Annotated in this window: 52 protein-coding genes and 1 tRNA gene (1 of these 53 running past the window's edge); 24 read left to right on the plus strand and 29 right to left on the minus strand. The window is 61.7% G+C overall.

Annotation, left to right across the window (positions count from 1 at the left end; all coding sequences use genetic code 11):
* Positions 1–449 precede the first annotated feature (449 nt).
* Positions 450–3,137 carry an aconitate hydratase AcnA gene (gene acnA, locus LQK84_RS22800; protein ID WP_230831099.1) on the minus strand — a complete coding sequence of 896 codons (2,688 nt, stop codon included), beginning with the start codon at positions 3,135–3,137 and terminating at the stop codon, positions 450–452.
* 278 nt (positions 3,138–3,415) lie between these two features.
* Here acnA and ccmA point away from each other — a divergent pair, with 278 nt between their 5' ends.
* From ccmA to LQK84_RS22830, 6 genes are all read left to right on the plus strand, one after another.
* On the plus strand, positions 3,416–4,042 hold the full coding sequence (ccmA, locus tag LQK84_RS22805) for a heme ABC exporter ATP-binding protein CcmA (RefSeq protein ID WP_230831100.1): 627 nt from the start codon (positions 3,416–3,418) through the stop codon (positions 4,040–4,042).
* A gap of 225 nt (positions 4,043–4,267) precedes the next feature.
* Positions 4,268–4,927 (plus strand): heme exporter protein CcmB, encoded by a 660-nt coding sequence (gene ccmB / locus LQK84_RS22810; protein ID WP_230831101.1) that lies wholly within the window; start codon positions 4,268–4,270, stop codon positions 4,925–4,927.
* A 64-nt stretch (positions 4,928–4,991) separates the two neighbouring features.
* The gene (locus LQK84_RS22815; RefSeq protein WP_230831102.1) at positions 4,992–5,759 is read left to right on the plus strand and encodes a heme ABC transporter permease; all 768 of its coding nucleotides are present in this window, start codon (positions 4,992–4,994) and stop codon (positions 5,757–5,759) included.
* Between the two features lie 4 nt (positions 5,760–5,763).
* A complete protein-coding gene (ccmD, locus tag LQK84_RS22820; protein WP_230831103.1) occupies positions 5,764–5,970 on the plus strand; it encodes a heme exporter protein CcmD in 207 nt (68 codons plus the stop codon).
* Positions 5,967–6,563: a DsbE family thiol:disulfide interchange protein gene (locus LQK84_RS22825; protein ID WP_230831104.1), complete on the plus strand. Its 597-nt coding sequence runs from the start codon at positions 5,967–5,969 to the stop codon at positions 6,561–6,563. Before ccmD ends, LQK84_RS22825 begins: the two co-directional genes overlap by 4 nt.
* Positions 6,564–6,667: 104 nt before the next feature.
* On the plus strand, positions 6,668–7,489 hold the full coding sequence (locus tag LQK84_RS22830) for a DUF3800 domain-containing protein (RefSeq protein WP_230831105.1): 822 nt from the start codon (positions 6,668–6,670) through the stop codon (positions 7,487–7,489).
* Positions 7,490–7,650: 161 nt separating this feature from the next.
* On the opposite strand, the gene LQK84_RS22835 is transcribed toward LQK84_RS22830, so the two are convergent.
* The 5 genes from LQK84_RS22835 to LQK84_RS22855 form a co-directional block, all read right to left on the minus strand.
* Positions 7,651–8,310 carry a septation protein A gene (locus LQK84_RS22835; protein WP_230831106.1) on the minus strand — a complete coding sequence of 220 codons (660 nt, stop codon included), beginning with the start codon at positions 8,308–8,310 and terminating at the stop codon, positions 7,651–7,653.
* A gap of 26 nt (positions 8,311–8,336) precedes the next feature.
* Positions 8,337–9,923, minus strand: a complete 1,587-nt coding sequence (gene ftsY, locus LQK84_RS22840; protein WP_230831107.1) for a signal recognition particle-docking protein FtsY — start codon at positions 9,921–9,923, stop codon at positions 8,337–8,339.
* A 16-nt stretch (positions 9,924–9,939) separates the two neighbouring features.
* Positions 9,940–11,268, minus strand: a complete 1,329-nt coding sequence (gene mtaB, locus LQK84_RS22845) for a tRNA (N(6)-L-threonylcarbamoyladenosine(37)-C(2))-methylthiotransferase MtaB (protein ID WP_442967007.1) — start codon at positions 11,266–11,268, stop codon at positions 9,940–9,942.
* On the minus strand, positions 11,238–12,131 hold the full coding sequence (dapF, locus tag LQK84_RS22850) for a diaminopimelate epimerase (protein WP_230831108.1): 894 nt from the start codon (positions 12,129–12,131) through the stop codon (positions 11,238–11,240). Before dapF ends, mtaB begins: the two co-directional genes overlap by 31 nt.
* Before the next feature lie 88 nt (positions 12,132–12,219).
* The gene (locus LQK84_RS22855; RefSeq protein ID WP_230831109.1) at positions 12,220–13,227 is read right to left on the minus strand and encodes an MBL fold metallo-hydrolase; all 1,008 of its coding nucleotides are present in this window, start codon (positions 13,225–13,227) and stop codon (positions 12,220–12,222) included.
* A gap of 188 nt (positions 13,228–13,415) precedes the next feature.
* On the opposite strand from LQK84_RS22855, the gene LQK84_RS22860 reads away from it, so the two are divergent.
* On the plus strand, positions 13,416–15,527 hold the full coding sequence (locus LQK84_RS22860; RefSeq protein ID WP_230831110.1) for a putative bifunctional diguanylate cyclase/phosphodiesterase: 2,112 nt from the start codon (positions 13,416–13,418) through the stop codon (positions 15,525–15,527).
* Between the two features lie 5 nt (positions 15,528–15,532).
* On the opposite strand, the gene LQK84_RS22865 is transcribed toward LQK84_RS22860, so the two are convergent.
* Positions 15,533–15,970 carry a type II toxin-antitoxin system VapC family toxin gene (locus tag LQK84_RS22865; RefSeq protein WP_230831111.1) on the minus strand — a complete coding sequence of 146 codons (438 nt, stop codon included), beginning with the start codon at positions 15,968–15,970 and terminating at the stop codon, positions 15,533–15,535.
* Positions 15,970–16,215, minus strand: a complete 246-nt coding sequence (locus LQK84_RS22870) for a type II toxin-antitoxin system VapB family antitoxin (RefSeq protein ID WP_230831112.1) — start codon at positions 16,213–16,215, stop codon at positions 15,970–15,972. The genes LQK84_RS22865 and LQK84_RS22870 overlap by 1 nt, the downstream gene beginning before the upstream one ends.
* A 300-nt stretch (positions 16,216–16,515) precedes the next feature.
* On the opposite strand from LQK84_RS22870, the gene ffh reads away from it, so the two are divergent.
* The 3 genes from ffh (at position 16,516) to rpsP (ending at position 18,853) form a co-directional block, all read left to right on the plus strand.
* A complete protein-coding gene (gene ffh / locus LQK84_RS22875; RefSeq protein ID WP_230831113.1) occupies positions 16,516–18,081 on the plus strand; it encodes a signal recognition particle protein in 1,566 nt (521 codons plus the stop codon).
* 12 nt (positions 18,082–18,093) lie between these two features.
* Entirely contained in the window at positions 18,094–18,399 is a 306-nt protein-coding gene (locus LQK84_RS22880) for a chorismate mutase (protein WP_230831114.1), read from the plus strand.
* 97 nt (positions 18,400–18,496) lie between these two features.
* The gene (gene rpsP, locus LQK84_RS22885) at positions 18,497–18,853 is read left to right on the plus strand and encodes a 30S ribosomal protein S16 (protein ID WP_230831115.1); all 357 of its coding nucleotides are present in this window, start codon (positions 18,497–18,499) and stop codon (positions 18,851–18,853) included.
* Between the two features lie 73 nt (positions 18,854–18,926).
* On the opposite strand, the gene LQK84_RS22890 is transcribed toward rpsP, so the two are convergent.
* Positions 18,927–19,166 carry a hypothetical protein gene (locus LQK84_RS22890; protein ID WP_230831116.1) on the minus strand — a complete coding sequence of 80 codons (240 nt, stop codon included), beginning with the start codon at positions 19,164–19,166 and terminating at the stop codon, positions 18,927–18,929.
* A 311-nt stretch (positions 19,167–19,477) separates the two neighbouring features.
* On the opposite strand from LQK84_RS22890, the gene rimM reads away from it, so the two are divergent.
* Both rimM and trmD read left to right on the plus strand, forming a co-directional pair.
* Positions 19,478–20,092: a ribosome maturation factor RimM gene (gene rimM, locus LQK84_RS22895; protein ID WP_230831117.1), complete on the plus strand. Its 615-nt coding sequence runs from the start codon at positions 19,478–19,480 to the stop codon at positions 20,090–20,092.
* Entirely contained in the window at positions 20,089–20,787 is a 699-nt protein-coding gene (trmD, locus tag LQK84_RS22900) for a tRNA (guanosine(37)-N1)-methyltransferase TrmD (protein WP_230831118.1), read from the plus strand. The genes rimM and trmD overlap by 4 nt, the downstream gene beginning before the upstream one ends.
* Here trmD and LQK84_RS22905 read toward each other — a convergent pair.
* Both LQK84_RS22905 and LQK84_RS22910 read right to left on the minus strand, forming a co-directional pair.
* Entirely contained in the window at positions 20,769–21,515 is a 747-nt protein-coding gene (locus LQK84_RS22905) for a sulfite exporter TauE/SafE family protein (RefSeq protein ID WP_230831119.1), read from the minus strand. The two genes, trmD and LQK84_RS22905, sit on opposite strands and share 19 nt — an antisense overlap.
* A 103-nt stretch (positions 21,516–21,618) precedes the next feature.
* Positions 21,619–23,064, minus strand: coding sequence for an NCS1 family nucleobase:cation symporter-1 (locus tag LQK84_RS22910; RefSeq protein WP_230831120.1), 1,446 nt, complete (start codon positions 23,062–23,064; stop codon positions 21,619–21,621).
* 331 nt (positions 23,065–23,395) lie between these two features.
* Here LQK84_RS22910 and rplS point away from each other — a divergent pair, with 331 nt between their 5' ends.
* Both rplS and LQK84_RS22920 read left to right on the plus strand, forming a co-directional pair.
* Positions 23,396–23,929, plus strand: coding sequence for a 50S ribosomal protein L19 (gene rplS / locus LQK84_RS22915; RefSeq protein ID WP_230831121.1), 534 nt, complete (start codon positions 23,396–23,398; stop codon positions 23,927–23,929).
* A 97-nt stretch (positions 23,930–24,026) separates the two neighbouring features.
* The gene (locus LQK84_RS22920; protein ID WP_230831122.1) at positions 24,027–25,046 is read left to right on the plus strand and encodes a glycosyl transferase family 90; all 1,020 of its coding nucleotides are present in this window, start codon (positions 24,027–24,029) and stop codon (positions 25,044–25,046) included.
* 12 nt (positions 25,047–25,058) lie between these two features.
* Here LQK84_RS22920 and LQK84_RS22925 read toward each other — a convergent pair whose 3' ends face one another.
* Entirely contained in the window at positions 25,059–25,565 is a 507-nt protein-coding gene (locus tag LQK84_RS22925) for a nuclear transport factor 2 family protein (protein ID WP_230831123.1), read from the minus strand.
* 183 nt (positions 25,566–25,748) lie between these two features.
* Here LQK84_RS22925 and LQK84_RS22930 point away from each other — a divergent pair, with 183 nt between their 5' ends.
* From LQK84_RS22930 to leuC, 4 genes are all read left to right on the plus strand, one after another.
* Positions 25,749–26,549, plus strand: a complete 801-nt coding sequence (locus tag LQK84_RS22930; protein ID WP_230831124.1) for a transporter substrate-binding domain-containing protein — start codon at positions 25,749–25,751, stop codon at positions 26,547–26,549.
* A 45-nt stretch (positions 26,550–26,594) separates the two neighbouring features.
* Positions 26,595–27,419, plus strand: coding sequence for an amino acid ABC transporter permease (locus LQK84_RS22935; protein ID WP_230831125.1), 825 nt, complete (start codon positions 26,595–26,597; stop codon positions 27,417–27,419).
* Positions 27,420–27,467: 48 nt separating this feature from the next.
* Positions 27,468–27,590 carry a hypothetical protein gene (locus LQK84_RS25170; RefSeq protein ID WP_269065458.1) on the plus strand — a complete coding sequence of 41 codons (123 nt, stop codon included), beginning with the start codon at positions 27,468–27,470 and terminating at the stop codon, positions 27,588–27,590.
* A 68-nt stretch (positions 27,591–27,658) separates the two neighbouring features.
* Complete coding sequence (gene leuC, locus LQK84_RS22940; RefSeq protein ID WP_230831126.1) at positions 27,659–29,068, plus strand: 3-isopropylmalate dehydratase large subunit; 1,410 nt, start codon at positions 27,659–27,661, stop codon at positions 29,066–29,068.
* A gap of 253 nt (positions 29,069–29,321) precedes the next feature.
* Here leuC and LQK84_RS22945 read toward each other — a convergent pair whose 3' ends face one another.
* From LQK84_RS22945 to LQK84_RS22995, 11 genes are all read right to left on the minus strand, one after another.
* Positions 29,322–30,197, minus strand: a complete 876-nt coding sequence (locus tag LQK84_RS22945; RefSeq protein WP_230831127.1) for a hydroxymethylglutaryl-CoA lyase — start codon at positions 30,195–30,197, stop codon at positions 29,322–29,324.
* Entirely contained in the window at positions 30,190–32,313 is a 2,124-nt protein-coding gene (locus LQK84_RS22950) for an acetyl/propionyl/methylcrotonyl-CoA carboxylase subunit alpha (RefSeq protein ID WP_330166432.1), read from the minus strand. Before LQK84_RS22950 ends, LQK84_RS22945 begins: the two co-directional genes overlap by 8 nt.
* An 11-nt stretch (positions 32,314–32,324) precedes the next feature.
* Positions 32,325–33,923, minus strand: a complete 1,599-nt coding sequence (locus LQK84_RS22955; RefSeq protein ID WP_230831128.1) for a carboxyl transferase domain-containing protein — start codon at positions 33,921–33,923, stop codon at positions 32,325–32,327.
* 18 nt (positions 33,924–33,941) lie between these two features.
* On the minus strand, positions 33,942–35,105 hold the full coding sequence (locus LQK84_RS22960; RefSeq protein ID WP_230831129.1) for an isovaleryl-CoA dehydrogenase: 1,164 nt from the start codon (positions 35,103–35,105) through the stop codon (positions 33,942–33,944).
* A gap of 73 nt (positions 35,106–35,178) precedes the next feature.
* A complete protein-coding gene (locus tag LQK84_RS22965; RefSeq protein ID WP_230831130.1) occupies positions 35,179–35,766 on the minus strand; it encodes a TetR/AcrR family transcriptional regulator in 588 nt (195 codons plus the stop codon).
* Between the two features lie 148 nt (positions 35,767–35,914).
* Positions 35,915–37,057 (minus strand): molecular chaperone DnaJ, encoded by a 1,143-nt coding sequence (gene dnaJ, locus LQK84_RS22970; protein ID WP_230831131.1) that lies wholly within the window; start codon positions 37,055–37,057, stop codon positions 35,915–35,917.
* Between the two features lie 74 nt (positions 37,058–37,131).
* The gene (gene dnaK, locus LQK84_RS22975; protein WP_230831132.1) at positions 37,132–39,039 is read right to left on the minus strand and encodes a molecular chaperone DnaK; all 1,908 of its coding nucleotides are present in this window, start codon (positions 39,037–39,039) and stop codon (positions 37,132–37,134) included.
* A 221-nt stretch (positions 39,040–39,260) separates the two neighbouring features.
* The gene (locus LQK84_RS22980) at positions 39,261–41,645 is read right to left on the minus strand and encodes a transglycosylase domain-containing protein (protein WP_230831133.1); all 2,385 of its coding nucleotides are present in this window, start codon (positions 41,643–41,645) and stop codon (positions 39,261–39,263) included.
* A 177-nt stretch (positions 41,646–41,822) separates the two neighbouring features.
* Positions 41,823–43,211, minus strand: a complete 1,389-nt coding sequence (locus LQK84_RS22985) for a M20/M25/M40 family metallo-hydrolase (protein ID WP_230831134.1) — start codon at positions 43,209–43,211, stop codon at positions 41,823–41,825.
* Positions 43,212–43,269: 58 nt separating this feature from the next.
* On the minus strand, positions 43,270–43,758 hold the full coding sequence (locus tag LQK84_RS22990; protein ID WP_230831135.1) for a MarR family winged helix-turn-helix transcriptional regulator: 489 nt from the start codon (positions 43,756–43,758) through the stop codon (positions 43,270–43,272).
* 559 nt (positions 43,759–44,317) lie between these two features.
* Positions 44,318–44,893, minus strand: coding sequence for a transglycosylase SLT domain-containing protein (locus LQK84_RS22995; protein ID WP_230831136.1), 576 nt, complete (start codon positions 44,891–44,893; stop codon positions 44,318–44,320).
* Between the two features lie 310 nt (positions 44,894–45,203).
* On the opposite strand from LQK84_RS22995, the gene LQK84_RS23000 reads away from it, so the two are divergent.
* A complete protein-coding gene (locus LQK84_RS23000; RefSeq protein WP_230831137.1) occupies positions 45,204–45,596 on the plus strand; it encodes a TIGR02300 family protein in 393 nt (130 codons plus the stop codon).
* Positions 45,597–45,770: 174 nt separating this feature from the next.
* Positions 45,771–45,846: transfer RNA gene (locus LQK84_RS23005), tRNA-Ala, on the plus strand.
* A gap of 271 nt (positions 45,847–46,117) precedes the next feature.
* Here the strand turns inward: LQK84_RS23005 and LQK84_RS23010 are convergent.
* On the minus strand, positions 46,118–47,329 hold the full coding sequence (locus LQK84_RS23010; RefSeq protein WP_230831138.1) for a vWA domain-containing protein: 1,212 nt from the start codon (positions 47,327–47,329) through the stop codon (positions 46,118–46,120).
* Positions 47,330–47,550: 221 nt separating this feature from the next.
* On the opposite strand from LQK84_RS23010, the gene LQK84_RS23015 reads away from it, so the two are divergent.
* Positions 47,551–48,198: a trimeric intracellular cation channel family protein gene (locus tag LQK84_RS23015; RefSeq protein WP_230831139.1), complete on the plus strand. Its 648-nt coding sequence runs from the start codon at positions 47,551–47,553 to the stop codon at positions 48,196–48,198.
* 103 nt (positions 48,199–48,301) lie between these two features.
* Here the strand turns inward: LQK84_RS23015 and irrA are convergent, their stop codons facing one another.
* On the minus strand, positions 48,302–48,712 hold the full coding sequence (gene irrA / locus LQK84_RS23020) for an iron response transcriptional regulator IrrA (protein ID WP_230831140.1): 411 nt from the start codon (positions 48,710–48,712) through the stop codon (positions 48,302–48,304).
* A gap of 437 nt (positions 48,713–49,149) precedes the next feature.
* Between irrA and fabA the strand changes: the two genes are divergently transcribed.
* The 3 genes from fabA to fabI all read left to right on the plus strand — a co-directional run bounded on the left by fabA (position 49,150) and on the right by fabI (position 51,849).
* Positions 49,150–49,665, plus strand: a complete 516-nt coding sequence (fabA, locus tag LQK84_RS23025) for a 3-hydroxyacyl-[acyl-carrier-protein] dehydratase FabA (protein WP_230831141.1) — start codon at positions 49,150–49,152, stop codon at positions 49,663–49,665.
* Positions 49,666–49,804: 139 nt separating this feature from the next.
* Positions 49,805–51,037, plus strand: coding sequence for a beta-ketoacyl-ACP synthase I (gene fabB, locus LQK84_RS23030; RefSeq protein ID WP_230831142.1), 1,233 nt, complete (start codon positions 49,805–49,807; stop codon positions 51,035–51,037).
* A 5-nt stretch (positions 51,038–51,042) separates the two neighbouring features.
* Positions 51,043–51,849 carry an enoyl-ACP reductase FabI gene (gene fabI / locus LQK84_RS23035; RefSeq protein WP_230831143.1) on the plus strand — a complete coding sequence of 269 codons (807 nt, stop codon included), beginning with the start codon at positions 51,043–51,045 and terminating at the stop codon, positions 51,847–51,849.
* 172 nt (positions 51,850–52,021) lie between these two features.
* On the opposite strand, the gene LQK84_RS23040 is transcribed toward fabI, so the two are convergent.
* The 4 genes from LQK84_RS23040 to pnp all read right to left on the minus strand — a co-directional run.
* On the minus strand, positions 52,022–52,270 hold the full coding sequence (locus LQK84_RS23040) for a LuxR C-terminal-related transcriptional regulator (protein ID WP_230831144.1): 249 nt from the start codon (positions 52,268–52,270) through the stop codon (positions 52,022–52,024).
* A gap of 161 nt (positions 52,271–52,431) precedes the next feature.
* Positions 52,432–53,496, minus strand: a complete 1,065-nt coding sequence (locus LQK84_RS23045; protein ID WP_230831145.1) for an AraC family transcriptional regulator — start codon at positions 53,494–53,496, stop codon at positions 52,432–52,434.
* Between the two features lie 150 nt (positions 53,497–53,646).
* Complete coding sequence (locus LQK84_RS23050) at positions 53,647–54,663, minus strand: class I SAM-dependent methyltransferase (RefSeq protein ID WP_230831146.1); 1,017 nt, start codon at positions 54,661–54,663, stop codon at positions 53,647–53,649.
* Between the two features lie 72 nt (positions 54,664–54,735).
* Positions 54,736–56,654 carry the 3' portion of a polyribonucleotide nucleotidyltransferase gene (gene pnp, locus LQK84_RS23055; protein WP_230831147.1) on the minus strand. 229 nt of this gene lie beyond the right edge of the window, so 1,919 of the gene's 2,148 nt are visible here — the last part of the coding sequence; the start codon falls outside the window, past its right edge — the gene reads right to left on this strand; its stop codon occupies positions 54,736–54,738.

Genomic DNA, 56,654 nt, shown 5'->3' on the forward strand with positions numbered 1-56,654 from the left:
CCCCACCAAGGGGGAGATGGAAGCAAGCGGTCGCGTCATCCTCCAATCTCCCCACTTGTGGGGGAGAAAGCGATTTCGATGGCTTAGCCGAAGGCTAAACATCAGAAATCGCAAGAGAGGGGGGGCTTGTCACGTAGCGTCTCCAGCCTCCGTCATGCCGGACCTGATCCGGCATCCAGTGCGCGATGTCCATCGCGCGGGAAACTCCATTCACGAAGCACTCCCTTAAATGAGTCCTTTCAGCCCGCAGACGCGGGCTGGCTGGATCCCGGATCAAGTCCGGGATGACGGAAACAAGAGGTAAGCGCAAATCAACAAAAAACCGCCGGACGATCTCTCATCCGGCGGTTCGTATTCGTAAGGTCGTCCCCCTCACCAAGCCTGCTTCGCCAATCGCCTAACGGCTCTTGGAGCAGGCTATCCTCTCCCACAAGGGGAGAGGACAGGCATCACGCAGCCAACTGGCGCAGCACCGTCTGAAGGATGCCGCCGTTGTTCATGTAGGTGACTTCGTCGAGCGTATCGATGCGGCAGATGATCGGGATGTCCTTCACCGTGCCGTCGCCATAGGTAACCTTGGCGATCTTCTTTTCGCGCGGCTTGACGTCGGCCAGGCCCTCGATGGTGACGAGTTCGTCGCCCTTGAGGCCAAGTGTTTCCCAGGTCGTGCCGTCCTCGAAGACGAAGGGCACGATGCCCATGCCGACGAGGTTGGAGCGGTGGATACGCTCGAACGACTGGGCGATCACGGCCTTGACGCCGAGCAGGTTGGTGCCCTTGGCAGCCCAGTCACGCGACGAGCCGTTGCCATATTCGACACCGGCGAAGATGACGAGCGGAACGCCCTCGGCCTTGTACTGCATGGCCGCATCGTAGATCGACATCTCTTCCTTGGACGGATAGTGGATGGTGTAGCCACCTTCCTTGCCGTTCGGGCCGAGCATGTGGTTGCGGATGCGGATATTGGCGAACGTGCCGCGCATCATGACCTCATGGTTGCCGCGACGCGTGCCGTACTGGTTGAAGTCGGCAACGGCCACGCCATGACCCGTGAGGTAGGCACCAGCCGGCGAAGCCGCCTTGATGGAGCCGGCCGGCGAGATATGGTCGGTGGTGATCTTGTCGCCGAAGAGACCCAGAACGCGGGCGCCCTTGATGTCGGAAATGCCGCCGAGCTTCATGCCCATGCCGACGAAGTAAGGCGGGTTCTGGACATAGGTCGAGTTGTCGTCCCAGGCATAGGTCTGCCCGGTCGGCGCCTGAACGGCCTGCCAGTTGGCGTCGCCCTTGAACACATCCGCATACTTGGCCGCGTAGATTTCGCGGGTCACGTATTTCATGATGTATTCCTGGATTTCCTTCGTCGAAGGCCAGATGTCCTTCAGGTAAACCGGGCCATCCTTGCCTTCGCCGATCGGCTCCTTGGTGAGGTCCTTCTGGACCGAACCAGCCAGAGCATAGGCGACGACGAGCGGCGGCGAAGCAAGGTAGTTCGCCTGCACGTCGGGCGACACGCGGCCTTCGAAGTTGCGGTTGCCGGAAAGAACGCCGGCGGCAATCAGGCCCTTGTCGTTGATCGTCTTGGAGATCGGCGCCGGCAGCGGGCCGGAATTGCCGATGCAGGTCGTGCAGCCGAAGCCGACGAGGTTGAAGCCCAGCGCATCGAGATCCTTCTGGAGGCCCGAATTGTTGAGGTATTCAGCAACAACCTGAGACCCAGGGGCCAGCGAGGTCTTCACCCACGGCTTCGTCTTCAGGCCCTTGGCGACCGCGTTGCGGGCGAGCAGGCCGGCGGCGATCAGCACGGACGGGTTGGACGTGTTGGTGCAGGACGTGATGGCGGCAATCGCCACGTCGCCATGGCCGAGATCGTAATCCGTGCCTTCAACCGCGTAACGGTTGGAAAGCTGGCCGGGCTTCTTGTAGTCGTTTTCGAGCGCGGCAGCGAAGTTCGGCGCGATCGTTTCGAGCGGCAGGCGGCCTTCCGGACGCTTCGGGCCGGCCATGGAGGGCACGACGTCGCCGAGATCAAGCTCAAGAGTGTCGGTGAAGACGAGGTCGGAACCGTCGCCAACGCGCCACATGTCCTGCGCCTTGGAATAGGCTTCGACGAGCGCGATACGGTCGGTGTCGCGGCCGGACATGGTCAGGTAGTTGATGGTTTCGCCGTCAACCGGGAAGAAGCCGCAGGTCGCGCCATATTCCGGACCCATGTTGCCGATCGTCGCACGGTCGGCGAGCGACATGGCGTCGAGGCCGGGGCCGAAGAATTCAACGAACTTGGAGACAACGCCCTTCTTGCGCAGCATCTGCACGACGGTGAGCACGAGGTCGGTCGCGGTCACGCCTTCCTTGAGCTTGCCGGTCAGCTTGAAGCCGATGACTTCCGGCAGCAGCATGGAAACCGGCTGGCCGAGCATGGCAGCTTCAGCTTCGATACCACCAACGCCCCAGCCGAGAACGCCGAGACCGTTGATCATGGTGGTGTGGCTGTCCGTGCCGACGCAGGTGTCGGGATAGGCGATGGTTTCGCCGTCTTCTTCCTTGGTCCAGACCGTCTGGCCGAGATATTCAAGGTTCACCTGGTGACAGATGCCGGTGCCGGGCGGAACGACGCGGAAGTTCTTGAACGCCTGCTGGCCCCACTTGAGGAACTTGTAGCGCTCTTCGTTGCGCTCATATTCCAGTTCCACGTTGCGGGCGAAAGCGCGCGCCGTGCCGAATTCGTCGACGATGACCGAGTGGTCAATGACCAGGTCGACGGGAACGAGCGGGTTGATCTTTTCCGGATCGCCACCGAGCGCCTTGATGCCATCACGCATGGCGGCAAGGTCGACGACGGCGGGAACGCCGGTGAAGTCCTGCATGAGAACGCGGGCCGGGCGATAGGCGATTTCAGCCTCGACCTTGCCCTTGTTGACGAGCCAGGCGGCGCAGGCTTCGATATCGGCCTTGGTGACGGAGCGGCCGTCTTCGTTGCGCAGCAGGTTTTCCAGAACCACCTTCATCGAATAGGGCAGCTTGGAAATGCCGGCGAGACCGTTCTTCTCGGCGGTGGGAAGGCTGTAATAGACATAGTCCTTGCCGTTGACGGTAAGCGTCGAGCGGCATTTGAAACTGTCAATAGATGTAGCCACGGATAGAACCCCGTTTCGTCTGTTCGCCAAATTTGACGTGCGGACGCCCGAGCGCTTGAAATTCGCGCAAATGGGATGCGGGTACGGCCATTTCCGCTGTCCGCACGAGAATATCTTCCTCAAGAATTCACGTTCGGCGCAAGGATAATGATCACGCCGGCCGCTGGCGTGTTGCGGGCGTTATAGATGTTTTCTAAAGAAGGTTCCAGACCTGCAAAGGTCCAAGCGTGTAATTTTTTTGCAGTGCGGTGAAGCACTTGCAGTTGGGGCGGTGGGATATGCGGTTCGAGGCGCAGGCGCTTTCGGCAAGGCGGGGCGAAGACCTCCTTTTCCGCGACATTTCCTTCACGTTGCAAGACGGCGAGGCGTTGGTCGTGACGGGTCCGAACGGCTCGGGCAAGTCGACGCTTCTGCGCGTGCTCGCCGGTCTTTTGCCGCAGGAGGAGGGCACGGTGCGATTCGCCGACGGCGCGGAAGACCGCCCCGCCCGCGAGGCCTGCCACTATCTCGGCCACCGCAACGCCATGAAACGCGAACTGACGGTGGAGGAAAATCTCTCCTTCTGGGCCGCCTTCATGACCAAGGAGGGCGCCGCTCCCGGCATGCATATCGACGAGGCCGCCGAATCGGTCGGCCTCTCCGGCCTCACCCACCTCCCCTTCGGCTACCTCTCCGCCGGCCAGCAACGCCGCATGGCGTTTGCCAAACTCCTCGTGGCCAAGCGCCCAGTGTGGATTTTGGACGAGCCGACGGCCGCGCTGGATGTGAAGGCGGATGCGATGTTTGCCGGATTGTGCCAGACCCATCTGGCCGAAGGCGGCATGCTGATCGCGGCAACGCATCAACCGCTGGGGATCGATAACGTGAAGGCGCTGGTGATGAAGGGGTTTGAGTATGGGGAATAGGCTCCAGATAAGACCGTCATCCTCGGGCCTGTCCCGAGGATCTGACCACATCATCACACACGCGGGGATGCCGAAACACGCGGCCCTCACAGCAGATCCTCGGGACAAGCCCGAGGATGACGCAGGCAGGCACGGCGGCGCCACAGCCAATCTCCCCCCTTGCGGGGGAGATGCCCGGCAGGGCAGAGGGGGGTGCCCCACCCACAACTACGCGAGCCCCCGCCCATGATGGCCCTCCTCCTCCGCGATCTCCGCCTCTCCATCCGCGCCGGCGGCGGCGCCATGATCGGCGTGCTCTTCTTCATGGCCGTCGTCGCCGTAATCCCCTTTGGCGTCGGGCCGGATTTGAACCTCCTGTCCCGCATCGGCCCGCCCATCCTCTGGATCGGCGCGCTGCTCGCCTCCCTTCTAGGCCTCGACCGGCTGTTTCAGGCCGATCGCGAGGACGGGTCGCTGGATCTCATGCTGATGCAGGAAACGCCGCTGGTGCTGACGGTCTTCGTCAAATGTCTGGCGCATTGGCTGTCGCACAGCCTGCCGCTTGTCATCGCCTCGCCGCTCCTGGCGCTCTTCATGAACATGGATGCGCTGTCGGTCGGCGCCACCGCGCTGACGCTGCTGGTCGGCACGCCGGCGATCACCTTCATCGGCGCGGCCGGGGCGGCGGTCGCCGTCTCGCTGCCGCGCGGCGGGCTGCTGGTCTCGATCCTCGTCCTGCCGCTGACCATCCCGGTGCTGATCTTCGGCGCGGGCGCGGCCTATGCGGCGACGCAGGACCCCTCGCCCTTCCTGCCGCCCTTCCTCTATCTCATCGCGCTCACCCTGATCTTCGCCGTGATCGGGCCGCTGGCCGCAGCACTGGCGCTTCGGGCCTCTTCCGACTGATCAAAACTTCTTGAGTTGACCAAGATCAATTGCAGCTTGCCGGGCCAGACGGTAAAAGGGCGCCATGACAGATCAGAGCCTCGCCATCACCAGGTTTTCCGACCTCGCCAACCCGGCCAAGTTCATTGCGCTGGCAGGAAAGCTCATTCCCTGGCTGGCGGGCGTGACCGCGCTCCTCTTCGCCGTCGGCCTGTGGCTCTGTTTCACCACCGAGAGCGACTACCAGCAGGGCGAAACCGTCCGCATCATGTATATCCATGTGCCGGCCGCGTGGCTCTCGATGATGTGCTACACGATCATGGCGGTCTCCGCCGTCGGCACGCTGGTCTGGCGCCATCCGCTGGCCGACGTTTCGGCCCGCGTCGCGGCACCGCTCGGCGCTGCCTTCACCTTTGTCGCCCTCGTCACCGGCTCGCTCTGGGGCAAGCCGATGTGGGGCACATGGTGGGTCTGGGATGCGCGGCTCACCTCCGTCTTCATCCTCTTTCTCATGTATCTCGGCCTGATCGCCTTCAACCGCGCCATGGACGACCCGTCGCGCGCAGCCCGTGTTTCGGCCGTCATGATCCTGATCGGCTTCGTCAATATCCCGATCATCAAGTTCTCGGTCGACTGGTTCAACACGCTGCACCAGCCGGCCTCCGTCGTGCGCATGGGGGGCCCTGCCATCGACAGCGAATTCCTGCGCCCGCTTCTCGTCATGGCCATTGCCTTCACCATGCTCTTCTTCACGCTGCATATGATGGCGATGCGCACCGAGATCTGGCGCCGCCGCGTCGCCGCCATGCGCCGCATCGCTGCCCGTTCGGCAGCAGCCGGTCAGGAGGGCTAAGCTCATGGAACTCGCCCATAACGAAGGCTATGTGCTGGCATCCTACGCGATCACGGCTGTCGCCATGGTCATCATCATCGGCTGGGTCTACATCGACAGCCGCAGCCGGCAGCGCGAATTGAAACGGCTGGACGAGGCCGGCATACGCCGCCGCTCGGCACGGACCGCCGCGGCAGACCAGACGGTCACAGGAAAGACAAGCGACGCATGACAGACCAGAACACGGAAGAGCCCGTCCGCCCGAAGCTCTCGCGCCTCGGCGTCATCATCGCCTTCCTGCCCATCGTCACCTTTCTGGCACTGGCCGGCATCTTCTGGAAGCAGCTGACCGCCGGCGGCAATCCGGCGACACTCCCCTCCGCCCTGATCGGCCGTCAGGCCCCGTCGCTGAACCTCAATGCGCTCGAAGGCTCCAAGCGCCCGGCGCTGATCGATGCCGCCGTGAAGGGCAAGCTGACGCTCGTCAACGTCTGGGCCTCGTGGTGCATTCCCTGCCGCGACGAGGCGCCGGAAATCATGGCGATCTCCAAGGACCCGCGCATCAACGTCGTCGGCATCAACTACAAGGACAAGACCGACAACGCGCTTGCCTTCCTCGGCGATTTCGGCAACCCCTTCGCCGCCATCGGCACAGACCCGAACGGCGCTGCGGCCATAGATTGGGGCGTCTACGGCATCCCGGAAAGCTATCTGGTCGATGCGAATGGCAAGATCGTCTTCAAGAGGGTCGGCCCGTTTGATCCGGCCAGCATCGAGAAAGAGCTGATGCCGGCGGTCGAGAAGGCGCTGGCGGGTAAGAGTTAGGTCAGAATGCCCCCCAATTAGGCGGCCAAGACATTACGCCACTACTTCCGGTAGATGAGACTTGTGTTTATAAGCGTAAGCGTCAACAATTGATCTGGCCGCTTATGCCCACAACGCTGAATCTTTACCTTGATGACTCCGGGACACGACATCCGACACGCGACCCCGGAAAGAGGGCTGACCATGGATACGATTGGTTCGCATTGGGCGGCATACTTGTTCGCAGCGACGAAGAAGAAGTAGCCAGAAACGATCACCGCGACTTCTGCAAGAAATGGGACGTCAAGGCACCACTTCATTCATCAGAAATCAGATCTCAGAATCGCAATTTCGACTGGCTACGGCAGTTGGATGCGGGAGAGAAAACGCAGTTTTATGAGGATCTCTACGATCTTATGCGCAGAGCGCCGGTCATAGGCATTGCATGCACAATTGACCGGCCAGGCTACAATGCCCGCTATTTGGAAATGTATCAGAAGCGCCCATGGCAGCTTTGCAAGACTGCATTCACCGTTGTTGTCGAACGGGCCGTAAAATTTGCGAGAAGCAAGGACTTGAAGCTTCGGGTGCATCCGGAACGATGCAACAAGCCTGAAGACAGTTTGCTGAAAGCTTACTACGATGAACTCAAGACTTCCGGAATGCCATTTGCAAAAGATAGCTCCGGAAAATATGCGCCACTGACAAGCGTTGAGTTGAGCGCATCCCTTTACGAATTTCAGCTGAAATACAAGACATCGCCTATGGCTCAGCTAGCTGACCTCTTTCTATGGCCCATTTGCATGGGCGGTTATCATGCGAGCAATCGTCCTTATAAGCGGCTGATGGAAGACGGAAAACTAATTGAATGTCACATCGAAAAAGACGACTGGCCTATGTTGGCATCGAAATATAGCTGCTTTGAACAGGTTCATCGGAAGCCATAAAGACGCAAAAAGCTCCTGACGTTTCCGCCGGAGCTTTATGGCGACCGCAAAGGCGATCTCGTGGGTCAGACCCAAAACCACCATAGCCAAAACCCCTAAAGGTTGCAATAAGAAATACAGTTTTCGCTTGACAAAAAGTCCATACGGAGTCCGTCGAAGATTCACGAATCTCTTTTCGTCTCCCCCTCATCCTCCAGCGAATGCTTCATGATGAGCGGCATTTGCGACATGGTGAAGAGGATGGTGATGGGCATCGTGCCCCAGACCTTGAAGGTGATCCAGGCGTCGTCGGAGAAATTGCGCCAGACGACTTCATTCAGCACAGCGAGAAACAGGAAGAACAGGCCCCAGCGGAAGGTGAGCTTGCGCCAGCCCTCGTCATCCAGCCGGAAGGCCGCGTTGAAGACATAGCCGAGCAGCGACTTGCCGAAGAAGAGCCCGCCCAAGAGCACCGCGCCAAAGAGCGCATTGATGATCGTCGGCTTCATCTTGATGAAAAGCTCGTTCTGCAAATAGATGCCGAGCCCGCCGAAGACGAGCACCACCGCGCCCGACACGAAGGGCATGAGCGGCAGATGCTTCACCACGATCTTGGACACGATGAGCGAGAGAACCGTCGCGACCATGAAGAAGGCGGTGGCCACGAACAGCGGACCGCCGAGCTTTTCCAGCACCGGGAAATGCTTCACCAGCCATTCGCCGCGCAGATTGGCGAAGAAGAAGACAAGGATCGGCCCGAGTTCCAGCGCCAGTTTCAGGCCGACATTCTCGCGCGGTACGGCGATGGCGGCAGATTTCGGGTTCAGGCTTTCGTCAGTCATTGACGATGATCCTTCGTGTAAATGGTTCAGGCAATGCCTGCGATGGCGCTGGCGAAATCCTTCGCCTCGAAGGGTTCGAGATCGTCGATCCCCTCGCCCACGCCGATGAAATAGACCGGCAGCTTGTGCTTGGCGGCAATGGCCACCAGAATGCCGCCGCGCGCCGTGCCGTCGAGCTTGGTCATGACGAGGCCTGAAACGCCCGCGACATTGCGGAAGATTTCCACCTGTTGCAGGGCGTTCTGCCCGGTCGTCGCATCCAGTGTCTGCAGGACCGTATGCGGCGCATCCGGATCGAGCTTGCCGAGAACGCGCACGATCTTCTCAAGCTCGGCCATCAGCTCCGTCTTGTTCTGCAAGCGCCCGGCCGTGTCGATGATCAGCACGTCGGACTTCTTTTCTATGGCTTTTTTATAGGCGTCATAGGCAAGACCGGCCGCGTCTGCGCCGAGTTGCGTGCCGATGAATTCGGAACCGGTGCGCCCGGCCCAGATCTTCAGCTGCTCGATGGCCGCCGCGCGGAACGTATCGCCGGCCGCGAGCATCACCTTCAGCCCCGCGCCGGAGAGCTTGGCGGCGAGCTTGCCGATCGTCGTCGTCTTGCCCGTGCCATTGACGCCAACGACGAGAATGACATGCGGCTTGTGATTGAGGTCGAGTTCAAGCGGCTTGGCAACGGGCGCCAGAACCTTCTCGATTTCGCCCGCCATGATGCGGCTCACATCCTCGCCGGTCACGTCGCGGCCATAGCGCTCGGCAGACAGGGCGCCCGTGACGCGCATCGCCGTTTCGACGCCCAGATCGGCGCGGATGAGCAACTCTTCCAGCTCCTCAAGCGTATCGTCATCCAGCTTGCGCTTGGTGAAGAGCGAAGAAATCTGCTGGGTGAGCTGCGAGGACGTGCGGAAAAGGCCAGCCTTCAGCCGCTGGAACCAGGATTGCTTGACCTGCGGTGCGGGTGCGGCAGGCTCAACCTTGCGGTCAGACGCAGAGGCGAAGCCCTTGGGAAGGGCTGGCACGGGAGCCACCGCGTCTTCCACACTAACAGACGTTTCGGGCTCCGCGAGGCGATGATGCGGCGACGGTTCAGCGAGGGGTGCGGTTTCGGACGGCGCTTCATCAGAAACGGCTTCGTCCGGAGCATCCCCCTCTGTCGGCTGCGCCGACATCTCCCCCTCAAGGGGGGAGAGGGGCGTCGGGGCTTCGGGCTCGGGTTCCGGCACGCCGGCATCCCAGTCGGCCAGGGCCTCGGCCTGTTCGTGATCGACATCGGTGACGTGGACCGGCTCCGGCGAAGGCGCGTGCTCGGCGGCAAATTCTTGCGCCGTTTCGTCCGAAACGCCCGCTGCGGGCTCCGGGTCAGGCAGACCGGCGTCCCATTCGGTACGCTCAATGGCCTCTTCCTTGGTGAGATCGACGTCATGGGCCTCGGCGGGGGCGTCGGCGGTTGGGGCACCCCCCTCTGTCGGCTTTGCCGACATCTCCCCCTCAAGGGGGGAGATTGGCTGAACGGCGGGCGCAGCGGCCTGCGTCTCGACAACCTCGGAGGGCTTGGTCGCCTCGTCGTCCTTCTTGCCGAAGGAGAAGACTTTCTTGATGAAACCGAGCGCCATTTCTCGTCCGTCTCGTTCAGGCCGCGCTGGCGGCGATTGCGTCATGCGTCAGATGCTTGCCGTCGTGACCGGAAATCCTGATCTCGGCAAAGGTTCCGGGGTCAAGTTCAGGCGTCCGCACACTCGTGAAGTTTTCCGTATGCGCCATGCCGCCGCGTTCGGCAAGTACGATCTGGCGCGTGCCGGTCATGGCAGCAAGATGGGCCTGCGCCAGGCCTTCGCCAACCTCGCGAAGGCGGGCGGCACGGGCCTTGACGAGCCCGCGATCCAGCTGCGGCATCCGCGCGGCAGGCGTGCCCTCGCGCGGGCTGAAGGGGAAGACATGCAGATGCGCAATGCCGATCTCCTGCGCCAGCCGCAAGGAATTTTCGAAGGCCTCCTCCGTCTCGGTCGGAAAGCCGGCAATGATATCCGCCCCGAAGGCCATGTCGGGCCGAAGCCTCCGCGCCTCGGCGCAAAAGGCCAGCGCATCGGCGCGGGCGTGCCGCCGCTTCATCCGCTTCAGGATCAGGTCGTCACCATGCTGAAGCGACAGATGCAGATGCGGCATGAAGCGCGGCTCGTCCGCAATCAGGTCCATCAGATGTCGGTCGGCCTCGATGGAATCGATGGAGGAAAGCCTGAGCCGGCGGATCTCCGGCACCTGCTTGAGGATCGTCTTGGCCAGCAAGCCCAGCGTCGGCGCGCCCGGCAGATCGGCCCCATAGGAGGTCGCGTCCACGCCGGTCAGCACCACTTCGGCATAGCCGGACGCCGCAAGCTCGCGCACCTGATCCACCACCGCGCCCATCGGCACGGAACGCGAATTGCCGCGACCATAGGGAATGATGCAGAAGGTGCAGCGATGGTCGCAGCCGTTCTGCACCTGCACGAAGGCGCGCACATGACCGTCGATCAGCCGCACCATTTGCGGCGCGGTCTCGGTCACGCTCATGATGTCGTTGACGCGGGCCTTTTCCGCAGCTGAAACGCCGAAATCCGGCAGCGATCGGTAAGCCTCGGCTTTCAGTTTGTCGTCATTGCCGATCACCGCATCCACTTCCGGCATGGCGGCGAAATCATGGGCGGCAACCTGTGCGGCGCAGCCGGTGACGACGATGCGGGTGGACGGGTTTTCGCGCCGCGCGCGGCGGATCGCCTGGCGGGCCTGGCGCACGGCCTCAGCCGTCACGGCGCAGGTATTGACGAGAATGGCGTCGGTGAGGCCGGCTTCAGCCGCCTGCGCCTTCATGACTTCGGATTCGTAGGTATTGAGACGGCAGCCGAAGGTGATGACCTCGACGCCCGTCGAAGCGACTGTCGAATCCGGGCCGCTCAAACCGCAACCGCCTCGTCGGCCTGCCATTCGCCCGTTGCCGGATCAACCGTGCCGGACCATTCCCAGGTGGCCGGGCCGGTCATGACGACGTGATTGTCGAGCCGCCATTCGAGCTCGAGCGAGCCAGGCGGAATGGAACTCGCAACATTGATCGTCACCTTGCGGCCCGTGCGGCCCGTGCGCGCACCACTGACGGCCGCCGAACAGGCAGCCGACCCGCAGGCGAGCGTCAGACCCGCGCCGCGTTCCCAGGTCCGCGTCGTCATCGAGGTCGGCGATGTGACCTGCGCGATGGTGATGTTGCAGCGCTCGGGGAAGATCGGGTGATTTTCCAGAAGCGGGCCGAACTTTTCCAGATCGTAGGACCAGACATCGTTGTCGACCCAGAAGATCGCATGCGGATTGCCCATCGACATGACGGAGGGCGAATGCAGCACCGGATTGTCGATCGGCCCGATCTGCAGCTCGATGCGGCTCGTGTCGTGAAACTCTTCAGCGAGCGGAATACGGTCCCAGTCGAAGACCGGCTCGCCCATGTCGACCGAGATCAGCCCGTTCTCATGCTCCTGAGCATTGAGAATGCCGGCAATCGTCTGGAAGGTGAAGGCATGCTTGCCGGTCTCGGCGGCCAGCGCCTGCACCACGCAGCGCGTGCCATTGCCACAGGCCTGCGCTCTGGTGCCATCGCAATTGAGAATGTCGATATAGGCGTCCGTGCCATCCAGCTTCGGATCGTAGACCGCCATGATCTGATCGAACTTGGTCGCCGGATCGGCAGCGAGCGCGATCGCCGCCTGCGGCGTCACCTTGTCCCTGCGGCCGCGCATGTCGATGACAAGGATCTTGTTGCCAAGCCCGTTCATCTTCGCAAAGGGGGCGCGTTCAGACATGATATCGCTTTCTTTTCGGCCGTAACGGCATTGCTCATTTCCTGCCTATATGGCCGAAAAAGCGGGGAATTTCCAGAGGTCCAGCCTATCACACCTGCGGCACATCGAAAACGGCGCCCGGCTGGAGCGCCGGAAAGCGTTCCGGCGAGATACCGGCGGCATGCAGGGCCGCATGCAGCTCCCGTTCGGGATGATAGATATTCTCGTTGGTGAGCTGGAAGGTGAACCAGTGATGCCCGGCCGCATAGGCGGCGTTGCAAAGCCTCATCCCCTCAACCGCCTCTTCCGGGTTCTGGTGCTGCGCCTTCATGAACCAGCGCGGCTCGTAGGCCCCGATCGGCAGTATGGCGAGGCGGAAGCGCCCGTATTTCTCGCCCGCCGCGCGGTAATTCACGCCATCATGAAAGCCGGTATCGCCGATGTGATAGATCAGTCCGCCCGGCGTCTCGATGACGAAGGCCGCCCAGAGCGCGAAACGGCGGTCATTGACGCCGCGCGCCGACCAGTGATGCGCGGGCTCGCAATGAAAGACGAGACCGTGGCCGAAATCGAAACGGTCGCCCCAGTCCATGACTTCAAACCTTGCATGCGGGATCGCGCGACGGATGATCGTGTCATTGCCAAGCGGCGTGACGATCAGCGGGTTATGGATGCGCACCAGACGTTTCAGCGTCGCGATATCGAGATGGTCGTAGTGATTATGCGAAACGATGACGACATCGATCGGCGGCAGGTCCTCGAAGCGGATGCCCGGATCGTTTGCCCGGCGCGGCCCTGCGAAGCTGAAGGGACTGACGCGTTCCGACCAGACCGGATCGGTGAGGATGGAAAAGCCGTTCGTCTGGATCAGCATGGACGCATGGCCGACCATCGTCACGCGGAGCCTGTTTCCCGCAATGCGTGCCAGAGGCTTCGCCTGCGGGAACGGCGAGGCAACCGCAGGTGGCCACGGCTGGGGCTTCTCACGAAACCGCCATTGCAACACCTTGGAAAAACCGCCTGGCTCGACACCATCGGGATTGAAGAACCGCTTTCCATCGAAATGATCGGACACGGGGCCTTTGTAATAGGGATTTCCAGTTGCCTTGAATGTCATACTGCAGTCTTGCCTATCGTTCGACGCACATCCGCATAACGCAATGGGGGGCCTGTTGGTTGCGTGCAGTCCCTTCCGCCTCCCTAAGCCCACAACTTAAGGATTAAACCCCTGCTTTATAAGGGGAATCAGAAAATCTTAAGCTCTTGATGCGATGAATCCGCTCTCAATGTAGCGAGTGTATTTATATGCTGGATGTAATTTTATGCATTGCGGTAGAGCATGATCTCAAACTGGTCGTGCTTGCCGCCATCATTTGCATACTCGGCAGCTGGCTCTCGTTCCGTCTTTTCGATCGCGGGCTCAGGGATCGCGGTCTGATCACGCTGGGATGGAATTTCCTGGCGGCCACCGCGGCCGGCTCCTCCGTCTGGTCAACGCATTTCATCGCCATACTCGCCTTCAAGACCGGCGCGCCGGTTAGCTTCGATCCCGTGCTGACAATCGTCTCGCTGCTGATCGCCATCGGCAGCATTTTTGTCGGCATGGCCGCCACAAGCCTGCCGATCCCTTTTAGCGCGGCGGCGGGCGGCACGCTTGTAGGTCTCGGCATCGCCGCCATGCACTACGCTGGCATGAACGCCTATCACATAGAAGGTCTGGTCAACTGGAGCCGGACATTCGTCATCGCCTCCGTGATCGTCAGCATCGCCGCCTCGATCCTGGCACTGGAACTGATGAAGCGAGAGCGCACGACGGCACGGCCTGAAAAGGCCGCAGGCATATTCGCGCTTGGCATCATCGGACTGCACTTCACCGGCATGGCCGCCATGACGGTTACGCCGCTTGTCCTTCGCGGAATGAGCGTGGAACAGGGCTCGTATCTCGCCATGGCCATGGCGATTGCCCTCGCCTGTCTGGTCATCGCCGGCACCGGTCTCACATCCTTTGTCATCGACCATCGCATGCGCAGCGATTCCGATCGCAAACTGTGTCGGATGGCGCTCTACGACAGTCTGACCGGGCTGCCCAATCGGCCGAACTTCACCGACAAGCTTCTGGCCGCCATCGATCACAGCAACAGGACCGGCGAAGGCTTCGCCTGCATCGGGATGGATCTCGACCGCTTCAAGGAGATCAACGACCTGCGGGGCCACGCAGCCGGCGACGCCGTGCTGGGAGAGGTCGGCGAGCGCCTGGCGTCGCTCAAGTCCGATCGACTGTTTGTTGCCCGGCTTGGCGGCGACGAATTTGCCGTGATCTGCCGCTGCATGAATGACAAGCTCGTCTTCGAAGACATGATGCAGATCAAGAATGCGCTTGTCCGCCCGATCACGCTTGGCGACGGAACGGAAGTCAGCATCGGCGTGAGCCTCGGCGCGGCCTTCTATCCCGCCGATGCGCCGGACGCGCAGGAACTGGTGAGCCGCGCGGATCTTGCCATGTATCGCGCCAAGGCAAGCCCGATCACGTCGATCTGCTTCTATGATTCCTGCATGGATGAAGTCGTGCGCCAGCGCAAGGCGCTCGCGGCCGATCTGAAAAACGCGCTGGCCAATGGCGAACTCGAATTGTTCTATCAGGTGCAGAATGCGGTCGACACCGAAGAGGTCATCGGCTTCGAGGTCCTGCTGCGCTGGCGCCATCCGGTCCGCGGCATGGTTTCTCCCGTCGATTTCATTCCGATCGCCGAAGAAAGCGGCCTGATCATGGATATCGGCCGATGGGTCCTGCAGACCGCCTGCGAACAGGCCTCCAGATGGCCGAACGACCTGCGCATCGCCGTGAACCTCTCGCCCATCCAGCTCAGCGACCCCAAGCTGCCCGCCATGGTCCGCATGGTGCTGGAAGAGACGGGACTGGCACCAAACCGGTTGGAGCTGGAACTGACGGAATCGTCGATCATCGAGAACCGCGAGCGCACATTGTCGCTTCTCCTGCAGGTCAAGGCGCTCGGCGTGACGATCGCGCTCGACGACTTCGGCACGGGTTATTCATCGCTCGAAACCCTGAGAACATTCCCCTTCAACAAGATCAAGCTCGATCGTTCCTTCATGAACCAGATCGAGGAAAGCCCGCAGGCGCGCGCCATCATCCGCGCCGTGCTCGCCATCGGCAAGAGCATGGATGTTCCGGTGCTGGCCGAAGGTGTCGAGACCCGCAGCCAGCTGGAAATCCTGCGTCAGGAAGGATGCGACGCGATGCAGGGCTATCTGCTCGGCAGGCCGGTGCCGCATGACGATATCGTCGCAAGCTTCGGTTCCGGCGATGAGGTCGGCGGACGCCGCGTCGCAACGTTGCGCGCAATCATCAAGACAACCGCCGAACCGCAGGTCCGCCACGCCTCGCTGGCCAGCTGAACCGATCAGGCAGCCGCAATATCCGTCTGCGAGAAATCCGCCCCGGTGAAGAGAAGCGGCACATCCGCGCGTTTGGCCGAGGCATAGGAAAAGCAGTCGCCGAAATTCAGCCGCGCCGGATGCCCTGTCCCGCGCCCATAGCGACGCGCGGCATCAAGCGCAAGCTTGTGAAGCCCGGCCTCAAGCGGCATTTCGACGGCGTCGACTTCGGCAAAGAAGGCCTCCACCCGGCGCTCAACTGCGTCAAAGATGTCCGGCGGGGTCGGCTGGTGATCACCGAAACGAGATATCGTCACTTTCTTCGCGATGCTGACAACCGCCTCGTAAACGACGAGCGATGTGTAGAAGACCGGCCTTTCGGCTTTCGCCAGCACAGCAGCCAGCCTGGATGCATCGGGTTCATCCGTCAGGACGGCCACGACTGCGGACGCGTCCAGGAACATCAGACCTCCCACCCCTCATCCATGAAGGCCTTTTCGTCAAACTCGGCCTTGTGCGGACCCATCATGGCCTTGATCGAATCCTGGATCGGCCTGATGCGCTCCGCAAGGCTCAGCGGCTCGGGCGCCGCAGCCAAGGCCTTCTCCAGCGCCACACGCACGGCTTCCGTCTTCGTCTTCGCACCCATGCGATGCTGCAATTCGGTGGCGAGCGCATCGACGCTCGGATCGCGGATATAGAGGGACATGGACGCAGCCTTGAGACTGATGAATATTCCTCGAATATAGTTGGAATATTCAATCCGGACAATGGCGGGCCGACACCGAAACCCCGGCAACGCCCGCCAAGCCTTGACTTTCCGCCACCTTTGCTGTTAAAGCCCCGCAAAATCCGTCTCAAGGCAAGCTTGAGCCACTGACCGGGACTTCGATCCCGGAGGTCAACATCCGGCAGCGCTGTGCGCCCCCGGATGCCAAACTGCTTTGGGCTTGCATTTAAGTTGGACAATACCGACGTTTCGGACACCCGAAACGAAAAGGACGAAACGATGTTTGAAAACCTCCAGGAACGTCTTGGCTCCATTCTGAATGGGCTGACCGGACGTGGCGCGCTTTCGGAGACGGACGTTTCCGCAGCGCTGCGCGAGGTGCGCCGTGCGCTTCTGGAAGCAGACGTGGCGCTCGAAGTCGTTCGCGCCTTTACCGATCGCGTCCGCGAAAAGGCCGTTGGCGCGGAAATCCTGAAGTCGATCAAGCCCGGCCAGATGGTCGTCAAGATCGTCCATGACGAACTGGTCGACATGCTGGGCACGGACGGCGAAGGCATCAGCCTTAACGCCGCCGCCCCGGTCGTCATCATGATGGTCGGTCTCCAGGGCTCGGGCAAGACCACGACCTCGGCCAAGATCGCCAAGCGGCTGACGACGCGCGAGCGCAAGAAGGTCCTGATGGCCTCGCTCGACACGCGCCGCCCGGCAGCACAGGAACAGCTGCGCCAGCTCGGCGTCCAGACGGGCGTCGACACGCTGCCGATCATTGAAGGCCAGTCGCCGGTCGATATCGCCGCCCGCGCCGTACAGGCTGCCAAGCTCGGCGGCCATGACGTCGTCATCCTCGACACCGCCGGCCGTACCCACATCGACGAGCCGTTGATGGTGGAAATGGCCGACATCAAGAAGAAGTCGGCCCCGCATGAAATCCTGCTGGTCGCCGATGCGCTGACCGGTCAGGACGCCGTCAACCTCGCCCGCAATTTCGATGAGCGCGTCGGCATTACCGGCCTCGTGCTGACCCGCATGGACGGCGATGGCCGTGGTGGTGCAGCGCTTTCGATGCGCGCCGTCACCGGCAAGCCGGTCAAGCTGATCGGCGTCGGCGAAAAAATGGATGAACTCGACGAGTTCCATCCCCGCCGTATCGCCGACCGAATCTTGGGCATGGGCGACATCGTCTCGCTGGTCGAGCGCGCCGCCGAAAACATCGACGCCGAAAAGGCCGCCGCCATGGCTGCCCGCATGGCCAAGGGCAAGTTCGACCTGAACGACATGGCCGACCAGATCCGCCAGATGGAAAAGCTCGGCGGCATGGGCGGCATCATGGGGATGATGCCCGGCATGTCCGGCATGAAGGACAAGATGGCCGCAGCCGGCCTGAATGACAATATTTTCAAGCGCCAGCTCGCCATCATCTCCTCGATGACCAAGGCCGAGCGCGCCAACCCCGATATCCTCAAGCATAGCCGCAAGAAGCGCATTGCGGCCGGCTCCGGCACGGACGCCTCCGACATCAACAAGCTCCTGAGAATGCACCGCCAGATGGCCGACATGATGAAAATGATGGGCGGCAAGAAGGGCGGCATGATGAAGCAGATGATGGGCGGGCTGGCCAACAAGATGGGTCTGGGCGGCATGATGGGCGGCGGCATGCCCGACCTCTCCAGCATGGACCCCAAGCAGCTGGAAGCACTGGCCAAGCAGGCGGAAGCCTCGGGCCTCACCAAGGGCATGGGCGGTCTTCCGGGCGGATTGCCGAGCGGTCTTCCCGGTCTCGGCGGCGCGAAATTGCCGGGTCTCGGCGGGCTTCCGGGCCTGCCCGGGCTGCCGAAGAAGAAGTAAGGAGAGCGTTTCGTGATCGATCCCGAAATCAAGTCCAGGCTCGCCGGCTATCGCCAGTCGATCGACAATATCGACGCAGCCCTTGTCCACATGCTCGCCGAGCGCTTCCGCTGCACCAAGGAAGTCGGCGTCTTGAAGGCCACGCATGAATTGCCGCCGTCTGATCCGGCGCGCGAGGAATACCAGATCGAACGTCTTCGCCGTCTGGCGAAGGAAGCCAATCTGGACCCGGATTTCGCCGAGAAGTTCCTGAACTTCATCATCAAGGAAGTCATCCGGCATCATGAAGCCATCGCTGCCGAACACAACGGCAAGTGAAGGCGAAAATAAAGAAATAACCGGCACTTAGCCGACAACGAACTGAACCAAAATCGCCGCCTCAAAGCGGCACATCAATGCCTGAAGGAGAATTAAAATGGCACTGAAGATTCGTCTCGCCCGCGGTGGCTCCAAGAAGCGTCCGTACTACCACATCGTCATTGCTGACGCTCGCTCGCCGCGCGACGGCCGTTTCCTGGAGAAGGTCGGTTCCTGGAACCCGATGCTCGCCAAGGACGCCGAAGGCCGCATCGTCATCGACAATGCACGCGTTCAGCATTGGCTCGACAACGGCGCGCAGCCGACCGACCGCGTTCTGCGCTTCCTGAACGAAGCTGGCATTGCCAAGCGCGAAGCCCGCAACAACCCGGAAAAGGCAAAGCCGGGCAAGAAGGCCGTCGAGCGCGCCAAGGAAAAGGAAGCCAAGGCCGCTGAAGCCGCTGCTGCGGAATAAAGCGTCTAATAAAAAACCAACCGATGCGGAAGCGTCGGTTGGTCAATTGCTGAGGATCGAGTTGCTTAGTACGTCAGTTCAAAGTGCTCATGAGCTGAACTGCGACCGCCTTCGATCCCTCATGCTTCTCACCGCGAAAAACCTCTCCAAGACGATGAGTATTCGTCCCGAGGTGTTGTGCAATGATGTTGTACTTTATGCGTTGAAGACGCATAATTTGCGCCGTCACAGCCTCATCAAAAGTCAGAGATTTCCGTTCAACAACGACAGGGTTGATTTCAACACCTGTAATTGGATGCAGCATGCTAGCCATAGTCGGCTCCCATAAAGGGCCGATACGGTCTTGACGTATTCGGCATCATGAATCATGGTGCCTGGGTGATAACACGCAGCCCGTATCGGCTGTTTCGCTTATGCCGACACGTCTGAACCACGTGTCGGCATTAATTTTTAGTTCGAGTCCGATGTTGGAGTCCCGCTAGTTTTCTCCTAACGTAGGGTAAGATAGCGTTATCCACAGATTTTACCCGGCTCCGCGCGTTTTTTATTGAAAACGGTCGGTCATTTTCGCAGCGAGGCGCTGTCTTCTCGACATCAGACGTCTAGTACTGGCGAATCATAGCAATGAAAAAACTCAAAAACCCCGTTCTCATGGCAACCATCGGCGCGGCACAGGGCCTGCGTGGCGAGGTGCGCGCCAAGACCTATACGACCGAGCCGACGGCGCTTGGCGATTACGGCAACCTGCATGCCGCTGACGGGCGCGTGTTCGAGATCCTCGACATTCGCGAGATGAAGGACATGGCCGTCGTCCGCTTCAAGGGCGTCAACGACCGCAATGCCGCCGAAGCACTGCGCGGGCTGGACCTGTTCATCGAACGCGACAACCTGCCCGCCGACCTGCTGGAAGACGACGAGTTCTTCTATGCCGATCTCGAAGGGCTGGAAGCCTTTGACGCGACTGGCAAGAGCTATGGGATCGTCAGCGGCATTTTCGATTTCGGCGCTGGCGACCTGCTGGAGCTGAAGGCCCCGGCCAAGCGCCCGCTGCTCATCCCCTTCTCCGAAGCTGCCGTGCTGGAAATCGACCTTGAAGAAGGCCGCATTCTGGTCGACCCGATCGCTGCCGGTCTCGTCGATGATGGCGAGAAGGACGGCGAAGACGGACCGGGCAGCCGCAAGCGCAGCCCGCCGAAAGGCAATGGCCCGAAGAAAGGCAACGGAGACGCGGAAACGTGACCTTCCGCGCCACCATCCTCACGCTTTATCCGGAAATGTTTCCGGGCTTTCTCGGCCAGTCCCTGTCCGGCAAGGCGCTGGAGCGCGGCGCATGGGCGATCGAGCCCGTCCAGATCCGCGATTTCGCCACCGACAAGCACCGTTCGGTCGATGACACGCCATCGGGCGGCGGGGCCGGCATGGTGCTGCGCGCCGATATTCTGGCGAAAGCCATCGATTCCGTGAGTGTTTCTGGCGGCGACGACGAGCGCCCGCGCCTTCTCATGAGCCCGCGTGGGCGACCGCTGACGCAAAGCCGTGTCCGCGAACTGGCCGAAGGTCCCGGCGCGGTGATTGTCTGCGGCCGTTTCGAAGGCGTCGACCAGCGCGTCATCGACGCCCGCAATCTCGAGGAAGTGTCGATCGGCGACTATATCCTTTCCGGCGGCGAACCGGCGGCGATGATCCTGCTCGACGCTATCATCCGCGTTCTGCCGGGCGTCATGGGCAATGAACAGTCGGGCGTGCATGAAAGCTTCGAAAGCGGGCTGCTCGAGCACCCGCATTACACCCGCCCGCCCGTCTTCGAGGGCCGCGAAATCCCGGACGTCCTCACCTCCGGCAATCACGCCAAGATCGAGAAATGGCGGCACGAACAGGCGCTGAAGCTGACCGCCGAGCGCCGGCCGGATCTCCTTCAAGCCTTGAAGAAATAATATCCCGCCAGAAACAACCCGACCGCGATCACCGCGTAGCGCAGGAAAGCCTGCGGCACGCGCTTGGCCAGCCAGACGCCATAATAGCCGCCGATGGCAGCGCCGGGCAGCATGATGATGCCATGCAGCCACGAGATGGCGCCGCCCGCCGTGAAGACGACGATGGCGACGGCGGCGATCACGATGGAGAGAAAATTCTTGATGGCATTGAGCCGATGATAGTCGCCGCCGGTCGCAAGACCGAGCGAGGCGAGCATCATGATGCCCATGCCGGCCCCGAAGAACCCGCCATAGATCGACACGATGAATTGCGTGACGATGCCGGTCGGTGAATTCGGCGGATGCTCCTTCTCCACCTTGGGCCGCAGTTTCGGCCCGGCCGCAAAGAGGGCGGTCGCGGCAATCAACAGCCACGGCACCAGCCGCCTGAAGGAGGGATTGTCCAGCGACAGCAGCAGAAGCGCGCCACCCAGCGACCCGACAAGCGAGATCGCCGACAGGATCAGGATCGGCCTCCATTCGCGGGCGATTTCCTTGCGATAGGCGAGCGCTGACGTGATGTAGCCCGGAAACTGCACGATGGACGAGGTGGCATTCGCCGCAATCGGCGGCACGCCGAACAGCGTCATCGCGCCGAAGGTGAGAAAGGTTCCGCCACCGGCCACGGCATTGATCGCGCCGGACAGAAGCCCGGCCACGAAAAGCAGAATTGCAGACAGGATCGTCATGTCTCCCCCCAAATCCTCTCCTTCAAGGCCTCTCCCCAAGGCCTAGCCCCCGGACCTCTCCGGCCGGGGGCTAGCATGGATCGGAGGACGGTGCCAAGCGGGATTACGCCCGGCGCGCCTGCGGACGGATGTTGGCGAGAACCATGTAGCAAAGCCCGCCAACGGCGACGCCAAAGAACCAGCCATAGGTGCCCCACCAGGCGGGAAGCACCGTGGTGAAGGTCGGCAGGATCGAGGAGAAGACGGCCCCGACGACAAAGGCGATCAGCGCATTGACGTTCCAGCCGCCCTCGAAGCGGAATTCGCCATTCTCGTGATAGAGCGCTTCGACATCCACCTCGCCCTTCCGGATGAGATAGTAGTCCACCATCATGATCCCGAAGACCGGCCCCATGGTCGAGCCGATGAAGTTGACGAAATGGGCCGCCCCCGTTTCCCACGGCGCAAACGGATAGAGCACGAGCGCAATGAAGGCCGCGATATAACCGCCGCGCTTGAAGTTGATCTGGCGCGGGAAGACATTGGCAAAGTCGAAGGCCGGCGAGACGAAGTTTGCCACCACGTTGATACCGAGCGTGGCAACCGCAAAGGTCAGCGCGGCCAGTACCGCCAGGAACCAGCTGTCAAACTTGGCCGAGATCGCATCGGGATGCAGCAGCACCTCGCCATAGACCGTATAGGCCGCCGTCGTCGTGACGCCGGCAACGAGGCAGAAGGCGAGCAGGTTGACCGGCAGGCCCCAGAGATTGCCCTTGCGCAACGTTGCCTGATCCGGCGCAAACCGCGAAAAGTCGCAGAAATTGAGATAAAGCGCTGCGAAATAGGTGATCCAGGTCGCGGCAACCGCAGCAAGGGCTGCAAACGAGCCAGGAGCGCCGGAAACGCCCGCATCCTTGGTGGCAGTCAGCAGAACATCCTGCGGAATATTGCCGCCGAAGGAGAAGGTGCCGGCCTTGACGATGAGATAGATCGCCAGCAGCAGCATCATGATCCAGACCGCAGGCCCGGCCCAGTCCTGGAACTTGCGCACTGTCTCCATGCCGCGCTGGATGATGAGCAGCTGCAGCGCCCAGATGATCACGTAGCAGATCACTTCCAGCGTCGAATGGCCGAGCATGTGGCTCGACTGGTGGAAGGCAAGCAGGCTTTCATTGCGGATGAGCAGCGCGACGATCGCGCCCGAAGCGGCGGACGTCTGCGCGCCATACCAGAAGCAGGCGACGATGGCCCGCACCAGCGCCGGCAGGTTCGCCCCGAACGTACCGAAGGAGGCGCGCGCCAGAACCGGGAAAGGCACGCCGGTCTTCACGCCCGCATTGCCGACAAGACTCATCAGCACGAAGATGACCAGCGAACCGATGCCGATCGCAATGACGAAATTGATGAAACTGCCGCAGAGCAGGAAAAGGCTCGCGGCCAGATAATAGCCCCAGAGGCTGTGAACGTCGGAGGTCCAGACGTTGAAGATGGAAAATGCGCCCCAGTTGCGCGTTTCGGCGGGCGCCAGATCCTCGTTGTAAAGCGAGGGTGACGGATTGTTGACAGACATGCTACTCCCCTTTGACAGAAGGCCGCCCTCCCCGGCAGCCTGGATACTCGGCCTAAATTTTAGGCAAATGCGAATTAATTCCTCTTTCCGGTGAAATGCAAGGCTTGCCTTACCTTTAACTCACAGCATAGAAGGGGGTGACAAAGCCGGCGCGCTGGTGTATACGCCCGCCCGGAACTGATGGGCTGGACCTAGGTCTAAAGCCGCAACCGTTACCAATAAAGAACTGGCGAACCCGCTACCGCCTCTTCATGAGGCGCATTCCCGAGGCTTTGGCCGAAGAATGACGTGAGCGCTCTGGCTGTTTCAGAAGAAAGCAAGGTTGAAGACAATGAACATCATCGAACAGCTTGAGGCCGAACAGGCCGCCAAGATCGCCGCCAAGCGCACGCTTCCCGAATTCTCGCCGGGCGACACCGTCCGCGTCAACGTCCGCGTTGTCGAAGGCAACCGTACCCGCGTTCAGGCCTATGAAGGCGTTTGCATCGCCCGCAAGGGTGCAGGCATCAACGAAAGCTTCACGGTTCGCAAGATCTCCTACGGCGAAGGCGTCGAGCGCGTATTCCCGGTTTACTCTCCGCTGGTCGAAGGCGTTGAGATCGTTCGCCGCGGTAAGGTCCGTCGCGCCAAGCTCTACTACCTGCGCGACCTGCGCGGCAAGGCTGCCCGTATCATTGAAAACACCGGCACGCGCGCCCGCAAGCTGAACGACAGCGAGCGTCAGGCTCTGGCTGAAGAAAAGGCACGCATCGAGGCCGAGAAGGTCGCTGCTGCCCAGGCTCTGGCTGCTGAAAAGGCCGCCGCTGAGGCTGCCGAAGCTGCTGCTGCCGCTGAAAAGGCTGCTGCAGAAGCCGCCGCTGAATAAGCCGCTTCGCCTGTTGCATTTTAAGGAAGGCCGCCGGTATGATCCGGCGGCTTTCTTTTTTGCAGAATCAAGGCACGACCGGGGACAGCCGCTGCTGATGCATGGGATATCGGAAGAAGTTGTCGCTGCCGTCAGGCGGCTGAACTATTACGCGACCGGCGTCGTGCGCGAACTCGTGCCCCGTTCTCTCTTCCGTTTCGAGCATGATGCGATTTTCCGCGAGCTGGAAGATACAGGCGCCCTGCCCGCCCTTCTTGAGCGGGTGAACTACTATAACGGCCTCGTGCCCGGCCGCCACGCACTCCCCTCGACCCGCATCGATTCCATCGACCGGTCCAGAAGCCGCTATTTCATCGATCTCGCAGAGCATCTGCGCTTCTTTCCGGCGCATCTGAGGATCGACAGCCTTTTTGGCGACATCACGCATGTCCCGCCCGTGCCGAGTGTGCTGAAAAGCCGCCCGATCGATGGCGACAACGCCAACTCTGTCCTGCTCAATCTCGACAAGTTCCGGCATTTCCGGCTGTTCGACGACCCGGTGCCGTTTTCGAAGAAGACGCCCAGGGCGGTCTGGCGCGGCAGCATGAACAATCCGCTGCGCGCAAACCTCGTCTCCGGCCACGCCAACAGTCCGTTCTGCGATGTCGGCCATGTCAGCCGCAACTTCACGGAAGTCCCGCCCAGGGACGTGCTGTCACCGGTGCAGCAGTTTCAATATCGCTACATCATCTCGGTGGAAGGCTGCGATGTCGCCACGAACCTGAAATGGGTGATGGCCTCCGGCAGCGTCTGCATCATGCCGCGCCCGCGCTTCGAGACCTGGTTCATGGAAGGCCGGCTGATCCCCGACCATCACTATGTCGAGGTGCGCGACGACTTCTCCGATCTCGAGGAAAAGATCGAAGCGCTGGAAGCCGATCCGATGCGCGCCCGCGAGATCGTCGCAAACGCCAACCGGCATATCGGCATGTTCCTGCAGCGCAGAAACGAGAAGCTGACCTCGCTTCTCGTCCTGCAGAAATATTTCGAGGCGACGGGGCAGCTGCCGCCTTCGGCCTTCACCGAAGGCTTTTTCAGCGTGGCCGACGCAGAGCCCCGCATGCTGATGACGGCCTGAGCCGACGCTCCCTCACTGCTTGACCGCAGCGTCCCAATGCTCGTCCGCCTTGCCGTCAACGATGCGCCAGGTGTCGTACCACGTCGTCGTATAGGTCTTTGACGGATCCTTCGGGTCCTTTTCGGTGCGCACCGTCGCCACCGTCACCAGATCGCCCTCGGCGCTGACGAAAACCACCGGCGCGCCCATCTTTTCCGGCACCGGCTTCGGCTGAACCTTCACCACCTTGGTGAAGAAGGTCACGACGCTCTCCCGGCCTGACGGCACGTTCGGGTTATGCTGGATATAGCGCTCGGTCAGATACTTGTCGGCCTCACCCCACTGGTTGGCCTCCAGCAGATCCTTGAAGATGTGGTAGACGACCTGCTTGTTGGCGTTGAGCACCGGGTCCTTGGCGGTGAAGAGCGCGTCCTTGTCCTTGGCAGCAACCACGGCCTCCTGCGCGGAGGCACCGTTGACGCCGGCTGTCGCCGCCAGAAGTGCGAGCGCAAGGGTTGCTGCAGCGGTTTTCAGTTTCATGACCGTTCCTTCTCGTGATTGCGGTTCGCTTCGGCAGAGAACTAGGCGTTCTGGCGCGCCGGCGAAAGAAGGCACTTCACAGGCAGATAGGCACCCAAAGGGAACCTTTGGCGTCCGCCTTCTCCTTGCAATGCCTGAAGATTCTGTGACAGTGTGGCCCGCCACAAAAGACAGGAGTTACCCATGATTTCCAGACGCGCAGTGCTCGTGCTTGCCGCCCTTGCCGCAACAGCGCCGCTGGCCGCAAAGGCCGCTGACGCTCTGCCGGACCTGAAGGGTCGCAAGGTGGTCGTCGTGACGGAAAACGCCTACCCGCCGCTGCAGTTTGTCGACCCCAAGTCCGGCAAACAGATCGGCTGGGAATATGACGCGATGAACGAGATCGCCAAGCGCCTCAACTTCAAGGTCGAGTACCAGAACACCAGCTGGGACGCGATGATCCAGTCCGTCTCCGACAAGCAGTACGACATCGGCATGACCGGCATCACCATCAAGGACGAGCGCAAGGAAAAGGTCGATTTCTCCGACCCCTACATGCGCTCCGAACAGTTCATGCTGGTGCGCGGCGACGAGAAGCGCTTCACCGACGCCAAGAGCTTCGCGGCCGACACGAAGCTGCTGGTCGGCGCACAGCCCGGCACGACGCCCTTCTACACCGCCGTCTACAGCGTTCTCGATGGTGACGAGAAGAACCCGCGTATCAAGCTCTTCGAGACCTTCGGCGCCACCGTTCAGGCCCTGAAGGCCGGCGACGTCGACACGGTTCTGACGGACGGCACGGCCGGCAAGGGCTATGTGGACGCCTCCAATGGCGGCCTGAAGCTCGTCGGCGGCCCGCTCGGCACCGAGGATTTCGGCTTCATCTTCCCGAAGGGCTCCGATCTCGTGAAGCCGGTCAATGCGGCCATTGCGGCGCTGAAGGCTGACGGCACGCTCGACGCGCTGAACAAGAAATGGTTCCTCGACTACAAGATGGGTCAGTAAGACCCATGGCGAAGTCACGCGCTTGACCTGGATGTTCACGCCACAATGAACCTCCAGGCTCAAAACAGCTCAGACGGCGAGGCGCAAGGGTTTCCCTGGTGGCTCGCCGTTCTTGCGGTAATCGCGGTTGCGATCGGGATCGCCATTGCGGCCAACAATATCTATGCGCAGGTCTTTGAAACGGTCATCCATGGCCTCTGGGTGACGATTGGCGTGACGCTGACGGCCTTCGTGCTGGCCTCCGCACTCGGGCTTGGCATAGCACTGATGGGCCTTTCAGGCTCCACCTTCGCGCAGCAGACGGCACGCTTCTACACCGAGATCATTCGCGGCGTGCCGATCCTGGTGCTCCTCTTCTACATCGCCTTTGTCGGCGCGCCGGCTCTCACCGAAGCGATCAATTTTCTCGCCACGCCGCTCATCAGGACGGGCGTGATGGAGCCACTTCTGGTGCGCGACATCTCGCTCATGTGGCGGGCGATCCTGGCGCTCACCATCGGCTATTCCGCCTTTATCAGCGAGGTCTTCCGCGCCGGCATCCAGTCGGTCGACAAGGGCCAGATCGAGGCGGCGAAGTCGCTCGGCCTGTCGCGCTTCCAGCGTTTCCGCCTCGTCGTCCTGCCGCAGGCGATCCGCGTCATTCTGCCACCGCTCGGCAACGACTTTGTGGCCATGGTGAAGGACTCCTCGCTCGTCTCGGTGCTCGGCGTGCAGGACATCACCCAGCTCGGCAAGGTCTATGCCTCTGGCTCGTTCCGCTTTTTCGAGACCTATTCGATTGTCGCTTACGTCTATCTGATCCTGACCGTCGGCCTGTCGCTCGGGCTCCGCCGCCTTGAAAAGCGGCTGCGGCGCAACCAGATGCGATGAAGATCAAGAAGATTGCCGAGCTTTCGAAAAATTGATATGAGCCCAGACATGACCATACCGACGGCAAAAAGCGGGATTTTCGAGCATGTCTTCGTGCTTCAGGACAGGAAGCGTCTTCCTGCCCGCTTTTTCGCGGCGATCTCCGGCGCGCTCAACACCCGCCTATCGTGATCCGTCGCGGCCCTTACGGCCGGCCTTGCTATCAAACCAAAATTCTCCAAGATTCGGGATGAAACATCATGAGCGCACCGCGTACACTCTATGACAAGATCTGGGACGATCATCTGGTCAGCCAGGCAGATGACGGCACCTGTCTCCTCTATATCGACCGCCACCTCGTCCACGAAGTGACGAGCCCGCAGGCGTTCGAAGGCCTGCGCATGGCCAACCGCAAGGTCCACGCGCCTGAAAAGACGCTCGCCGTCGTCGACCACAACGTGCCGACCTCGCCCGATCGCCATCTCGGCATCAAGAACGAGGAAAGCCGTATTCAGGTCGAAGCGCTCGCCAAGAACGCTGCCGACTTCAACGTCGAGTACTATTCCGAGAACGACAAGCGTCAGGGCATCGTTCACATCGTCGGCCCCGAACAGGGCTTCACGCTGCCGGGCATGACGATCGTCTGCGGCGACAGCCACACCTCCACGCATGGCGCTTTCGGCGCGCTGGCGCATGGCATCGGCACGTCTGAAGTGGAACATGTTCTGGCGACGCAAACGCTGATCCAGAAGAAGGCCAAGAACATGCTGGTGCGCGTGGACGGCAAGCTGCCGGAAGGCGTCACCGCCAAGGATATCGTGCTGGCCATCATCGGCGAAATCGGCACCGCCGGCGGCACCGGCCACGTCATCGAATTCGCCGGCGAAGCGATCCGCGCGCTTTCGATGGAAGGTCGCATGACAGTCTGCAACATGACGATCGAAGGCGGCGCCCGCGCCGGCCTCATCGCCCCGGACGAAAAGACCTTCGAATATATCAAGGGCAAGCCGCGCGCGCCGAAGGGCGAAGCGCTGGAACAGGCCATCGCATACTGGAAGACGCTGCACACGGACGAAGGCGCGCATTACGACAAGGTCGTCGTTCTCGATGCCGCCGCCCTGCCGCCGATCGTCTCCTGGGGCTCCTCGCCGGAAGACGTTGTTTCCGTCGAAGGCACCGTTCCGAACCCGGACGACATCCATGACGAAAACAAGCGCACCTCGAAGTGGCGCGCGCTGGACTACATGGGCCTGAAGCCCGGCATGAAGATCACCGATATCGCCATCGACCGCGTCTTCATCGGCTCCTGCACCAATGGCCGCATCGAAGACCTGCGCGCTGTTGCCAAGGTCGTCGAAGGCAAGAAGGTTGCCGGCACCGTCAACGCCATGATCGTTCCGGGCTCCGGCCTCGTGAAGGAACAGGCCGAAGCCGAAGGCCTCGACAAGATCTTCAAGGAAGCCGGCTTCGACTGGCGCGAGCCGGGCTGCTCCATGTGCCTTGCCATGAACGACGACCGCCTGAAGCCGGGCGAGCGCTGCGCCTCGACCTCGAACCGCAACTTCGAAGGCCGCCAGGGCTTCAAGGGCCGCACCCACCTCGTGTCGCCCGCCATGGCAGCGGCAGCAGCCATTGCCGGCCACTTCGTCGACATCCGCGACTTCAAGTAAGCCAAGGCTGACGGAAAATTGGAAAGGCGTCCGCTCCGGCGGGCGCCTTTTTTGTTGGGCGCCCGCTTAGCATATAGAAAAGACCCCTCCCAACCCTCCCCACAAGGGGGAGGGCTTAATCCAGCCGCACCCTCATCGCGAAAGATTGCCGGTACAGGCGCGTCTTGCCGTCTCCCCCCTTGTGGGGGAGATGCCGGCAGGCAGAGGGGGTCTTCGCTTCCCCTGCCACAAAAGGGTGAGGGAGCGCAGTCGCCTACCCCGAAACATCACCCCACAGCCGCGCAATCCGCCCCATCATGAACGCCTCTGCGATGGCCAGCTTCTCCCGGTCGATCCCGGTATCGAACCCCTTGGCCTGCAACAGATCGACCAGCGCGCCGGTCGCCACATTGCCCTTCGCGCCCGGCGCATAGGGACATCCGCCAAGCCCGCCGACAGCGCTGTCAAAGGTCCTGAGACCCAGCCCCAGGCTCGCCTCGACATTGGCAAGCGCCCGGTTGCCCGTATCATGATAATGCCCGGCCAGACGCTCCGCCGGCACCGTCTGCAGCACCGCCTCAAGCATCGCCGTGATCGTCTCCGGCACGCCTGCGCCAATCGTATCGCCGAGCGACACTTCGTGGCAGCCCGCAGCCATCAGCCGCTCGGCCACCGCCCGCACGGCCGCCGGCGTAATCGGCCCCTCATAGGGGCAGGCGACCACGCAGGAGACATAGCCGCGCACCGGCAGCCCCGCCGCCTGCGCCGCCTCGAGAACCGGCGCGAAACGCCCGAAGCTCTCCTCGATCGAGCAATTGATATTCTTCTGGCTGAACGTCTCGGAGGCCGAGGCGAAGATCGCGACCTCATCGGCACCGGCGGCCAGAGCCGCCTCGAAACCCTTCATGTTGGGTGTCAGCACGCCATAGGTCACGCCCGGACGCCGCTTGATGCCGGCCATGACCTCCGACGCATCGGCCATTTGCGGCACCCATTTCGGCGACACGAAACTCGTCGCCTCGATCTTGCGGAATCCGGCTTCGGACAGCAGATCGACCAGCGCGATCTTGTCGGCGGTCGGCACGATCTCCTTCTCGTTCTGCAAACCGTCGCGCGGACCGACTTCGTAAATGGTGACGAATTCAGCCATCGGCGGCATCCTTGAGCTTGACGAGAACCGCCCCGCCTTCCGCCTGCCCACCCTCGGCGACGAGCACCGCATCCACCACCGCATCACGCGGCGCCTTCAGCGTATGCTCCATCTTCATCGCCTCCATGACCAGCAACCGGTCCCCGGCCTTGACCACATCGCCAGCCTTGACCTCAACCAGACGCACAACGCCGGTCATCGGCGCAAGAATATCGCCCGACCCGCCATGCGCCGCATTCGCGCCGGAGAGCGGATCGGGATGGAGGAAGACAAAGGTTTCGCCGTTGAGGAGAACGGACACGGACTTGCCGACGCGTGTGGGTGTGATGACCACGCGGGCGGCGAGATGAGCCGAGGTGCCGTCATGTCCGGTGCGGGCGGTGATGATGAGGGCGGTGGCTGTGGCACCCCCCTCTGCCCTGCCGGGCATCTCCCCCTCAAGGGGGGAGATTGGCCGAGCGGCACCCCCTTGCTCCCGCTCTCCCCCCTTGAGGGGGAGATGTCGCGAAGCGACAGAGGGGGGTGCCCCAACCGAAACACCCGAAATCCGAAACTCCGCAGCACCGCCAACCAGCCGATACCCCGCCTCTTCGGATACGACACGCCGCTCGATCTGCTCGCCATCCGCCAGCAAGACAATCCGCCGCGACGCCTCGCCCCAATGCCGGAATCCGGCATGGGAGGCTTGCGGATCAATCTCCAGCGCCGCCAGCGCTGCGACCAGGAGAGCCTCTTCCGAAATCTCCGGCTTACGCAAAAGAGCATCCAGATCGCGCTCGATCAGCCCTGTATCCATGCGCCCGGCGCGGAATGTGGCATCCACGGAGAGTGCCCGCAGAAAATCGCGGTTGGTCGCAAGCCCGGCAATATGCGTTTCGCCAAGCGCCGAACCCAACCGGTCGAGCGCTGCATCGCGCGTTGCCCCATGGGCAATCACCTTCGCAATCATCGGATCGTAGAAGGGCGACACGGCATCGCCGCCGATCACGCCGCCGTCGATGCGAACACCTTCGCCCGCACCAAAACCGAGATGTTCGATGCGGCCCGCCTGCGGCAGGAAGCCGCCCGCCGGGTCTTCCGCATAAAGCCGCGCCTCGACGGCATGGCCATGGATATGGATCTGCTCCTGCGAGACCGGCAAAGCCTCGCCGCTTGCGACACGCAATTGCCACTCGACCAGATCGAAGCCGGTGATCGCCTCCGTCACAGGATGCTCGACCTGAAGCCGCGTGTTCATTTCCATGAACCAGAACCCGTCCGGCCGGAGCGACCCAGACCCATCGGCAATGAACTCGATCGTGCCCGCGCCCCTGTAGTTCACGGCCTCCGCCGCCTTGACGGCAGCACCCGTCATCGCCGCGCGCACCGCCTCGCTCATCCCGGGGGCCGGCGCTTCCTCGATCACCTTCTGGTGCCGACGTTGCAGCGAGCAATCGCGCTCGAAGAGATGGACGATATGGCCATGGGCGTCGCCGAACACCTGCACTTCGATATGGCGCGGCGAGAGGATATATTTCTCGATCAGCACCTTGTCGTCGCCGAAGGAGGACTTGGCCTCGCGCCGGCAGCTTTCCAGCGCGGCTGCGAAATCCTGGCGCTGGTCAACGCGCCGCATCCCCTTGCCGCCACCGCCGGCAGACGCCTTGATGAGCACCGGATAACCGATCCGGTCGGCTTCGCCAGCCAGAAAGCCCGCATCCTGATTGTCGCCGTGATAGCCCGGAACGACAGGAACGCCGGCCTTTTCCATCAGCCGCTTGGCCGCATCTTTCAGCCCCATGGCGCGGATCGAAGCCGCCGACGGGCCGATGAAGACAAGGCCGGCCTTCTCGACAGCATCGACGAAATCCGGGTTTTCCGAGAGGAACCCATAGCCCGGATGAATCGCTTCAGCGCCGGTTGCCAGCGCCGCAGCGATAATCTTTTCGCCGGATAAATAACTTTCCCGCGCTGGCGACGGGCCGATATGCACGGCCTCATCGGCAAGCTTGCGATGCTGCGCCTCGGCATCCGCATCGGAATAGACGGCAACCGTGCGGACGCCAAGGCGTCTGGCGGTCCGGATGATGCGGCAGGCGATTTCGCCGCGATTGGCGATCAGGATCTTCGAAAACACTAGTATTCTCCTTACATCCTGAACAGGCCGAATTTGGTATCTTCCACCGGCGCATTGAGCGCCGCGCGCAGCGACAGCGCCACCACGTCGCGGGTCTTTTCCGGATCGATGATGCCATCATCCCAGAGCCGGGCGGAGGCATAGAGCGGCGCGGACTGCCGCTCGAACTGTTCGAGCGTCGGGCGCTTGAACGCGGCCTCTTCGTCAGCCGACCAGCTGCCGCCCTTCGCCTCGATGCCGGCACGGCGAACACTTGCCAAAACGCCGGCCGCCTGCGGCCCGCCCATGACGGAAATGCGCGCATTGGGCCACATCCAGAGGAAACGCGGTCCGTAAGCGCGACCGCACATTCCGTAATTGCCGGCGCCATAGGAACCGCCGATAATGACCGTGACCTTCGGCACGGCAGCCGTGGAGACCGCCGTCACCAGCTTCGCCCCATCCTTGGCAATGCCGCCGGCCTCATATTTCGAGCCGACCATGAAACCGGTGATGTTTTGCAGGAAGAGCAGCGGGATCTTCCGCTGGCAGCACAATTCGATGAAATGCGCGCCCTTCTGCGAGCTTTCGGAGAAGAGAACACCATTATTGGCGATGATGCCCACCGGCACGCCATCAATATGGGCAAAGCCGGTGACGAGCGTCGTGCCATAGCGCGGCTTGAACTCATCGAAATCGGAGCCATCGACGATGCGGGCGATCACTTCGCGCACATCATAAGGCGTCTTCGCATCCGCCGGCACGAGAGCGGGAATGTCGGACGCCGGATGGAGCGGCGCGCGCGCGGGCAGCACCGCGATATTCGGCTGCGTCGCGGGGCCGAGATGCTTGACGATCTGCCGGGCAAGCGCCAGCGCGTGATCGTCATTGTCAGCGAGATAATCGGCAACGCCGGAAAGCCGCGTATGCGTATCGCCACCGCCGAGCGTTTCCGCATCGATCACCTCACCCGTCGCCTCTTTCACCAGCGGCGGGCCGGCAAGGAAGATGGTGCCCTGCTCCTTCACAATGACCGTCTGGTCGCACATGGCCGGCACATAGGCGCCGCCCGCCGTACACGAGCCCATGACGACCGCGATCTGCGCAATGCCGGCCGCACTCATGCGCGCCTGATTGTAGAAGATGCGGCCGAAATGATCCTTATCCGGAAAAACCTCGTCCTGGTTCGGCAGGTTCGCGCCACCCGAGTCGACGAGATAGAGGCAGGGCAAACGGTTCTCGGCAGCGATCTCCTGCGCGCGCAGATGCTTCTTCACCGTCAGCGGATAGTAAGTCCCGCCTTTCACAGTGGCGTCGTTGCAAACGATCATGCAATCGCGGCCCATGACCTGCCCAATGCCGGCAATAACGCCGCCGGACGGAATCTCGTCCTCATAGAGACCGCTTGCGGCGAAGAGCCCGATTTCCAGAAAGGGCGCGCCGGGATCGATGAGGCCGGCAACGCGATCGCGCGGCAACAGCTTGCCGCGCTTGACATGGCGATCCCGTGCCGCCTGCGGCCCACCGGCCATGATACGCCGGGCCTCGGCCTCGATTGCGTCGCGCTGCGACAGCATCGCCGCGCGATTGGCCTCGGCTTCAGGGGGGAGAGGCGTTCCGATGATCGTCATATCTTGCTCCTTGAAGCCTCAGCGCATCGCGCTCATCAGCTCGCGGCCGATGAGCATGCGGCGGATTTCCGATGTGCCGGCGCCAATTTCCATCAGCTTCGCATCACGGAAGATGCGGCTCACCGCGCTGTCATTGAGGAAACCGGCCCCGCCCATGGCCTGGACGGCCTGATGCGCCACTTGCATGGCCGCCTCCGATGCATAGAGCACGCAGGCCGCCGCATCCTGCCGGGTGATCTGGCCGCGATCGCAGGCAGAGGCTGCGGCATAGACATAGGCGCGCGCCGAGTTCATCGCGGTGTACATGTCGGCGATCTTGCCCTGCATGAGCTGGAAATCGCCGATCGACTGGCCGAACTGCTTGCGCTCGACCATATAGGGCATGACCTCATCCAGGCAGGCCGCCATGATGCCGAGCCCGATGCCGGAAAGCACCACGCGCTCGAAGTCGAGGCCGGACATCAGCACGCGGGCGCCCTTGCCCTCTTCGCCCAGCACATTCTCGAACGGCACTTCGACATTGTCGAAGATCAGTTCGCCCGTGTTGGAACCACGCATGCCGAGCTTGTCGAAATGCACAGAGGTGGAAAATCCCTTCATCGTCTTCTCGATGATCAAGGCCGTGACACCCTTGGAACCGGCCTCCGGGTCCGTCTTGGCGTAAACGACCAGCGTGTCGGCATCCGGTCCGTTGGTGATCCAGTATTTCGAACCGTTCAGCACATAGCGGTCATTGCGCTTTTCCGCGCGCAGCTTCATCGAGATCACGTCGGAGCCGGCACTCGTCTCCGACATGGCAAGCGCACCGATATGTTCGCCGGAAACGAGCTTCGGCAGATACTTGCGCTTCTGCTCGACATTGCCGTTCAGCTTGATCTGGTTGACGCAGAGATTGGAATGCGCGCCATAGGACAGCGATACGGATGCGGACGCACGCGCCACTTCCTCCACCACGATCGTATGGGCCAGATAGCCCATGTCGACCCCGCCGAATTCCTCCGGTACGGTGACGCCAAGAAAGCCGAGCGCACCCATTTCCGGCCAAAGTTCATTCGGGAAAGCATTCGCGCGGTCAATCTCGGCAGCACGCGGCTTCAGCTTTTCCTGCGCCCAGCGATGCGCCACCTCCTGCAACGCATCGATCTCTTCGCCCAGCCCAAACCGCATCGTATGATGGAACATGTCTTCCTCCCTTTGAACCATGTCGCGCCGGACCATGCAGCAGTCCGCGATGGCGACATGCGAAATTCCGGTTTCAAATCACGCTTTTCAGCACCATGTCTTCGTAGATATCTTCGATCTTCTCGCGGCTGAGGCGCCCCCCGGTGCGATACCAGGTGTTGACGCCGGTCAGCATGGCAAGGATCGCCATGGCGGCGACATGCGGCTCCTCAAGCCGGAAATCGCCCGCCTCAGCCCCTTTGGCGAGGATGGATTTCAATTCGTTTTCATAAAGCTTGCGCAGCGCCTCAACGGCCGCAAAGCCTTCGGGCTCCAGCGCGCGCAACTCCATATAGGAGATGAAGACGGCGTCAGCCCGGCTGATATGGTGGCGGATATGGAAGCGGGCAAAGCGCGTGAGCGCCGCACGTGGCGTCTCGCCATCCTGCCACTCCAGAGCATAGGCCGCCAGCAGCTCCTCCATATGCTCCTTCATGAGCGTGACGAGGATCTGCTGCTTGGTGGGGAAATATTGATAGAGCGCGCTCGCCTGAACGCCAACGGCAGACGCAATCTGGCGCATGGAGACGGCATCATAGCCATGCCGCGCGAAGAGCTTCAGGCTCTCCTGCCTGATCACCCGCGCCGTCGTCTCGCCATTCGCACCCGCCTGCCGCGCCATCTTCCCTCTCGAAAGAAATGAACATTCGTTAAATTAATGGCGCGAGTTGGTCGCTGAGTCAAGAGGTGGAAATCTGGCGGGCGCCCGGACAAAAAAACCGCCGGGCTCATCACCCGGCGGTTTGCATATACTGGCCAACAATGCGGCCTTATTCGAAGAATTCCTTCATCCGGGCGAAGAAGCCCGAGGACTCCGGGTTGTTTTCCTTCGACGAGATCTGGTCGAATTCCTGCAGCAGTTCGCGCTGGCGCTTGGTCAGCTTCTGCGGGGTTTCGATCATGATCTGGATGTAGAGATCACCGGTCTGGTTGGACCGCATGATCGGCATGCCCTTGCCCTTGAGGCGGAACTGCTTGCCGGTCTGCGTGCCTTCCGGGATCGTCACCCGCGATTTCGTACCATCGAGCGTCGTCACGTCGAACTTGCCGCCGAGCGCTGCCGTCGTCATCGAGACGGGAACGGAGCAGTAAAGATCCGCGCCCTCGCGCTGGAAGAACTGATGCGGCTTCACCGACATGAAGATATAGAGATCGCCCGCCGGTCCGCCACGCAGGCCAGCCTCGCCCTCGCCCGTCAGGCGAATGCGCGTGCCGTCCTCGATGCCCGCCGGGATGTTGACCGAGAGCGACCGCTCTTCCTGGATCCGGCCATGACCATGGCACTTGGTGCAGGGATCGGTGATCGTCTGGCCACGACCCTGGCAGGTCGGGCAGGTGCGTTCGATCGAGAAGAAGCCTTGCGCCGCGCGCACGCGCCCCGCGCCCTGACAGGTCGGACACGTTGTCGGCTTGGTGCCGGGCTTGGCGCCCGAACCGCTGCAGACATCGCAGGAAATCGTGGTCGGAACCCGGATCTGCGCCGTCTTGCCGGAGTAAGCTTCCTCGAGCGTGATCTCCATATTGTAGCGAAGGTCGGCACCGCGTTCGCGACCGCCGGACGGACGGCGGCCACGGCCACCACCCATCATTTCGCCGAAGATATCCTCGAAAATGTCCGAGAAGCCGCCCTGGCCAAAGCCCTGGCCGCCGCCGCCCCCGAAGGGACCGCCGCCACCCATGCCGCCCTGTTCGAAGGCTGCATGCCCGAAACGATCATAGGCTGCCCGCTTCTGCGGGTCCTTGAGCATTTCATAGGCCTCGTTGATTTCCTTGAACTTCTTCTCGGCTTCCTTGTCATCCGGATTCTTGTCCGGATGATATTTCATTGCCATCTTGCGAAAGGCGCTTTTCAGCTCCTTTTCGTCGGCCGTCTTGGAGACGCCGAGCAATTCGTAAAAATCCGCCTTTGCCATCGTCAGTCAGCTCCGCTTCCCGAGTGTCCGGCCGGGATCAGGTCTTTGTCAGACCCGATCCGGCCGGTTTGGCATCAGGCCGACTTTTTCTTGTCGTCGTCGACTTCTTCATATTCGGCGTCGACAACCTTGTCGTCGGCAGAAGCACCGTGTGCGGCGCCTTCCGAAGCCTGGCTCTGTTCATACATGGCCTGACCGAGCTTCATGGAAACTTCCATGAGCGTCTGCGTGCGGGCCTGCAGTTCAGCCAGATCCGGCTCTGCCTTTTCGACAGCTTCCTTCAGGCTGGCGATGGCGTCGGCAATCGCGGTGCGATCGGCTTCCGTGACCTTGTCGCCATAGTCCTTCAGCGACTTTTCCGAGGAGTGAATCAGGCTTTCGGCCTGGTTCTTGGCTTCCACGGTTTCGCGGCGCTTCTTGTCGGCGTCGGCATTGGCCTCGGCGTCCTTGACCATCTTCTCGATCTCGGCGTCGGAGAGACCCCCGGAAGCCTGGATGCGGATCTGGTGCTCCTTGCCGGTGCCCTTGTCCTTGGCCGAAACCTGCACGATGCCGTTGGCGTCGATGTCGAACGTGACTTCGATCTGCGGCACGCCGCGCGGTGCCGGCGGAATGCCGACGAGGTCGAACTGACCGAGGAGCTTGTTGTCCTGAGCCATTTCGCGCTCGCCCTGCGATACGCGGATCGTCACGGCGTTCTGGTTGTCTTCGGCCGTCGAGAAGGTCTGCGACTTCTTCGTCGGGATCGTCGTGTTGCGGTCGATCAGGCGGGTGAAGACGCCACCGAGCGTTTCGATGCCGAGCGACAGCGGGGTCACGTCGAGCAGCAGAACGTCCTTGACGTCGCCCTGCAGAACGCCGGCCTGGATGGCGGCGCCCATGGCGACAACTTCATCCGGGTTCACGCCCTTGTGCGGCTCCTTGCCGAACAGCTGCTTGACGACTTCCTGAACCTTCGGCATGCGGCTCATGCCGCCGACGAGAACGACTTCATCGATCTCGGCAGCCGTGACGCCGGCATCCTTGAGGGCTGCCTTGCAGGGCGCCACCGTGCGCTGGACGAGATCATCGACAAGAGCTTCGAACTTGGCGCGCGTCAGCTTCAGCGTCAGGTGCTTCGGGCCGGAAGCATCCGCCGTGATGAACGGCAGGTTGATTTCGGTCTGCTGCGAGGACGACAGTTCGATCTTGGCCTTTTCGGCAGCTTCCTTGAGGCGCTGCAGAGCCAGCTTGTCCTTCTTCAGGTCGATGCCGTTGTCCTTCTTGAACTCGTCGGCAAGATATTCGACGAGACGCATGTCGAAGTCTTCACCGCCGAGGAAGGTGTCGCCATTGGTCGACTTCACTTCGAAGACGCCATCGCCGATTTCCAGAACCGAGATATCGAACGTACCGCCGCCAAGGTCGTAGACGGCAATGGTCTTGCCTTCGCGCTTGTCGAGGCCGTAGGCGAGTGCCGCAGCGGTCGGCTCGTTGATGATGCGGAGCACCTCAAGACCGGCGATCTTGCCGGCATCCTTGGTGGCCTGACGCTGGGCGTCGTTGAAGTAGGCCGGAACGGTGATGACGGCCTTTTCGACCTTCTCGCCGAGATAGGCTTCCGCGGTTTCCTTCATCTTCTGAAGAACCATGGCAGAGATCTGCGACGGGGAATAATCCGTGCCGCCAGCCTTCACCCAGGCGTCGCCATTGCTGCCGCGAACGATCTCGTAGGGAACGAGGCCCTTGTCCTTTTCAACCAGCTTGTCGTCGAAACGACGGCCGATCAGGCGCTTGACGGCGAAAAGCGTATTTTCGGGGTTGGTGACAGCCTGACGCTTGGCCGGCTGGCCGACAAGGCGCTCGCCGTCATCGTTGAAGGCAACCATGGAAGGCGTCGTGCGTGCGCCTTCGGCATTCTCGATGACGCGCGCGTCCTTGCCATCCATGACGGAAACGCAGGAGTTCGTGGTTCCGAGGTCGATACCAATTACTTTAGCCATGTTCATTCTCTCCTTGAAGCAAGCTGCCGGGACCCGGTCAGGCATTCCTTGGCAGCCCCTAACGGGATTACACTTGTCTATCGCAGCGGAAGCTACGGTGATGCGGGGTATATAAGGAGCGATTTTTCGCTCTGCAAGGCGGATTTGCCCTGCAAACCTACAGATTTGCGGTGATTTTGCATGCGAGCCTTGTGCAGGGATGGCGCGCGCAAGGCCCCGTTTCAGTTGCCGTTGATGATGTCGAGCAGGGTCTTCGGTCGACCGCCCTGCGGCCGGTTGTTCTGCGCGCCGACATCACCCGGCGGAACGGGTCCTTCCAGCGTGCCGCCGGGAATGTCGCCGGGCGGAACCGGACCTTCCAGAACCGAGCCATCCGGGCGCTGCCGGACATTGGCCTGCGACCTGTCGATGGCGGCAGGCGGCACCGGCGCGGGCGGCGTGTTGGCGACCGGCGGGGGCTGGTTGGCGGGCTGGGCCTGCGCCGGCATCCGGCGCTCAGGCTTCGATGGCGTTCCGTTGAGGAAATCCGAGATGATGTCGGTCAGCGTCCGGCCACGTTCCGGCACGTCGCGCGAGGCCATCGGAATATTCGACTTCGGCGGCTGCGACGGCGCGATGGGACCACCCAAGGTGCCGAAGAGCGGCCCCGGCGTCTTGCCCTTCTCGGCCAGCACCATGAACTGATGCCAGCTTTCGGCCGGAAGTCCACCGCCGGTCACCTTCTTCATCGGCGTGCCGTCGTCATTGCCGAACCACACGCCGGTCGTCATGTCCGAGGTGAAGCCCACAAACAGCGCGTCGCGCGAGGACTGCGTCGTCCCGGTCTTGCCGGCCACTTCCCAGCCGGACAGCCGTGCTGCTCGACCCGTGCCCTCGTTGGCGACGCGCATCAGCATGCCGTTCATCATCGCGACGATATTCGGCTCCAGAACGCGCGGCGGGGCGTCATAGGTGTTCTCGTAGAGCACCTTGCCCTTGGCCGTGGTGATCCGGCGCACGACATGCGGCGTCGCCTTGTAGCCGCCATTCATGAACGGAGCGTAGGAGGCCGTCAGGTCCATCAGCGTCACTTCGGACGTGCCGAGCGCGATGGAGGCATTCGGCTGCAGATCAGCCTCGATGCCCATGCGATGGGCAACCTTGATGACCTGCTGCGGGCCGGCCTCCATGACGAGCTGCGCGGCGATCGTGTTCAGCGAATGCGCCAGCGCATAGGAGAGCGTGACCGGGCCGTTATATTTCTTCTCGTAGTTTTCCGGCGTCCAGTCGCCGATGCGCACCGGCGCGTCGTTGCGTACCGAATCCGGCGTCGCGCCCTGTTCGAGCGCTGCGGCATAGACGAAGGGCTTGAAGGCGGAGCCCGGCTGACGCAGCGCCTTGTAGGCGCGGTCATACTGGCTCTCGGCATAATCCTTTCCGCCGACCAGCGCCCGGATCGCCCCGGTTCCGTCAATGGCTACCAGCGCACCCTGGCTGACATTCAGCCGCTTGCCTTCCTTGGTGATGGCATTGCGGATGACGTCGCCCGCTTCGGTTTCCAGCGCCGGATCGATGGTCGTGTCGACGATCAGGTCTTCCTTCACGTCGCCGACCATGTCGTGCAGCTTGTCCATCACCATATCGGCGACATATTGCCCGGCACTCGAAAGATACGGCCGCGCCGGGTCCGGTGTCTGGGCAAGCGCGCTCTGGACCTGCTTTTCGTTGATATAGCCGGCGTCCCGCATCGCGCCGAGCACGACTTCGGCACGCGCCTTGGCAGCTGCCGGGTCCTTCGCAGGCGAAAGCCGCGAGGGCGCTTTCAGCAACCCGGCAATGGTTGCCGCTTCCATCAGGTTCAGGTCGCGCGCCGATTTATTGTAATACCGCCGCGCCGCCGCCTCCACGCCATAGGCATTCGCGCCGAAATAGACGCGATTGAGATACATGGCGAGGATTTCGTCCTTGGTGAACTTGTGCTCCAGCCAGATGGCGAGCAGCACTTCCTGCACCTTGCGCTCCATGGTGCGCTCGGGCGTCAGGAAGAGGTTCTTGGCAAGCTGCTGCGTCAGCGTCGAGCCGCCCTGCACGGTATGGCCGCTGACGAGGTTGGTCACCACGGCGCGCGCCAGACCGATGGGGTCGAAGCCGAAATGGTAGTAGAAGCGCCGGTCTTCGATCGAGATCACGGCCTGCGGCAGATAGGGCGACATGCTGTCGAGGCTGAGCGCCTCGCCGCCGGTCGAGCCGCGATTGGCGATGATCGACCCATCGGCGGCCACGATCTTGATATTCGGCGGCCGGTCGGGAATAGCCCAGGAAGTGGCATTCGGCATCTGCGCGCCGAAATAGAGGAAGAGGCCGGCAATGGCGATCGCGCCCCAGATGGCCAGCACGATGCCCCAGTAGATCAGCGACCGGATGAGCCCGAACAGCCCGCCACTGGAACGCTTGCGCGACCGCTTGGCCGAAGCTTTCGATCCGCCCTCCCCGCGCCTTGAACCGCCACTGCGAGAATTGCTGCGCGAACCGCGCGACGGGCCACCGACGCGATCGCTCTCGCTCGCGTTCAATCCACCGTCGAACGAAGGTTCGATGCGCCTGTCATTCTCGTCGTGTCTTGCCATTCCGCCGGGTTATGTCCTTGAGGGGCCTAAAGGGACCTGTGTCGCCCTGAACTCTAAATGTGGCGGTTTAAGGGGGCGTTAAACATTCCGGCGCGACGCCGCAATCTGCAACGAAAAGGGCCGGCCCGAGGCCAGCCCCTGTCGAAAACACGTCTCAAACGGCGAAACTTGCGGGTTTCAGGCCGCAAGCGCATCCATGATGCGGATCCAGGAGCGGATGCCCTTGCGATAGGATTCGAGATTGTACTTCTCGTTCGGCGAGTGGATGCGGTCGTCCGCCAGCGCAAAGCCTGCGAGCAGCGACTGCATGCCCAGCATGGACTGGAAATCGCCGACGATCGGGATCGACCCGCCCATGCCGATCATCAGCGCCGGCTTCGGCCATTCCTGCGACAGCGCCTCGCGCGCCTTGTTGAGCAGCGGCGAATCGTAAGGCAGCTGGATCGCCGGTGAACCGCCATGCTCGTGGAACTCGACCGAGCAATCGGCCGGGACGCGCGACTTCACATAGGCGCGGAAGCTCTCGCGGATCTTTGCAGGCACCTGCTTGCCGACGAGGCGGAACGAAACCTTCGCCGAGGCCTGCGCCGCAATCACCGTCTTGAAGCCGCCACCGGTATAGCCGCCGATGATCCCGTTGACTTCCGCCGTCGGCCGCGCCCAGGTGAGCTCCAGGATCGAGCGACCCTTTTCGCCCGACGGGATCGAGAGACCGATCGCACCGAGGAAATCCTCGCCCGTGCGGCCAAGCTCGTCCCACTTCGCCTTGATGTCGTCCGGCGTTTCCTCAACACCGTCATAGAAGCCCGGCAGCGTCACGGCGCCGGTCTCGTCATGCAGGCCGGCCAGAATGTCCGAAAGAATGTGGATCGGGTTGGCAGCAGCGCCACCGTAATAGCCCGAATGCAGATCGCGGCTGGCTGCCTTGACGACGATTTCCTCGCCGACGAGACCGCGAAGGCCGGCAGAGATGGCCGGTGTCTCGGCGTCCCACATGGACGTATCGCAGACAAGCGCGAAATCCGCCTTCAGCTCGGCCTTGTTGGCTTCGAGGAAGGGTTTCAGCGACGGGGAACCGGATTCTTCCTCGCCTTCGAACAGGATGGTCACCCGGACAGGCAGCGCACCGTTGATGTCCTTGTAGGCGCGCACGGCCTCCACGAAGGTGAGCAGCTGGCCCTTGTCGTCGGACGTGCCGCGACCGGTGATGATCTTGCGGCCCGAGGCGTCTTCCTTGATCGAGGGCTCGAACGGATCTGTCTCCCAGAGCTCGATCGGATCAACCGGCTGAACGTCATAGTGACCATAGAAGAGCACATGCGGGCTGTCGGCCTTGGCGCCGGCATGATGCGCCACGACCATCGGATGGCCGGCCGTATCGCGCACCGAGGCTTCGAAACCGAGACCGGTCAGCACCGAGACGAGATAGTCCGCGGCCTTGCGGCATTCGTCCTTGAAGGCGGGATCGGTCGAGATCGACTTGATGCGGACGAGTTCGAAAAGCCGCTCGAGGCTTGAGGGCAGGTTTTCATCCGCGCGGGACAGCACGTTGTCGATTTGAGCCATGATGGATATCCGAAGTTATTGGGCAGGTGAGTTGGACGCGACCTTAGCCGACAATGGCTCAGACAGGAATCTGTTTTCTTTCCGAAATCGGACCGGGCAGCGTCTGCGGGTCTTCCTCCAGCTTGCGGGCGTTTTCGACCAGCCAGCGCATGTATTCCAGCACAAGCTCCCGCTCGAAACGCCGGAAACCGGAAAACATCGCATCCTCGGCCGCCCGCGCCGCCTGCTCCGCCTCCTCCTGCATCGCCCTGGCACGATCGGTCAGGAACAGCAATTGCGCCCGCTTGTCGCTCGGGTGCGGCCGCCGCTCGACCAGCCCGTCGCGCTCCATGCGGGTCAGCGTGTTGGCCATGGTCGCCTGTTCGATGTCGAGCCGGTCGACGAGCTGGCGCTGTGTCAGCCCATCCTCCGCCCACAGGGCAACGAGGATCGGATACTGGCCGGGAGAAAAGCCAAGGCTCGCCGCCCGCTCCTGAAACGACCGGGCAAAGCCGCGCGCCAGCAGGCTCGAAAGATAGGTCGCGGAACTGGTGAGGTCGAAGGCCATGCCCGAATTGATAGACGAGGCAGCGATTCGCGGCAATCAGAACCAAAGCAGGCTATGCAACTTGAGGGGCGGCTAAATCATGCGGGGAAGCCTGAAAACGCAAAAGCCGCCATGGCCTGGAGGGGGACGCCATGGCGGCTTGCGATTTGGGGACAAAGACCCGGAGAGGGGGGATGAGGTCTTTGTCCACGTCTGACAAAGGCGGGGGACAGGCCGTTTGTCAGACAGCGGCGTGATCAATCGCCGACAGGTCCAAAATGGCCGTCAGAATGTGGCTTTTCAAGGTCGCGGGGATTACAAATTGGTAATCCGGAGGTGACCGGAAGGTGCCCTGCCCCCTGCGCCGTGCAACTCACAAGCCATTGATCATGAAAAGAAATTGGCCGCAACGGAGGGGGCTTTTCCGTTGCGGCCGGGTATGTGGCGCGGCTTCATGGGGCGATGACGCCGCGATTGGCGCGAACAATTAAGGGGGACGGTTTCGCGCCGTATGGGCCGCAGGCGGCGGCCTCTGAAAATGAAGGTGCTGCCCGAAAATGGCGATTTGATGATCCCGTTTTCAGTTCGGGCAGGTTCTCAGCTGTGCCGCATAGCGATAGGCGATCTTGGTGAAGCGCTGCGCGCCATTGAGCGCCTCGGCATTGCCGACATAGCTCTGCCGCGCATAGCCCTGCTGCCCGGAATGATAGGCGAGATAGAGATTGTAGGGATCGTTGAGTGCGATCCTGTTCGTCTCGTAGCTCTTGCGGTGGAACCAGCCGGCAAAGTCGACCGCATCGGCAAAGCTGGTGCGCCGCGCCGTCAGGCGGCCGGTTTCGGCCACGTAATGCGACCAGGTGCCGTCGAGCGCCTGCGAATAGCCATAGGCGGTCGACGGGCGCGACCACGGAATGAAGCCGAGCAGCTTCCTGCGCGGCGGGCGGGCGGTGGAGCGGAAACCGGATTCGGTGTAGATCGTGGCAAGCAGGATCGGCGCCGGGACACCCCAGCGGGCCTCCGCCTTTCTGGTCGCATCGCGCCAGTTGTTGAAGAAGCCGTCGTTCTCGTCAAAGAGCGCGCAGGCATTCGTCGTATGCCGCGGCACGCTCGCGCAGCCTGCCAGAACCAGCAGACATGCCAGAAACACCCAACGCATCGTCACTACTCCATACAAACATGCCGACGACACACGGGACGGAAACAACCCGCAACGGCATGGACTGAACGCCTGGTCCGCCACGAAAGACGCATGGCGGCGATCGGACCTCAGACCATTTATAAATCGTGAAGATTAACGTTCGGTTTTTAGGCAATTCGCACTTCTCGCGAGGTGCGCAGGTTTGGCCTCGCAAGATTGGCTTTGACAGGCGGCGGCAAGATGAGTAAGGGACCGGCTTGATTTTATTTCGTCTCAACCGCCAGTCTGGCATGACCGGACACGAGATGGCGAAACACGAGGTTTAACCGTGGCGAAAGCAGAACTTGGCACGAAACGTGTCGACCCGGATACGGGCCGCAAATTCTATGACCTGAACCGCGACCCGATCGTCTCGCCCTACACGGGCAAGTCCTATCCGCTCTCCTTCTTCGAAGAGACGAAGGTCAGCGCGCTGATGGAAAAGGAAGAAGAGGAAGACGTCGCAGAGGTCGATACCGAGAACACGGAAATCGAGCTCGTCTCTCTCGAGGACGCCGATGACGAAGCAGCAGGCGCGACCGAAGACCTGCCGGATCTGGGCGACGACGACGTCGAACTCGACGACGATGACGACGACACCTTCCTCGAAGCCGATGAAGATGACGAAGACGACGACATGTCGGGCATCATCAGCGTCAACAGCGACGAAGACGAAGTCTGATTTGCAAGAATTTCGCCCCGCAGGACGCTGATGTTCGCGGGGCGGAGACAAGGCCAGAAGAAAAAATTCCGGCCTTTCGAATTTGGGGCTTGCCAACGCGAATTTGCAGCGTTATCAAGCCGCCACCTTCCGGGACCCCAATCCCGGGCTCGCAGCCGAAAGGCTCGCAAGGATGGGGCTATAGCTCAGCTGGGAGAGCGCTTGCATGGCATGCAAGAGGTCAGCGGTTCGATCCCGCTTAGCTCCACCAAACCTTCTCCGGACCATGAACACGATATTGACCGCGCAACGTGTCAGGCGTGTTAAATGAGCGCGCTGCGCACGCTCACTCCACAGCGACAACTGACAAAAGGTCGACGGCCACCATCGATGCCGCCACAAGCGCCAGGATGCCGTAGGTCGTCCATTTCACGAAAGTCTTGTTCACGCCGTCTCTCCATGCGGGTTTCCGATGGAGGGTAAACTGGTGGCGTCATGTGGGGATTTCAAGACGGAACGCGCCGCCAATCGATGCCTTCGGATCAGTTGGTCATGCGCGTCGTCTGATTCGCCACCTTGCCGCCGATATCGCTGAAGGCCCTGATGAGGCTGGGCATATCGGACGCCTTGTAGGCGTTCGAGGCATCGCCTGAGCAGGACTTCAGCAACGCCTCTCCGTTCGGCGGCGCCATGTAGGCGACCGTGAAGATGATGACGCCTGCGCTACGCGCGGCGGTGCAGGTCGCCAGCGTTTTGCTGTCGAGTGCAGGATTCCAGTTGCCGCTGTTGCCGGTGTTTTCGCCGTCCGTCATGAGAACGATGAACTTCTTGAACTGCTTGTTGCCCTTGGAGGTCTGCGTGCTCGCCTCTGTCGCGGCGTTCAGCGCGGAGTTGGCCGTGCTCATGCCGCCGGTCATGTCGGTGCCGCCGGTCGGATTGGCCGGCAGTGCTGTCACATAGTCGCGAGAAGACTTCGTGCCCCAGGCCAGGTTGGAAGGCGTCTGCGTCTGGTCATTGAACGAGACGACGCCGGTGCGGACGAGAGAATTGGTCGTATCGACCGACTCGATCGAGTCCATCTGATCGAACAGGGCTGCCGCCGCCGTCTTCAGCGACGACATCTTGTTGATGTAGCAAGGCTTGCCGTAGGACTGGTAGGGCCAGTTGTCTTCGAAATACTGCCAGCAGCCATTGGGCTGGCTTGTATCCTGGGTGTTGGTCGGCCATGACATGGAACCCGACCGGTCGACCACCAGATAAAGCGACAGCGCTGTCGCCGTCTGCGCCTGGCTCGTCGCCGTGCTGCTTCCACCCACCGTGCGGTTGCCGGCGGAATGAAACGCGGAGAAGGCCAGCATCTGCGACGTGAACTTGCCGGTCACCTTGACGGTGTAGTCCTTCTTGTTGCCACTGCCCTGGCTCGTGACCGTAGCAACCAGCGAAGCCTTCAGTTCCTTCACCTGCGCATCCGAAAGCGTCGACGAAATCTGGCCGGAGGCAATGCGCATGGCGAAATTCTGCGCCTGCGACGTCGTGATGTCGCCATTGGTCAGCGCCGAGGCTGTCGCAAGCGATGCTGCGTCCAGCGACTCGGAAAGCTTCGACTTGTCCGAAAGAAGCTTGGAGATATCGAGGCTGACGGCAACAGCCCCCAGAATCACGGGTATCAGAATCGCGGAAAGGATCCCGAAATTGCCTTGCTTGTTGCCCGCCAAACGGCCGGCCATCGACTTCAAAGAGCCATGAATGCGCATGACGAGTTCAACTTCCGTGCTGACAGATGGCTTTTTATAGATGTGAGGGGATTAACATCCTCCTTCCACGATCCGAAAAATTTGAATGATGGTCCGATTTTCGACAAAACTCGGATTCGGCTTAAACGTTTATCAACGAAGTCTGAAATAGCCCGGCTCAAGCCTCACGGAAGCTCAGACACCTATGTTGCAGACAGACGGGCCGCAGCTGGGAGGGCTTCATGGGTTTCGCCGATATCCTGAACTATGCGGGCATCGCCGTTTTCGCGGCGACCGGCGCCCTGTCGGCATCGCGAAAGCAGATGGACATCATCGGCTTCCTGTTTCTGGCTATTGTCACGGCGGTCGGCGGCGGAACGCTCAGGGACCTGATCCTCGGCAACGTGCCGGTCTTCTGGGTCGTCAATCCGATCTACATCATGGTCTGCACGGGCGTCGCCGTGCTGCTGTTCTTTACCGCGCATCTGCTGGAATCGCGCTATGTCTGGCTGCTCTGGCTCGACGCGATCGGACTGGCGGCCTATTGCGTGATCGGCGCGCAGAAGGGACTGGAAGCGTCAGGCTCGCCGACCGTCGCCATCGTCACCGGCGTGCTCACCGCCGCCTTCGGCGGCATCCTGCGCGACCTGCTGACGGGAGAACCCTCCGTCCTCCTCCGGCCCGAGATCTATGTGACGGCAGCCCTTGCCGGCGCCGGCGCCTATACGGCCCTTGTCCAGCTTGATCTGTCGCATGCGCTGTCGGCGGCCATCGCCGCGCTGGTCGCCTTCATCATCCGTGGCGGCGCGCTGAAATTCGGCTGGCGCCTTACCGGCTACCGCCAGCGACCCGGGCGCCATCCGGACGAAATTCCGTCCATGCGCCGATAAGTCCGGCCACGGCTATTGAGCCTTGCTAAAAGCAGGCTTCAGATTTTCGGATCAATGAGGAAAAGATTGAGGCGAGGTCCAGCAAGCGAACCGCTTCAGCAGATCAGCGCGTCGCCTTGCGGCGCAGACGGATGACCACGTCGACATGGGCGATTTCCATGCCTTCCGGCGGCTCCGGCAGGTTGCTGATCTCGAGATTGCTCACCGGAATATCGACGACTTCGCTGTCGCCTTCGACATAGAAGTGATGATGGTCGGAGACATTCGTGTCGAAATAGGTCTTGGCGCTCTCGATGGCGAGCACGCGCAGCAGGCCGGCTTCGGTGAACTGGTGCAGCGTGTTGTAGACGGTCGCCAGAGACACCGGCACGCCCGCAAAGGTCGCCTCTTCATGCAGCTCTTCGGCCGTCAGATGGCGGTCGCCCTTGGCGAACAGCAAATCCGCAAGCGCAATCCGCTGCCGCGTCGGCCGCAAGCCGGAGTGGCGCAGCCTGCTTTCGGTATCAGGAAGCATCGAAGGGTTCATGCGTCTCAAGCCGTCTTGCTACATCGGTATAAAAGTGGACGAATTCACTACTGTTTATCATATATCGCGCCGCCGACGCCGTTGCAACCGCTTCATGTCAGCCGAAGGCCGCAAAAACCTGTCGTTAAGCGCATCAACACGAAAACAGTACTGGCTGCAGGCTTGCAACTCGACTAAGAAACCGCACAATGAAGCTGGTATCGTGGCCGGCAAGGGCGAAAGCCCGATTGGGGGAATTGCAAGGTCCAGCGCCAAGCGCCATATGAGGCAGCGCGCGCCGTATCCGGGCCTTGGGAGTTTCCCCCGCGTAGATTTTTTTGCTAGAGGCTTCCGGAGCGATATCCTCCTGAGCCTTATGCAAGGTGGGCAATGTCGCGGCTGAACCAAGAACGCGGTTCGCAGACGGAATTAGGGACCTGCATTTGATGACCTCCAGGAAGTCCAGTTTTACATACGAAGAGATTTTGACCTGCTCGCACGGGCAGATGTTCGGCCCGGGCAATGCGCAATTGCCGCTGCCGCCGATGCTGATGCTGCACAGGATCACCGAAATCTCCGAAACAGGCGGTCCGAACGACAAGGGTTTCGCGCGTGCGGAATTCGACATCACGCCCGATCTCTGGTTCTTCCCCTGCCATTTCGAAGGCGATCCGGTGATGCCGGGCTGCCTCGGCCTCGATGCGCTCTGGCAGCTCACGGGCTTCTATCTCGGCTGGCTCGGCGAGCCCGGCAAGGGCCGCGCCATCTCCACCGGCGAGGTGAAGTTCACCGGCCAGATCACGCCTGAGACGAAGCTGGTCGAATTCGGCATCGACTTCAAGCGCGTCATGCGCGGCCGCCTCGTGCTCGGCATTGCCGATGGCTGGGTGAAGGCCGACGGTGTCGAGGTCTTCAAGGCCGCTGACCTTCGTGTGGGGCTTTTCAAGGAAAAGGCAGCCTGACGCCCCGTCAGATGCTGAATTGGGCCGCATTTGGGCGGCAGTCAATCTCGCGCGCGGCAAAGCGTCGTGCCGAAGACACGAGGGAGGAAAGGCCAGATCACGGCCTTTCATGCTTCCGGTTAGAAGAAGGTAAGGATACATGAGACGGGTCGTCATCACGGGTCTCGGAATTGTTTCGTCGATCGGCAACAATGCTGACGAGGTCACGCAGTCGCTGAAGGATGCCCGTTCCGGCATCAGCGCATCGCCGGACTTCGCTGAACACGGCTTCCGCTGCCAGGTCTGGGGCCGCCCGACGCTGGGCGCCGAACAGCTGGCCGAGATGGTCGACCGTCGCGCCATGCGCTTCCTGTCGCAGGGCGGTGCCTGGAACCATGTCGCCATGAAGCAGGCGATTGCCGATGCCGGCCTCGTCGAAGGCGACTATGCCGAAAACGAGCGTGTCGGCATCATCATGGGCTCCGGCGGCCCCTCGACCCGCCAGGTCGTGGAAGCAGCCGACATCACCCGCGCCAACAAGAGCCCGAAGCGCATCGGCCCGTTTGCCGTGCCGAAGGCCATGTCCTCGACCGCATCTGCCACGCTTGCCACCTGGTTCAAGATCCACGGCGTCAACTATTCGATCTCGTCTGCCTGCTCGACCTCGGCGCATTGCATCGGCAATGCCGCAGAGATGATCCAGTGGGGCAAGCAGGACATGATGTTCGCCGGCGGCCACGAAGACCTCGACTGGACCATGTCGAACCTCTTCGATGCCATGGGCGCCATGTCCTCCAAGTATAACGACACGCCCGCAACCGCATCGCGCGCCTATGACGCCTCGCGTGACGGCTTCGTGATTGCCGGCGGCGCCGGCGTTCTGGTTCTCGAAGAACTCGAACACGCCAAGGCCCGCGGCGCCAGGATCTACGCCGAAATCACCGGCTATGGCGCCACCTCCGACGGCTACGACATGGTCGCTCCCTCGGGCGAAGGCGCAATGCGCTGCATGCGCCAGGCGCTGAAGACCGTGCAGGGCGAAGTCGACTACATCAACACCCACGGCACCTCGACGCCGGTTGGCGACAGCAAGGAAATCGGCGCGATCCGCGAAGTTTTCGGCGACCGCATTCCGCACATCCAGTCGACCAAGTCGCTGACGGGCCATTCGCTCGGCGCTGCCGGCGTGCAGGAATCCATCTACGGCCTCCTGATGATGCAGAACCGCTTCATCGGCGAAAGCGCCCACATCACCGAGCTGGACCCGGAATTCGATGGCGTTCCGATCGTGCGGAAGCGCATCGACGATGCGAAGATCGACACCGTCCTTTCGAACTCCTTCGGCTTCGGCGGAACCAATGCCACGCTGGTCTTCCAGCGCTACAACGGATAATTTCCATGACGGGTTTCATGCAGGGTAAACGCGGCCTCATCATGGGGGTTGCCAACAATCATTCCATCGCCTGGGGCATTTCCAAGGCGCTTCATGCGCAGGGCGCGGAACTCGCCTTCACCTTTCAGGGCGAGGCGCTGGGCAAGCGCGTGAAGCCGCTAGCCGCCGAAGTCAATTCCGACATCGTGCTGCCCTGCGACGTCGAGGACATCGCCTCTGTAGATGCGGTCTTCGCGGCCCTGAAGGAGCGCTGGGGCACGATCGACTTCGTCGTGCATGCCATCGGCTTCTCCGACAAGAACGAGCTGAAGGGCCTCTATGCCGACACCACGCGCGAGAATTTCGTGCGCACCATGGTGATCTCCTGCTTCTCGTTCACGGAAATCGCCAAGCGCGCCGCATCGATGATGAACCCGGGCGGCTCGATCCTGACGCTGACCTATAACGGCTCGCAGCGCGTGATCCCGAACTACAATGTGATGGGTGTTGCCAAGGCAGCGCTTGAGGCCTCGATGCGCTATCTCGCCGCCGATTACGGCCCGCGCGACATCCGCGTCAACGCGATCTCGGCAGGCCCGGTGCGTACGCTCGCAGGCGCCGGCATTTCGGACGCACGCGCCATGTATTCCTGGAACCAGAAGAACGCGCCGCTGCGCCGTACGGCCTCGATCGAGGACATCGGCGGCTCGGCGCTTTATCTGCTGAGCGACCTGTCGCGCGGCGTCACCGGCGAAGTGCATTATGTCGATGCCGGCTACAACATCACCTCCATGCCGGTGCTCGACCAGCTGATGAAGTCCGACCAGGACTGATCGCTGCAACGCATTGCTGAAAAGAGTGAGGCCCGGTCGTTGGGAGCGACCGGGCCTTTTCCGTGGGATGGGTCCGCCATCGGCGCGATGGCAATCAGGTCAACGCAGCAATGGCATCAAGACGACCGACAGCCGATACGCAGAAACTTCAAGCGCCGCTTTCATCCCCGGATTAATCGTTGCAGTCGATCACCTTCATCGAATCCGCCACGCAGACGGCATGCATGCGGTTTTGTGCGCCGAGCTTGCGCTCAGCACAGAAAAGCAGGGTCTCGACCTCCTGCGTCGCCAAGGCAAGCTTGCGGGCGATCGATTCCACGCCATGACCGGCCCCTGTGAGGGCAAGACACCTCAGTTCCGACCGGGTCAAGGTTTCGACAAGCGAAACGCTTTCGCCGACCATGCGCGCAGGAATGGTCACAATAGTCTCCAAAAGACGGTTTCAAAGCGCTTTAGAAAGCGCGAAAAAATTATGCGCTCGATCCGAGCTGGACCCGCGCATCTCATGAGCGAATATATAAACCGGATTTATCAATCTGTCTTTGACAGACCGTGCCAATCGCTTGACATTTGCGCACAATCTTATGAACGGGAGGCGCTGTCTTTGACTTTCGTCAAATCTGGACCACGACTGGTGCTTCGGTACTCACGCGGTGTCGTTCCGAACCAGCGATGGAAGGAGCGGGTAAAGACGCTGGGGGCGGAATAGCCGAGCCTGTAGGACACTTCGGTCGCGCTGAGCGCCGTCTGGGTCATCAGATGTTCCGCAAGCCGCCGCCGCAGGCCGTCGCGCAGTTCGTTCAGCGTCGTGTCGAGCTCGGCAAGACGACGCTGCAGCGTTCGTTCGGACACGCCGAAAAAGCTCGCTGCCGAGGCGAGCGTGATTTCGTCTTCCGACATCCGGGACAGGATGAAGCGCTCCATCTCCTCGCGGAAATCCGCTTCCTCGGTCAATTCAGGGCGAAGTTGCCGGCATTGCAGGTCCATCAGCTCGAAAAGCTTCGGATCTGCATTTGGATTGGTCAGGGACAGAAGTCCGGAGGGAACCCACATGCTGTTGATGCGACAGTCGAATGTCAGGTGGCTTGCGATGTTTTCGCGATAGAACCGCAGATCGGAGGGCGGCTTGCGCTCCAGCTCGACCTCGATTGCGGCAGTCCTGGCCCCGAACAGATGGCGGATATGGCGCATGACCAGCGTGATGCCGAGATCGACAAACTGGTCGCGTTTCACGATGACGGGTGCGAATGTCCAGCGATAGACGAGGTAATTCTCCTCGACCTCCAGCCGCCCGTAGCTGGTCTGGGCGCTGTATTGCATGTGTTCGGCCTGGAAGCGCAGGAAATGCTCAAGCGTCGGTGCAGCCATCAATCCGTAACCGAAGGGACCCGTCGAGCCGGCCTTGTATTGCAGGCCGAACTTCAGCCCAAAAGCCTCGTCCTTCGTCGCATCGGCGCAATATTCCAGAAGCGCACAGAAGCGCCCGAGGCTCACCCGTTCGACCATCGAGCTGAAGAGTGTCGGTTCGATCCCGATCCGCCGGCATTCCGGCCGAATATCGAGGCCATACCCTTGCGCAAACTCCACCAGCCCCGCGCCCATTCCGGACACGATGCTATAGCGATCTGAAAATGCGTCCCCCGGCATGGCAGCCCCAGATGTAAAATAAGCGGCGTCTAATGTTAAGACGCACATATATCTTAGAAAGTCTAGGTGTCATGCTTTCCAAAGCGCTTGCGAGCGCCAGCGGCCCGGCAGATGCGGGCTGAAGGGATCAGAAAAGCGTGGCAGATGGGCTTATTTGCGCGCCCAAAGGACCTTGTAGCGCGCGTTGCGGCAGGTCTCGCCATGCGCCTTGAAGAGGGTCGCCAGCGTGTCCTCGTAAGGAAGGCCGCGATTGGCCACCATCAGCAGGTTGCCGCCGATCTTGAGGATATCCGCGGCCCGCTTGACGAAGGCGCGACCAAGGGCCGGGTCTGCGGCATGGCCCTCATGGAAGGGTGGGTTCATGATGACGAAGTCATACTTCGCCTTGATCTCCTCGCCTGCCACGTCATGCCAGTTGGCATGCGAGGCAAGACCGGGATGTTCGGCGGCCAGATTGCCCTTGGCCATCTGCAGGGCCGCGTAGTCGGCCTCGTAGAGGTCGAGCGACTTGAGACGCGGCGAGGCATCGGCCAGCATGACCGAAAGATAGCCCCAGCCGGCACCGAGATCGGCCGCAGCGCCATCGAGATCGGTGGGCAGGCGGCCGGCCAGCAGTTCTGAACCCGCATCCACCTCGGAATAGGAGAACACACCGGGCGCCGTGCGGAACCGGCCTTCGATCAGCGACGGTTCAGGCGCCAGCGTCGCGGCCAGCGCATCGGCATTCTCGGGACGGACGAACCAGACGGCCTGGCCGTGATATTTCGGCATGTGATCGCAGGCAACGCCAAGCTTGGCAACGCGCTTGCGCAGCGCCTCGATGCCGTCTTCCTTGGCACCTGCAAGGACGATCATCGCGCCCGGCTTCGTGCGCCGCAGCGCCTCTGCCACGCGGGCCTCGTTGCCGCCCTTGAACTTGTCGCAGAGCACCAGCGCCAGATCGTAATCGCTGCCCTGTGCGTCCGGCGTGGCAGTAGCCCCGCCAGCGACCAGACGATTGTAGACAGGACGGAAGCCCTGCACGCAGGCAATCTCGGCTGCAAAACCTTCCGGCAGGCGAAAGCCCGCTTCAGCCCCGAGGAACAATGCCTTCTGCTCCGCGCCGGGCGCGTCAAGCGTTCCGATGTCGAAGGGATGGAAGAGGGTTTTCAGCGCGTCGCGAGCCATGGTGGTCAAATCCGTGTTCAAACAAAAAAGGCGCGGGAACTGGTCCCGCGCCCGATCGGGAATGGCAAACGCTTATTCAGCGTCGCCTTCGTCCTTGGACTTCTTCTCGGCAGCCGGAACTTCCTTGCCGGTTGCCTGGTCGACAACCTTCATGGAGAGGCGAACCTTGCCGCGCTCGTCGAAGCCCATCAGCTTGACCCAGACCTTCTGGCCTTCCTTGACGACGTCGGTCGTCTTGGCGACGCGGTCACCGGCAAGCTGCGAGATGTGGACGAGGCCGTCGCGTGCGCCGAAGAAGTTGACGAACGCGCCGAAGTCGGCGGTCTTGACGACCGTGCCTTCGTAGATCGCGCCGACTTCCGGCTCTGCAACGATGGAGTGGATCCACTTGCGGGCCGCTTCGATTTCCTTGCCCGAGGCAGAGGCGATCTTGACGGTGCCGTCGTCTTCGATGTTGATCTTCGCGCCGGTCTTTTCGACGATTTCGCGGATGACCTTGCCGCCGGAGCCGATGACTTCACGGATCTTGTCGACCGGGATGTTCATGACTTCGATGCGCGGAGCAAACTCGCCGAGCTGGCCGCGGCTTTCGGAAATGGCCTTGGCCATTTCGCCGAGGATGTGCTGGCGGCCGCCCTGGGCCTGACCGAGAGCGACCTTCATGATCTCTTCGGTGATGCCGGCGATCTTGATGTCCATCTGCAGCGAGGTGATGCCGTCGGCAGTACCTGCCACCTTGAAGTCCATGTCGCCGAGGTGGTCTTCGTCACCCAGGATGTCGGAGAGAACCGCAAAGCGGTCACCTTCGAGGATGAGGCCCATGGCGATACCGGCGACCGGCTTGGCAAGCGGAACGCCCGCATCCATCAGCGCCAGCGAGGTGCCGCAAACGGTTGCCATCGAGGAAGAGCCGTTGGACTCGGTGATTTCCGAGACGACGCGCAGCGTGTAGGGGAACTGTTCCACCGTCGGCAGCATCGGGCGGATTGCGCGCCAGGCGAGCTTGCCATGGCCGATTTCGCGGCGGCCCGGGGAGCCCATGCGGCCCGTTTCACCGACCGAGTAGGGCGGGAAGTTGTAGTGCAGCAGGAAGCGTTCCTTGTACATGCCGGTCAGGCTGTCGACATACTGTTCGTCTTCGCCGGTGCCGAGCGTGGCGACAACGATCGCCTGCGTTTCGCCACGGGTGAAGAGTGCCGAACCATGTGTGCGCGGCAGCAGGCCGACTTCCGAGACGATCGGACGGACGGTGACGAGGTCACGGCCATCGATGCGGCTCTTGGTGTCAAGCACGTTCCAGCGAACGATCTTGGCCTGCAGGTGCTTGAAGGTCGCGCCGATTTCTTCAGCGGTGTACTTGGCTTCGCCGCCCTCGGGCAGGAAATGCGCCTTCACCTTCGCCTTGACGGCGTCGACGGCAGCGTAACGGGCAGCCTTTTCAGTGATCTTGTAGGCAGCGCGCAGTTCGGTTTCGGCAAGGCCGAGCATTTCGGCTTCGAGCGCGGAATAGTCTTCCGGCTGGAAGTCGCGCGGTTCCTTGGCGGCAACTTCGGCCAGCTTGATGATCGCGTCGATCACCGGCTGGAAGCCGCGGTGGCCGAACATGACGGCGCCGAGCATGACGTCTTCGTTGAGTTCCTTGGCTTCCGATTCCACCATCAGAACGGCGTCGGACGTGCCGGCAACAACGAGGTCGAGCGTCGACTCGTCCATCTCGTCGATATGCGGGTTCAGAACGTATTCGCCGTTGATGTAGCCAACGCGTGCGCCGCCGACCGGGCCCATGAAGGGAACGCCGGAGAGCGTGAGCGCAGCAGACGTCGCAACCATGGACAGGACGTCCGGGTTGTTTTCGAGGTCATGCTGAACGACGGTGACGACAACCTGCGTGTCGTTCTTGTAGCCTTCCGGGAAGAGCGGGCGGATCGGGCGGTCGATCAGGCGCGAAACCAGCGTTTCGTTTTCCGACGGACGACCTTCGCGCTTGAAAT

Origin of the sequence: Rhizobium sp. C4 (assembly GCF_021026315.1) — a bacterium.
GTDB lineage: Bacteria > Pseudomonadota > Alphaproteobacteria > Rhizobiales > Rhizobiaceae > Ensifer_A.

What these genes read in the sequence shown, in the direction of transcription:
- mtaB (WP_442967007.1), bottom strand. Translation starts at nt 11,268, where the DNA reads ATGGCAGGCCGACGAGGCGGTTGCGGTTTGAGCGGCCCGGATTCGACA.
- LQK84_RS22855 (WP_230831109.1), bottom strand. Translation starts at nt 13,227, where the DNA reads ATGACATTCAAGGCAACTGGAAATCCCTATTACAAAGGCCCCGTGTCC.
- LQK84_RS23010 (WP_230831138.1), bottom strand. Translation starts at nt 47,329, where the DNA reads ATGCGCATTCATGGCTCTTTGAAGTCGATGGCCGGCCGTTTGGCGGGC.
- LQK84_RS22835 (WP_230831106.1), bottom strand. Translation starts at nt 8,310, where the DNA reads ATGACTGACGAAAGCCTGAACCCGAAATCTGCCGCCATCGCCGTACCG.
- LQK84_RS22930 (WP_230831124.1), top strand. Translation starts at nt 25,749, where the DNA reads ATGATTTCCAGACGCGCAGTGCTCGTGCTTGCCGCCCTTGCCGCAACA.
- LQK84_RS22870 (WP_230831112.1), bottom strand. Translation starts at nt 16,215, where the DNA reads ATGTCCCTCTATATCCGCGATCCGAGCGTCGATGCGCTCGCCACCGAA.
- ccmB (WP_230831101.1), top strand. Translation starts at nt 4,268, where the DNA reads ATGATGGCCCTCCTCCTCCGCGATCTCCGCCTCTCCATCCGCGCCGGC.
- LQK84_RS22935 (WP_230831125.1), top strand. Translation starts at nt 26,595, where the DNA reads ATGAACCTCCAGGCTCAAAACAGCTCAGACGGCGAGGCGCAAGGGTTT.
- rpsP (WP_230831115.1), top strand. Translation starts at nt 18,497, where the DNA reads ATGGCACTGAAGATTCGTCTCGCCCGCGGTGGCTCCAAGAAGCGTCCG.
- LQK84_RS22910 (WP_230831120.1), bottom strand. Translation starts at nt 23,064, where the DNA reads ATGTCTGTCAACAATCCGTCACCCTCGCTTTACAACGAGGATCTGGCG.
- LQK84_RS22865 (WP_230831111.1), bottom strand. Translation starts at nt 15,970, where the DNA reads ATGTTCCTGGACGCGTCCGCAGTCGTGGCCGTCCTGACGGATGAACCC.
- fabI (WP_230831143.1), top strand. Translation starts at nt 51,043, where the DNA reads ATGACGGGTTTCATGCAGGGTAAACGCGGCCTCATCATGGGGGTTGCC.
- irrA (WP_230831140.1), bottom strand. Translation starts at nt 48,712, where the DNA reads ATGCTTCCTGATACCGAAAGCAGGCTGCGCCACTCCGGCTTGCGGCCG.
- LQK84_RS22905 (WP_230831119.1), bottom strand. Translation starts at nt 21,515, where the DNA reads ATGACGATCCTGTCTGCAATTCTGCTTTTCGTGGCCGGGCTTCTGTCC.
- LQK84_RS22925 (WP_230831123.1), bottom strand. Translation starts at nt 25,565, where the DNA reads ATGAAACTGAAAACCGCTGCAGCAACCCTTGCGCTCGCACTTCTGGCG.
- LQK84_RS22945 (WP_230831127.1), bottom strand. Translation starts at nt 30,197, where the DNA reads ATGGCTGAATTCGTCACCATTTACGAAGTCGGTCCGCGCGACGGTTTG.
- rimM (WP_230831117.1), top strand. Translation starts at nt 19,478, where the DNA reads ATGAAAAAACTCAAAAACCCCGTTCTCATGGCAACCATCGGCGCGGCA.
- ccmD (WP_230831103.1), top strand. Translation starts at nt 5,764, where the DNA reads ATGGAACTCGCCCATAACGAAGGCTATGTGCTGGCATCCTACGCGATC.
- LQK84_RS22955 (WP_230831128.1), bottom strand. Translation starts at nt 33,923, where the DNA reads ATGACGATCATCGGAACGCCTCTCCCCCCTGAAGCCGAGGCCAATCGC.
- ccmA (WP_230831100.1), top strand. Translation starts at nt 3,416, where the DNA reads ATGCGGTTCGAGGCGCAGGCGCTTTCGGCAAGGCGGGGCGAAGACCTC.
- LQK84_RS22990 (WP_230831135.1), bottom strand. Translation starts at nt 43,758, where the DNA reads ATGGCCTTCGACCTCACCAGTTCCGCGACCTATCTTTCGAGCCTGCTG.
- LQK84_RS22995 (WP_230831136.1), bottom strand. Translation starts at nt 44,893, where the DNA reads ATGCGTTGGGTGTTTCTGGCATGTCTGCTGGTTCTGGCAGGCTGCGCG.
- LQK84_RS23045 (WP_230831145.1), bottom strand. Translation starts at nt 53,496, where the DNA reads ATGCCGGGGGACGCATTTTCAGATCGCTATAGCATCGTGTCCGGAATG.
- LQK84_RS22920 (WP_230831122.1), top strand. Translation starts at nt 24,027, where the DNA reads ATGCATGGGATATCGGAAGAAGTTGTCGCTGCCGTCAGGCGGCTGAAC.
- LQK84_RS22860 (WP_230831110.1), top strand. Translation starts at nt 13,416, where the DNA reads ATGCTGGATGTAATTTTATGCATTGCGGTAGAGCATGATCTCAAACTG.
- LQK84_RS22960 (WP_230831129.1), bottom strand. Translation starts at nt 35,105, where the DNA reads ATGTTCCATCATACGATGCGGTTTGGGCTGGGCGAAGAGATCGATGCG.
- fabB (WP_230831142.1), top strand. Translation starts at nt 49,805, where the DNA reads ATGAGACGGGTCGTCATCACGGGTCTCGGAATTGTTTCGTCGATCGGC.
- LQK84_RS22825 (WP_230831104.1), top strand. Translation starts at nt 5,967, where the DNA reads ATGACAGACCAGAACACGGAAGAGCCCGTCCGCCCGAAGCTCTCGCGC.
- LQK84_RS22980 (WP_230831133.1), bottom strand. Translation starts at nt 41,645, where the DNA reads ATGGCAAGACACGACGAGAATGACAGGCGCATCGAACCTTCGTTCGAC.
- LQK84_RS23050 (WP_230831146.1), bottom strand. Translation starts at nt 54,663, where the DNA reads ATGGCTCGCGACGCGCTGAAAACCCTCTTCCATCCCTTCGACATCGGA.
- dnaK (WP_230831132.1), bottom strand. Translation starts at nt 39,039, where the DNA reads ATGGCTAAAGTAATTGGTATCGACCTCGGAACCACGAACTCCTGCGTT.
- LQK84_RS22965 (WP_230831130.1), bottom strand. Translation starts at nt 35,766, where the DNA reads ATGGCGCGGCAGGCGGGTGCGAATGGCGAGACGACGGCGCGGGTGATC.
- dapF (WP_230831108.1), bottom strand. Translation starts at nt 12,131, where the DNA reads ATGTCTGAACGCGCCCCCTTTGCGAAGATGAACGGGCTTGGCAACAAG.
- LQK84_RS22890 (WP_230831116.1), bottom strand. Translation starts at nt 19,166, where the DNA reads ATGGCTAGCATGCTGCATCCAATTACAGGTGTTGAAATCAACCCTGTC.
- LQK84_RS22985 (WP_230831134.1), bottom strand. Translation starts at nt 43,211, where the DNA reads ATGGCTCAAATCGACAACGTGCTGTCCCGCGCGGATGAAAACCTGCCC.
- LQK84_RS25170 (WP_269065458.1), top strand. Translation starts at nt 27,468, where the DNA reads ATGACCATACCGACGGCAAAAAGCGGGATTTTCGAGCATGTCTTCGTG.
- ffh (WP_230831113.1), top strand. Translation starts at nt 16,516, where the DNA reads ATGTTTGAAAACCTCCAGGAACGTCTTGGCTCCATTCTGAATGGGCTG.
- fabA (WP_230831141.1), top strand. Translation starts at nt 49,150, where the DNA reads ATGACCTCCAGGAAGTCCAGTTTTACATACGAAGAGATTTTGACCTGC.
- LQK84_RS23015 (WP_230831139.1), top strand. Translation starts at nt 47,551, where the DNA reads ATGGGTTTCGCCGATATCCTGAACTATGCGGGCATCGCCGTTTTCGCG.
- ftsY (WP_230831107.1), bottom strand. Translation starts at nt 9,923, where the DNA reads ATGGCGCTCGGTTTCATCAAGAAAGTCTTCTCCTTCGGCAAGAAGGAC.
- rplS (WP_230831121.1), top strand. Translation starts at nt 23,396, where the DNA reads ATGAACATCATCGAACAGCTTGAGGCCGAACAGGCCGCCAAGATCGCC.
- dnaJ (WP_230831131.1), bottom strand. Translation starts at nt 37,057, where the DNA reads ATGGCAAAGGCGGATTTTTACGAATTGCTCGGCGTCTCCAAGACGGCC.
- leuC (WP_230831126.1), top strand. Translation starts at nt 27,659, where the DNA reads ATGAGCGCACCGCGTACACTCTATGACAAGATCTGGGACGATCATCTG.
- LQK84_RS22815 (WP_230831102.1), top strand. Translation starts at nt 4,992, where the DNA reads ATGACAGATCAGAGCCTCGCCATCACCAGGTTTTCCGACCTCGCCAAC.
- LQK84_RS22830 (WP_230831105.1), top strand. Translation starts at nt 6,668, where the DNA reads ATGCCCACAACGCTGAATCTTTACCTTGATGACTCCGGGACACGACAT.